Origin of the sequence: Marinobacter sp. NP-4(2019), assembly GCF_003994855.1 — a bacterium.
Taxonomy (GTDB): domain Bacteria; phylum Pseudomonadota; class Gammaproteobacteria; order Pseudomonadales; family Oleiphilaceae; genus Marinobacter.
Genome location: NZ_CP034142.1, coordinates 2133162 through 2190832, shown reverse-complemented (window position 1 = coordinate 2190832; position 57671 = coordinate 2133162). Strand labels below are relative to the sequence as shown.

Annotated in this window: 43 protein-coding genes and 1 pseudogene (2 of these 44 cut by a window edge); 22 read left to right on the top strand and 22 right to left on the bottom strand. The window is 58.8% G+C overall.

What is annotated here, in order from left to right; all coding sequences use genetic code 11:
• From EHN06_RS21470 to EHN06_RS10020, 4 genes are all read left to right on the top strand, one after another.
• On the top strand, positions 1-1490 hold the 3' portion of the coding sequence (locus EHN06_RS21470) for a DUF1631 family protein (RefSeq protein WP_228257453.1). Its footprint begins 847 nt before the window's first position; only the last 1490 of its 2337 coding nucleotides appear in the window; its start codon lies off the left edge, out of view; it ends in the stop codon at positions 1488-1490.
• A 98-nt stretch (positions 1491-1588) separates the two neighbouring features.
• Positions 1589-2929 carry an EAL domain-containing protein gene (locus EHN06_RS21465; protein ID WP_228257452.1) on the top strand — a complete coding sequence of 447 codons (1341 nt, stop codon included), beginning with the start codon at positions 1589-1591 and terminating at the stop codon, positions 2927-2929.
• 219 nt (positions 2930-3148) lie between these two features.
• On the top strand, positions 3149-4432 hold the full coding sequence (locus EHN06_RS10025; protein WP_127332453.1) for an NAD(P)/FAD-dependent oxidoreductase: 1284 nt from the start codon (positions 3149-3151) through the stop codon (positions 4430-4432).
• Between the two features lie 73 nt (positions 4433-4505).
• Positions 4506-6023 (top strand): Na+/H+ antiporter NhaC family protein, encoded by a 1518-nt coding sequence (locus EHN06_RS10020; protein ID WP_127332452.1) that lies wholly within the window; start codon positions 4506-4508, stop codon positions 6021-6023.
• Positions 6024-6140: 117 nt separating this feature from the next.
• Here EHN06_RS10020 and EHN06_RS10015 read toward each other — a convergent pair whose 3' ends face one another.
• Positions 6141-6863 (bottom strand): glutamine amidotransferase-related protein, encoded by a 723-nt coding sequence (locus tag EHN06_RS10015; protein ID WP_127332451.1) that lies wholly within the window; start codon positions 6861-6863, stop codon positions 6141-6143.
• 53 nt (positions 6864-6916) lie between these two features.
• Positions 6917-7974 (bottom strand): annotated as a pseudogene (locus EHN06_RS21460) (glutamine synthetase family protein).
• A gap of 439 nt (positions 7975-8413) precedes the next feature.
• Between EHN06_RS21460 and EHN06_RS10005 the strand changes: the two are divergent.
• Positions 8414-9808: an aspartate aminotransferase family protein gene (locus EHN06_RS10005; RefSeq protein ID WP_127332450.1), complete on the top strand. Its 1395-nt coding sequence runs from the start codon at positions 8414-8416 to the stop codon at positions 9806-9808.
• Positions 9809-9896: 88 nt separating this feature from the next.
• Complete coding sequence (locus EHN06_RS10000) at positions 9897-10712, top strand: response regulator transcription factor (protein ID WP_228257451.1); 816 nt, start codon at positions 9897-9899, stop codon at positions 10710-10712.
• Here the strand turns inward: EHN06_RS10000 and EHN06_RS09995 are convergent, their stop codons facing one another.
• A complete protein-coding gene (locus EHN06_RS09995) occupies positions 10713-12200 on the bottom strand; it encodes an aldehyde dehydrogenase (RefSeq protein WP_127332448.1) in 1488 nt (495 codons plus the stop codon).
• A 468-nt stretch (positions 12201-12668) separates the two neighbouring features.
• Between EHN06_RS09995 and EHN06_RS09990 the strand changes: the two genes are divergently transcribed.
• The 4 genes from EHN06_RS09990 (at position 12669) to EHN06_RS09980 (ending at position 16378) form a co-directional block, all read left to right on the top strand.
• Positions 12669-13160, top strand: a complete 492-nt coding sequence (locus EHN06_RS09990) for a hypothetical protein (RefSeq protein WP_228257450.1) — start codon at positions 12669-12671, stop codon at positions 13158-13160.
• 170 nt (positions 13161-13330) lie between these two features.
• Positions 13331-13930 (top strand): hypothetical protein, encoded by a 600-nt coding sequence (locus EHN06_RS21455; protein ID WP_228257449.1) that lies wholly within the window; start codon positions 13331-13333, stop codon positions 13928-13930.
• 65 nt (positions 13931-13995) lie between these two features.
• The gene (locus tag EHN06_RS21450) at positions 13996-14997 is read left to right on the top strand and encodes a methyl-accepting chemotaxis protein (protein WP_228257448.1); all 1002 of its coding nucleotides are present in this window, start codon (positions 13996-13998) and stop codon (positions 14995-14997) included.
• Positions 14998-15124: 127 nt separating this feature from the next.
• A complete protein-coding gene (locus tag EHN06_RS09980) occupies positions 15125-16378 on the top strand; it encodes an MFS transporter (protein WP_127332447.1) in 1254 nt (417 codons plus the stop codon).
• Here EHN06_RS09980 and EHN06_RS09975 read toward each other — a convergent pair.
• The 14 genes from EHN06_RS09975 to EHN06_RS09910 all read right to left on the bottom strand — a co-directional run bounded on the left by EHN06_RS09975 (position 16368) and on the right by EHN06_RS09910 (position 36805).
• Entirely contained in the window at positions 16368-17768 is a 1401-nt protein-coding gene (locus EHN06_RS09975) for an NAD(P)(+) transhydrogenase (Re/Si-specific) subunit beta (RefSeq protein ID WP_127332446.1), read from the bottom strand. The two genes, EHN06_RS09980 and EHN06_RS09975, sit on opposite strands and share 11 nt — an antisense overlap.
• A 12-nt stretch (positions 17769-17780) precedes the next feature.
• Positions 17781-19343, bottom strand: a complete 1563-nt coding sequence (locus tag EHN06_RS09970) for a Re/Si-specific NAD(P)(+) transhydrogenase subunit alpha (protein ID WP_127332445.1) — start codon at positions 19341-19343, stop codon at positions 17781-17783.
• Positions 19344-19362: 19 nt separating this feature from the next.
• Positions 19363-22215 carry a formate dehydrogenase subunit alpha gene (gene fdhF / locus EHN06_RS09965; protein WP_127332444.1) on the bottom strand — a complete coding sequence of 951 codons (2853 nt, stop codon included), beginning with the start codon at positions 22213-22215 and terminating at the stop codon, positions 19363-19365.
• A gap of 2 nt (positions 22216-22217) precedes the next feature.
• A complete protein-coding gene (locus tag EHN06_RS09960; protein WP_127332443.1) occupies positions 22218-23813 on the bottom strand; it encodes a formate dehydrogenase beta subunit in 1596 nt (531 codons plus the stop codon).
• On the bottom strand, positions 23806-24357 hold the full coding sequence (locus EHN06_RS09955) for a formate dehydrogenase subunit gamma (protein WP_127332442.1): 552 nt from the start codon (positions 24355-24357) through the stop codon (positions 23806-23808). The genes EHN06_RS09960 and EHN06_RS09955 overlap by 8 nt, the downstream gene beginning before the upstream one ends.
• 178 nt (positions 24358-24535) lie before the next feature.
• Positions 24536-26140 (bottom strand): BCCT family transporter, encoded by a 1605-nt coding sequence (locus EHN06_RS09950; RefSeq protein ID WP_127332441.1) that lies wholly within the window; start codon positions 26138-26140, stop codon positions 24536-24538.
• A 246-nt stretch (positions 26141-26386) separates the two neighbouring features.
• Positions 26387-27181 (bottom strand): electron transfer flavoprotein subunit beta, encoded by a 795-nt coding sequence (locus tag EHN06_RS09945; RefSeq protein ID WP_127332440.1) that lies wholly within the window; start codon positions 27179-27181, stop codon positions 26387-26389.
• A complete protein-coding gene (locus EHN06_RS09940; RefSeq protein ID WP_127332439.1) occupies positions 27171-28472 on the bottom strand; it encodes an electron transfer flavoprotein subunit alpha/FixB family protein in 1302 nt (433 codons plus the stop codon). The genes EHN06_RS09945 and EHN06_RS09940 overlap by 11 nt, the downstream gene beginning before the upstream one ends.
• Entirely contained in the window at positions 28472-30412 is a 1941-nt protein-coding gene (locus EHN06_RS09935; RefSeq protein WP_127332438.1) for a (Fe-S)-binding protein, read from the bottom strand. Before EHN06_RS09935 ends, EHN06_RS09940 begins: the two co-directional genes overlap by 1 nt.
• A gap of 31 nt (positions 30413-30443) precedes the next feature.
• A complete protein-coding gene (gene dgcA / locus EHN06_RS09930) occupies positions 30444-32507 on the bottom strand; it encodes a dimethylglycine demethylation protein DgcA (protein WP_127332437.1) in 2064 nt (687 codons plus the stop codon).
• 2 nt (positions 32508-32509) lie between these two features.
• Complete coding sequence (locus EHN06_RS09925) at positions 32510-33043, bottom strand: DUF5943 domain-containing protein (RefSeq protein WP_127332436.1); 534 nt, start codon at positions 33041-33043, stop codon at positions 32510-32512.
• A 2-nt stretch (positions 33044-33045) separates the two neighbouring features.
• Positions 33046-34023 (bottom strand): dipeptidase, encoded by a 978-nt coding sequence (locus EHN06_RS09920; RefSeq protein WP_127332435.1) that lies wholly within the window; start codon positions 34021-34023, stop codon positions 33046-33048.
• Between the two features lie 211 nt (positions 34024-34234).
• The gene (locus EHN06_RS09915; protein ID WP_127332434.1) at positions 34235-35380 is read right to left on the bottom strand and encodes a GlxA family transcriptional regulator; all 1146 of its coding nucleotides are present in this window, start codon (positions 35378-35380) and stop codon (positions 34235-34237) included.
• A 297-nt stretch (positions 35381-35677) separates the two neighbouring features.
• A complete protein-coding gene (locus EHN06_RS09910) occupies positions 35678-36805 on the bottom strand; it encodes a hybrid-cluster NAD(P)-dependent oxidoreductase (RefSeq protein ID WP_206075748.1) in 1128 nt (375 codons plus the stop codon).
• 295 nt (positions 36806-37100) lie between these two features.
• Here EHN06_RS09910 and EHN06_RS09905 point away from each other — a divergent pair, with 295 nt between their 5' ends.
• Positions 37101-38372, top strand: coding sequence for an aromatic ring-hydroxylating oxygenase subunit alpha (locus EHN06_RS09905; RefSeq protein WP_127332432.1), 1272 nt, complete (start codon positions 37101-37103; stop codon positions 38370-38372).
• Positions 38373-38462: 90 nt separating this feature from the next.
• Here the strand turns inward: EHN06_RS09905 and EHN06_RS09900 are convergent, their stop codons facing one another.
• Positions 38463-40418, bottom strand: a complete 1956-nt coding sequence (locus EHN06_RS09900) for a methyl-accepting chemotaxis protein (RefSeq protein WP_127332431.1) — start codon at positions 40416-40418, stop codon at positions 38463-38465.
• A gap of 120 nt (positions 40419-40538) precedes the next feature.
• A complete protein-coding gene (gene fdhA, locus EHN06_RS09895; protein ID WP_127332430.1) occupies positions 40539-41738 on the bottom strand; it encodes a formaldehyde dehydrogenase, glutathione-independent in 1200 nt (399 codons plus the stop codon).
• A 656-nt stretch (positions 41739-42394) separates the two neighbouring features.
• Here fdhA and EHN06_RS09890 point away from each other — a divergent pair.
• The 8 genes from EHN06_RS09890 to purU all read left to right on the top strand — a co-directional run bounded on the left by EHN06_RS09890 (position 42395) and on the right by purU (position 52633).
• Positions 42395-43414, top strand: coding sequence for a GlxA family transcriptional regulator (locus EHN06_RS09890; protein ID WP_127332429.1), 1020 nt, complete (start codon positions 42395-42397; stop codon positions 43412-43414).
• A 161-nt stretch (positions 43415-43575) separates the two neighbouring features.
• Positions 43576-44838, top strand: coding sequence for a serine hydroxymethyltransferase (glyA, locus tag EHN06_RS09885; protein WP_127332428.1), 1263 nt, complete (start codon positions 43576-43578; stop codon positions 44836-44838).
• 14 nt (positions 44839-44852) lie between these two features.
• Positions 44853-46235 carry an L-serine ammonia-lyase gene (locus EHN06_RS09880; protein WP_127332427.1) on the top strand — a complete coding sequence of 461 codons (1383 nt, stop codon included), beginning with the start codon at positions 44853-44855 and terminating at the stop codon, positions 46233-46235.
• A 205-nt stretch (positions 46236-46440) separates the two neighbouring features.
• Complete coding sequence (locus tag EHN06_RS09875; protein ID WP_127332426.1) at positions 46441-47694, top strand: sarcosine oxidase subunit beta family protein; 1254 nt, start codon at positions 46441-46443, stop codon at positions 47692-47694.
• A gap of 14 nt (positions 47695-47708) precedes the next feature.
• The gene (locus EHN06_RS09870; RefSeq protein ID WP_127332425.1) at positions 47709-48011 is read left to right on the top strand and encodes a sarcosine oxidase subunit delta; all 303 of its coding nucleotides are present in this window, start codon (positions 47709-47711) and stop codon (positions 48009-48011) included.
• A gap of 11 nt (positions 48012-48022) precedes the next feature.
• Positions 48023-51043 (top strand): sarcosine oxidase subunit alpha, encoded by a 3021-nt coding sequence (locus tag EHN06_RS09865; protein ID WP_127332424.1) that lies wholly within the window; start codon positions 48023-48025, stop codon positions 51041-51043.
• Positions 51036-51755, top strand: a complete 720-nt coding sequence (locus tag EHN06_RS09860) for a sarcosine oxidase subunit gamma (RefSeq protein ID WP_127332423.1) — start codon at positions 51036-51038, stop codon at positions 51753-51755. Before EHN06_RS09865 ends, EHN06_RS09860 begins: the two co-directional genes overlap by 8 nt.
• 11 nt (positions 51756-51766) lie before the next feature.
• Positions 51767-52633 (top strand): formyltetrahydrofolate deformylase, encoded by an 867-nt coding sequence (gene purU / locus EHN06_RS09855; protein ID WP_127332422.1) that lies wholly within the window; start codon positions 51767-51769, stop codon positions 52631-52633.
• A gap of 66 nt (positions 52634-52699) precedes the next feature.
• On the opposite strand, the gene EHN06_RS09850 is transcribed toward purU, so the two are convergent.
• A complete protein-coding gene (locus EHN06_RS09850) occupies positions 52700-53614 on the bottom strand; it encodes a LysR family transcriptional regulator (protein WP_127332421.1) in 915 nt (304 codons plus the stop codon).
• Positions 53615-53751: 137 nt separating this feature from the next.
• Here EHN06_RS09850 and EHN06_RS09845 point away from each other — a divergent pair, with 137 nt between their 5' ends.
• The 3 genes from EHN06_RS09845 to EHN06_RS09835 all read left to right on the top strand — a co-directional run bounded on the left by EHN06_RS09845 (position 53752) and on the right by EHN06_RS09835 (position 56050).
• The gene (locus tag EHN06_RS09845) at positions 53752-54525 is read left to right on the top strand and encodes an SDR family oxidoreductase (protein WP_127332420.1); all 774 of its coding nucleotides are present in this window, start codon (positions 53752-53754) and stop codon (positions 54523-54525) included.
• Between the two features lie 61 nt (positions 54526-54586).
• Complete coding sequence (locus tag EHN06_RS09840; protein ID WP_127332419.1) at positions 54587-54838, top strand: hypothetical protein; 252 nt, start codon at positions 54587-54589, stop codon at positions 54836-54838.
• A 27-nt stretch (positions 54839-54865) separates the two neighbouring features.
• Positions 54866-56050, top strand: coding sequence for a low temperature requirement protein A (locus EHN06_RS09835; RefSeq protein ID WP_127332418.1), 1185 nt, complete (start codon positions 54866-54868; stop codon positions 56048-56050).
• 12 nt (positions 56051-56062) lie between these two features.
• On the opposite strand, the gene EHN06_RS09830 is transcribed toward EHN06_RS09835, so the two are convergent.
• Positions 56063-56392 carry a hypothetical protein gene (locus tag EHN06_RS09830; protein WP_127332417.1) on the bottom strand — a complete coding sequence of 110 codons (330 nt, stop codon included), beginning with the start codon at positions 56390-56392 and terminating at the stop codon, positions 56063-56065.
• A gap of 273 nt (positions 56393-56665) precedes the next feature.
• Positions 56666-57671, bottom strand: the 3' portion of a protein-coding gene (locus tag EHN06_RS09825) for a class I SAM-dependent methyltransferase (protein ID WP_228257479.1). 68 nt of this gene lie beyond the right edge of the window; only the last 1006 of its 1074 coding nucleotides appear in the window; its start codon lies off the right edge, out of view; the stop codon is at positions 56666-56668.

Genomic DNA, 57671 nt, shown 5'->3' with positions numbered 1-57671 from the left:
ATTGCCTGCAGTTCACCGTGGATCGCCTGGGGATCGCACCGGAACACCGGCACATACTCTACCTTGCCTTTGAGAACAGCCTGCAAGACATCTGGCGACCCGCCATCGAGTCGCTGATCAAGGATCTGTTCCGTGGCGGCCTCCACGCCCTGAACCTGATCAACCTTCCCCCTAGCTGGTCGCAGCAGGACGCGGGGAAAGTTCCTGCGGCAACCACGGAGGTACAGGAACACAGTGGGGAATCGCCTGATGCGATGGGCGAGGAAGCGGAACCTTACGGGGGTTCCCCCGCTGCTTCAGCCAGAGCCAGCAGCCACTCAGTCTTCCGCATGATGAGCCTGCCGCAGGACGCAGCTCACGCTCACAATGAATGGCCAGTCACCAACCCGAGGCTTACCGAACAGCTCAAACCCTGCCGCACAGATCTGATACAACGCCTGAAGCAACCCAGCCCCAGCATGCAGGCGGCAATTCGCAGTCTTGCTGATTCGGACGCATCCCTGGCGGAAACACTGGATGATTCGGCGTGGGGCAAGGTGGATCTGGTGGACCGGCTGTTTGCCCCACTGGAGCAGCAGACAGGACTGACGGAGTCGCTGCGGGAGCAACTTGAACAATTGAGGCTTCCGGTCTTCGAGATGCTGCTGAAGACACCGGACTTCCTGGAACGGGAGAACCATATTACCCGGGAAATCGTGAACGACCTGATGCGCCTGTGCCTCGCCGAGAGAAGCTCCAGCCGGAATCTGGAGCAGATGGTAGCGGCTATTATTGACGAAATGATGCAAGCGGAAGACTCTGACGGGGAGCGATATCTCACCATCGGCGCAAAATTGAAAGAGTTGGTGGAACGCCAGGATCGGTCCTTTCTCCGTAATTCAGAACGCATCGCAAAAACCCTGGAAGGAAAACAGCGACTGAAGCAAGCCCAGTACGATGTGCGCCAGCGCCTGCACGCCATGCTCAGCGGTATCGAGGTGCCGGCCGTGCTCCTGGATCTTCTGGAGAGCGGATGGGAACAGCTCATTGTTCTGGCGTCGCTGAGAGAGGGGGCAGAGAGCCAAACCTGCTCGGAGTTGTTAAAGGTTATTGACCAGATACGACTCTGGCTGGCCCCGGGAGAAATAAGCGATCACCTGGCCTTTGAGCGGGAACTGGAGAGTGATGCGCTGCTGGGCCTGGTGGAACGCGAGTTACGCACCGTGGGCGAAGTCCCCCGGGTTCGGGAGGTGGTTTCCAGCCTTACCGAGCAGTTGCAGCAACACAAGGAGGTTGAAACGATATTTCTGGAATCCTATCCGCCGGGCTACCAGGAAAGCCCGCCGATACCAGAGGGTTCCACCGATGGGCGCTGGGCCCGCCGGGCGCGGAAAATCCAGGTCGGTGACTGGGTGGAAGTCACCCTGGACGACGGCGAAAAACGCCGTATGCGCCTGGTTTGGGGTGGCGAAGAAGTTTTCCGATTTGTCTTCCTCTCCCCCGGGGACTGAGTGAAGTCAGTTATGATTTTTCGGAGTTCGTTGCCAAACTGTCCGCTGGCGATATCTGGTTGGTGGACCGTGGTGACATTCCATTTGTGGACCAGGGCTTGTTTGATATCGTGCAGGATGTCTATCGAAAACTGAACTTCGAAGCCACACACGATACGCTGACCGGTTGCCTGCTCAGGCATGATTTCGAGAAGCACCTGTCACAGACTCTGGGAGAGCTATCCAAGGGAGAAATCTGCGTATTGATTGCGTTTGACATCGATCAGTTCAACGTCATCAATGCCAGTTATGGAACAGAGGCTGGTGATGCCCTGCTCAGGCGTTTTGGAACCATGCTTCAGGAACATTGCGCCGCCCTTCCGGTGGAGGCCCCAATTGGCCGCCTGGGTGGCAATGAGTTTGCCATACTTGCTTCCCCCCTGGCTGTGGAGGACGGCCACGACTTTGCCGAGCGGATTCGCAGATCATTCCAGAAAGAAACCTTTCGGTACGGCGATACGGAGTACACCTCCACCTTGAGCGCCAGCATTTGCCCGGTGGAGGAAAGCGGCAGTTCTGCTGGCGAGCTGCTGAACCAGACCAGTAACTCGTTGAAGTCAGTAAAACGCCTTGGTGGCAACCGAGTCGAAATATACAAAACGGGACAACAGCAGAACACGGACAAAGGCGTTGCCTGGGTTTCCCGGATCGACCGCAGCATTCGCGACGGCAGCCTCTACCTGCGAGCACAGAAAATTGCCGCTCTTGCGAACCAGAGCGATCAGGAAAAAGGAGAACGATACGAACTCCTTCTGGGCCTGACCGATGCTTCCGGCAAGGAAATATCACCACTGGCTTATGTTGAAGCGGCGGAACAGTTCCGGCGCAGCTCCCGCGTTGATCTCTGGGTAGTGGATGAAGTCCTGAACTGGATGACCCAAAACCCGAGTGAATTGGCCAGGATACATACACTCAACGTCAACCTGTCGGGGTCATCACTCAGCGATGATACCTTTCTGTATGAACTCGAACACCGCCTCAAGCGGTATCGTGAGCTGACCCCCAAATTGTGCTTCGAGGTTACTGAAACATCCGCTGTGTCCAGCTTGCACTACGCTGCGGACTTCATGACCGAGATGAAAAAGCTGCGGTGCCGGTTCGCCCTCGACGATTTCGGTACCGGCCTTTCCTCCTATGCCTATCTACAGAGACTGCCGGTAGACTTTGTTAAAATCGACGGCGTGTTCGTCAAGGATATGACAAGCAACCTGACCAATTATGCCCTGGTCCGATCCATAAACGAGCTGAGCCACTTCCTCGGCATACAAACCATCGCCGAATACGTTGAAGACATGGAAACCGTGGATAGCCTGCGCGAAATAAAGGTCGATTTTGCCCAGGGATATGGCATCGCCAAGCCTCGCAGGTTGGACCAGTTGGTCGCTGTCCCGACCGCGTAAGACACTTTCCTGGCACCCAAGCTACCACCCTCGCCCGTTATTCAGACCTCTGCCAACACCCCTCCTCCACCGGCGCTTCTGCACCGGCTTCAAAATATACCCAGGGGGGTATATCCCGGGATTGCCCCTTCTCCGTAACGTTGTATCCCAAGTAAAGACTAAACCGGCCAACCTTCGGGAAAGCCGGGCAAGACACAATGATGTTTCGGGAGTAACAACGTGCCAACAACGTCTCATACCCATTCCTACTACGCGGCGTCAGCGAACGACAAAACCGTACGCCCCACCCTGAAAGGGCATGCAAGGGCTGATGTCTGCGTTATCGGCGCTGGCTTCACCGGCATGTCGACGGCGCTTCATCTCGCTGAAAAGGGGTTCAATGTGGTTGTTCTGGAAGGCAGCCGCATCGGCTTCGGCGCCTCCGGCCGCAATGGCGGCCAGATCGTCAACAGCTACAGCCGCGACATTGACTTCATCGAAAGGAACTATGGCGAGAAAGTCGGTGCCGAAATGGGCCAGATGGCCTTCGAAGGAGGTCGCATCCTGCGGCGCTTCGTCAAGCAGTACGACATCCAGTGTGACCTGAAGGAAGGTGGCATTTTCGCATCCTGCAACAACAAGCAATTCGATGGGCTGGTCGAGAAGAAAAAACTCTGGGAAGCCCACGGCCATGACCAGCTCGAGTTGCTCGACGAGAACGCCATCCGGCAATACGTCGGCAGCGAACGCTACACCGGCGGTCTGATCGACCACAGCGGCGGGCATTTCCATCCGCTCAACCTGGTACTGGGTGAAGCAGCGGCCGTTGAATCCCTGGGCGGCATCATCTACGAGAACTCCCCGGCCCTCCGGATTCGCGAAGGCAACAAACCGGTTGTCCACACTGAGGAAGGCTGCGTTGAGGCCGACTATGTGCTGGTTGCCGGTAACGCCTACCTCAATGGCCTGCTCCCCAAGCTGGAATCCAAGGCCATACCGTGCGGCACGCAGATCATTACCACCGAGCCGCTGGCTGAGAATGTGCGCCAGCGCCTACTGCCCAAAGACAATTGTGTCGAGGACTGCAACTACCTCCTCGACTACTTCCGCCTGTCCGGTGACGGCCGGATGATTTACGGCGGTGGCGTCACCTACGGCGCCCGCGAGCCAGAAAAGGTCGAATCCCTGATCGTACCCAAGATGCTCAAGACCTTCCCGGAGCTCAAGGGGGCGAAGATCGACTACGCCTGGACGGGCAACTTTCTCCTTACGCTGATGCGTCTGCCCCAGTTTGGCCGCATCGACGGGAATATCTACTACGCGCAGGGCTATAGCGGCCATGGCATCACCTGTACCCATCTGGCTGGCAAGGTGATCAGTGACGCTATCCAGGGCCAGGCAGAGCGATTCGATATCTTCGCCGGCCTGCCCCAGTACTCCTTCCCCGGCGGACGGGCCATGCGGATTCCGCTGACTGCCATGGGGGCCTGGTACTACAACCTGCGCGACCAACTCGGCATTTGATTTCTCACTATGCCCCAAATCCCGCGGTGACGGCTCTCACCGCGCTTTCAATCAAAAACAAGAGACGGGTAATATGATGACTGACGACACAATACGTTCCGATAGCGGGATCATGCCAATGAACGATGGCCTGAAGGACCGTCCTGGCGGTGGCCCCCTGTATTCGATATTGGGCTACGGCGCGATACTGGCAGCCTTCGCTTATATGTCGACCTGGCAGGTGGAGGGCGGTTCCTACGGTGTGCTGAGTTTGCTGCCCTCCCTGTTGATCGTCCTGGTCGCCGTTAAAACCAAGCGCCCACTTGAATCCATCTTCGCCGGTATCATCGCCGGTTCCCTCCTGATTGACCCGACCAACCTGTTCACCAGCCTGGGTGACCTGTCCATGAACGTGGTCCAGAACGAGACCATTGCCTGGATTGTACTGGTGTGCGGCATGATGGGTGGCCTGATCAATATGCTGGAGCGCGGTGGCAGTGTGCTGAGTTTTGGCCAAGCGCTGGCCAAGCGCATCAAGACCAAGCGTGGCACCATGCTGACCACCTCCTTCCTGGGCCTGGCGGTCTTTATTGATGATTACTTGAACTCGCTTGCGGTATCCGCGTCCATGAAGACCCTGACGGATCGCTTCAGGATCTCCCGCGAAAAGCTGGCGTTTCTGGTGGACTCCACCGCCGCTCCGGTCTGTATCCTGGTTCCGATTTCCACCTGGGCGGTCTATTTCGGCGCTTTGCTGGAAGAAAACGGCGCCGTCGGTGATGGCCAGGGCATGTCTCTGTACATCGATTCAATTCCCTACATGGCGTACGGCTGGGCCGCGCTGATTGTGGTTTTCCTGGTCGCCATGGGTATCTTGAAGGATTTCGGCCCGATGAAAAAGGCCGAGGAACGTGCCCGCAAAGGCCAGCCGATCCCGGACGGACTAGAGGACCAGGGATTCGACACCAGCAACGTACGCCGTACTTCCACGACAGTGGGGCTGATGAACTTTCTGCTGCCGATGGCGGTCCTGATTATCGCCAGCATCTACTACGAGATCGACCTGCTTCTGGGCGCGCTGGTGGCTTCCATCTTCACCATGATCCTGTATTTCAGCCAGCGGCTGATGACCTTCGGCGAACTGACCGACTCCATGCTGGACGGCTTCAAGGTCATGCTGCATCCAATCGCCGTGGTGTGCGCCGGTTTCATGGTCAAGGCCATCAACGATGAACTGGGCATGACGACCTACATCATCGACACCATCACCCCGTATCTCTCTCCGGAGCTTCTGCCGGCGCTGGTGTTTGCCACCATGGCTGCGGTGGTGTTCTCCACAGGGTCAAGTTGGGGTGTATTTGTGGTATCGCTGCCCATCGTAATCCCGATGGCCCAGGCCATGGATATGTCCATGCCACTGACCGTGGGCGCCCTGCTCTCCGCATCTGCATTTGGTAGCCATGCCTGCTTCTTCAGTGACTCTACCGTGCTGTCATCCACGGGCTCCGGCTGTACACCGATGCAACACGCCCTGACCCAGATCCCCTACGCCACGATAGGCGCGATCCTGGCGTTCGTCTCCTTCCTGGTGATGGGTTACACGATTACCTGAGGTATCACTCGTAATAGCCGGGCCAGGTGCTTACACCTCGCCCGGCTTTTTTGTGCCCGCAAAAGAAGACCGGCGCCAGGCGCCGGTCGATAGGGACGGGACAGGAACCTTACCGGTTCAGCCCTGCTGGAGAAATGAGGCCATCCATCGTGCCACCTGGAGAGAATCCGTGTGGGCGGACTTGTCGTTAAGGCCCTCCAGTGCTTGATCTGCTGCTGCCAGCGGAATCGGATTGTCACGGCGCGACCGTACCAACCGGCTTTCGAAATCCACGTTGAATTCGGGATGAGCCTGCAGGGTCAGTATGCGATTGTCGTATTGGAGTGCGGCAAAGGGGCAGAATGACGAATAGGCGATGACTTCCGCCTGCTTCGGCTTGGTCACCACCTGATCCTGATGCATGGCGCTCAGGGTGAACTGGCCTTGCAGGCCAGCCAGTTCCGGTACGGCCTTTTCCAATTGATAGGTGTGCAGGCCAACGCCCCAGCCTTCCGGGTATTTGTTAACGTCAGCCCCGAAGGCTTCGGCGATAATCTGGTGGCCGAAGCAGATACCGACCATTGGACGCTCGACGCTGTAAATCTCGAGGATCAGATTTTTCAGGCGAACCATCCACGGCGTTTTTTCATAGACGTTGGACTTGGAGCCGGTAATGATCCAGGCGTCGCAGGATTCGGCCGAATCCGGAAAGACATCGTCCCGGACATCGAAGGTCTCATAGTCGAAATCGTAGCCGGCCTGCCCGAACAGGTCTATGAACATGTCCGCGTAGGACCCGTAGGTATCAATCAAATCGTCCGGCGTAATGCCGGTGGCGAGTATGCCGATTTTCAGGCTCATCAGGTACTCCTCGCCTGCGGCTAAACCGCAGGCGTTATCTGTTATCGGTGGAATCAGAGCAGGCCCAGGTAGGCTTCGTACTCGACGTCGGAGATCCGCTCATTCAGGCGTTGGCGTTCCTGGCGCTTGGCTTCGGCGTAGACCCGGACGAACTCTTCGCCCAGGTACTCCCGCAGGATCTCACTCTGATCAAAGCGGTTGGTCGCTTCCTGCCATTCACACGGCAGCGGAAATTCCGGGCTTTCCTCGGTGTAGGCGTCGCCTTCCACCGGTGCGCCCGGCACCAGCTTTTTCTCCATGCCATAGAATGCGCCTGCGAGGACCGATGCCAATACGAGATACGGATTGGCATCAGCGCCAGCGACCCGGTGTTCGATCCGGCGGGCAATGTTGGGGCTTTCCGGCACACGCAGGGCAACCGTCCGGTTTTCGTAGCCCCAGCTGGCGAAGGTCGGTGCATAGGCACCAGGCATAAAACGGCGGTAGGAATTCAGGTGGGGCGCGAAAACCAGCATACTCTCGGGCATCAGCTGCATGAGACCTGCGATGGCCTGTTTTAGAAGATCGCTGCCCTCCTCGGTGCCGTTATCAAAACGTTGTTACCGTCCTGGTCGAGCAGGCTGAAATGTACGTGAAAGCCGTTGCCGCTTTCCTCGGCATAAGGTTTCGCCATGAACGTCGCAGCATAGCCATGGCGTCGTGAAACGCCGCGTACCAGGCGTTTGAACAAGATCGCCTGATCGGCTGCATTCAGTGGATCGGCCACATGATTGAGATTGACCTCAAACTGGCCTGGCCCCATCTCGGCGATAATGGTGTCCGCCCCGATACCCTGGGTCTGACAGGCAGTACGAATATCGGCAAAGAACGCCTCAAACCCATCCATCTCTTCGACGGCGTAGCCTTCGGTGTTGGCCAGCCGGCGCCCCTTTCCGTCGGCCAGTGCCGGTGGGATCGGGCGTTGCGTGCTTTCGGATTCGGCATCCATGAGATAAAACTCGAGCTCCGTCGCCATCACCGGTGTTAATCCCCGCTCGGCAAAGCGGTCCACGATACGCTTGAGAACCTGGCGAGGATCAGCCTCAAAGGGCGTTCCGTCCGGATTGAACATCATTGCCAGCATCTGGTCCCGGGGGGCTTCGGACCACGGCACCGGTGTCGGGTCGTCAGTGACGGGCATGCAGACACCATCACTATCGCCGGTTTCAAACACCAGTCCGTTCTCGAGCACGTCCGCGCCCCAGAAATCAAAGCCGACCACTGAGCGTGGCAATTTAAGACCTTCCTTCCGTGCCTTTTTCAGGCCACTGGACGGCAAACGCTTTCCGCGTAAATTTCCGTTCAGGTCCGTGATGAAGAAGTCCAGGTCGCGGTTCTTGTTAATAGTCATACGCGTCACTCTTGAATGCTTTTTGAAAGTCAGAATGCCACGATATCCCACTGGAGTGAGGGTGTATCTATCACCCGGGGGGTATATCCCCGAAAACACGACATTTCCTATGGTAGGCGTGGACGTTAATCCTGGCACCTACACTTGGATGGAAACTGTCATGCCATACACAACAAACATTCCGAACAGAGAAACGCAAAACGCCGTCCGCGACACCGATGCCCGCCACCACCTGCATCCGTTCACAGACACCCAGGCACTCAACCGCAAGGGCGCACGGGTTATCACCCGAGCTGAGGGAGTCCATGTCTGGGATTCGGACGGCAATCAACTGATCGACGGTATGGCAGGCCTTTGGTGCGTGAACCTGGGCTACGGACGACAGGAATTGATCAATGCCGCTCACGAGCAGATGCAGGTACTGCCCTACTACAACACATTTTTCCAGAGCACCCATTCACCTGCCACCCGCCTCGCCCAGGCCATTGCCGACATCTCGCCGGGCGATCTTAACCGGATCTTTTTCGCCAATTCCGGCTCAGAGGCGATCGACACGATCATCCGAATGGTACGCCATTACTGGACACTCAAAGGCAAGCCCTACCGCAAGCTGCTGATCGCTCGGGAGAACGCCTATCATGGCAGCACCCTTGGCGGCGCCAGCCTGGGCGGCATGCCCCATATGCACGGCCAGTGCGCCCCGCTGCTGCCGGGTATCCACCGCATCCGGCAGCCCTATTGGTATGGCGAGGCCAATGGTCTTTCCGAAGATGAATTCGGTCTGATCCGCGCCCGCGAGCTGGAAGAAACACTACTGGAAGTTGGCCCCGATAACGTTGCTGCATTTATCGGCGAGCCCATCCAGGGCGCCGGCGGCGTGATCGTCCCACCACGCACTTACTGGCCTGAAATTCAGCGTATCTGCCGCAAGTATGACGTGCTGCTGGTGGCGGATGAGGTGATCTGTGGTTTCGGCCGGACCGGACAATGGTTTGGCAGCCAGACATTCGACTTCCAGCCGGACATCATGTCGATGGCCAAGGGCCTCTCCTCCGGATACATGCCCATCTCCGCCGTAGCGGTTGGTGACCGGATCGCTGACACCCTGATCGAGTCGGGCGACGACTTCAGTCACGGATTCACCTATTCCGGTCATCCCGTGGCGGCGGCCGTCGCCCTGGAGAATATCCGGTTGCTGAAGGAGGAAAGGATTGTCGAATCGGTTGCCTCCGACATTGGTCCCTATTTCCAGGCCCGTCTGCGGGATACCCTCGGCGAACATCCCCTTTGCGGCCATATCGAGGGAACCGGCCTGATTGCGGGCCTTGCCCTGGTGAAGGATCGCAAAACCCGCACCTTCTTCGACGAAGACGTTGGCACCCTGTGCCGGGACCAGTGCACCGCCAGTGGGCTGATTGCACGGGCCTGTGGCAACCGGATGGTGCTCTCACCGCCACTGATTATTAGCCGTGCGGAAGTGGATGAGATGGTGAACCGCCTGCGTGTCGCGCTGGATCGCACCTATGCCCGGGTGGGCGGCATTCCTGCGGCATAATCCTTGCGGTGGATCGAACTGGCTTCGGTCCACCAATTGGCTTAGCCTTAAAAAGAAAGACAACAAAGGCCGTGTGATGAAAGATCGCGTGAATCAGATACAAGCGAGCGAGAGCTGGCAGAAGAACCTGGCAGTCCTCATTGAGCATCAGCGCCTGCGCAGCTTTCCGGCCATGCTGGAGGCTTTCCTGTCGACGTTGTGTTTCTTCGATACGATCCTTCTACTGACCTACAAGAAGTCCCTGCGCCCCATACTGGTCCATCCCTCCGATCCCGAGGAGCAAAGCGACACCCTGCGCCAGTATCTGAACCACTCCTATGTCCTGGACCCGCTGTTTCATGCCATCAAGAACGGATCATCCTCCGGCATTGTGCGTCTGGCAGAGATCATGCCGGACTCTTTCAGGAGCACAGAGTATTACCAGACCTGTTACCAGAACTTTGGCCTGGTAGACGAGGTCAATCTGCTGATCCGCCTCGATGACAAAGTGACCTGTGCCATCACACTCGGGCGCAAGGCGCCGCTGGAGAGTATTCCCCGAACCGAGTTAAATGCACTGCAGGAATTTTACCCGGTAATCAGCGCACTGGTGCGCCAGTTCTGGCAGGCTCAAGCCGGTGAATTCCTGCAATACGGTCGCTCCGATGGGCCCATGAAGCGTGCCCTTCGCACCTTTGCCAGCGGCGTGCTCACCCAGCGCGAGCGGGAAATCACCGACCTGATCCTGCGTGGTTTCTCGTCCCAAGCAATTGCCGATCATCTGAAGATCAGCGTGGGGACCGTGAAGGTGCACCGCAAGAACATCCACATGCGGCTGAACACTTCCACTCAAGCAGAAATCTTCACGCAGTTCATCAACCACCTCACCCAGCTGGAAGAGAATCCCTCTGCCAGTGACCGGTGATCAGAGGCTGATCCAGACGGTTTTAAGGTCCGTGTATTTCTCAAGCGCATGCAGGGATTTGTCCCGGCCATAACCGGAGGCCTTCACTCCGCCGAACGGCATCGTGCTGTCACCGCCGCCCCAGCCGTTAACCCAGACCATACCGCTGTGAATTTTCCGGCTGACACGATGGGCCCGGGACAGATTACCCGTCCAGACAGAGGCGCCCAGGCCATAACGGTTGTCATTTGCCAGATGAATGCCCTCTGCTTCGTCACTGAATTCGCCCACGGCCAGCACCGGCCCGAAAATCTCCTCCTGCACGAATCGCATACCGTTGTGTGTATCGCCAATGATGGTGGGTTCCACAAAGTAGCCCTGTCCCGGTACGGCTTCAGGGACACCGCCGGTCAACACCCGGCCGCCTTCGTCAATTGCCAACTGGATATAGCGGGCAACGGTCTCCAGCTGGGTCTTGTCGACGAGCGCACCCATGCGGGTTTCCGGGTTGAGAGGATCCTGCGGTTGGTAGGCTTTCGCCGCCTCCAGCAAGGCTTCCGTAAACCGCTCCCGGATGGACGACTGGACATAGAGCCGCGAACAGGCGATACAGACTTCGCCCTGGTTGGAGAATATCGCTGCGGCCGCCGTGGACGCCGCCTTCTCGATATCCTCGCAATCCTCAAACACCAGCATCGGAGACTTGCCTCCCGCCTCAATCCACACCCGCTTGAGGTTGGATTGACCGGCGTATTCCATCAACAGTCCACCAACGCGGCTAGAGCCGGTGAAGGCGAGCACATTGACGTCATCATGCAGCGCCAGCGCCTTGCCGGCAGTGTGGCCGAAACCTGGCAGCACGTTGAACACGCCATCGGGAATCCCCGCCTCTTTCGCAAGCTCCGCCAGTCGCAGCACGCTCAGCGCACTTTTCTCGGAAGGCTTGAGAATGACCGAGTTGCCCGCCGCCAATGCCGGGGCGATCTTCCAGGTGGCCATCATCAGCGGATAGTTCCAGGGGGTGATCGCCGCTACGACGCCCGCAGGCTCATGGCTGATCAGTCCGAGGGTGTCGTTGCCGGTCGGCGCAATCTCGCCATAGAGCTTGTCGATAGACTCGGCCGTCCAACGCAGACAGTCGATGGAATCCGGCACGTCAATGTTGACCATCTCACTGATCGGCTTGCCCATGTCCAGGCTGTCCAACACAGCCAACTCGTCACCGTGTTTCTCAACCAGGTCGGCCAGGCGCAAGAGAATGCGCTTACGGTCGCCCGGGGCCAGATCCGACCATACGCCGGAAACAAACGCTTCGCGGGCGGCGGACACGGCTAGGTCGACATCGGCCGCATCGCAGCTGGCGATATCTGTGAGCTTCTCTTCGGTCGCCGGGTTGAGGGCCGGGAAGGTCTCTCCGGACACCGCACCCTGGAACTGTCCGGCGATGAAGGCCTGCCCGTGCAAGCTAACCGACTCGCTCAGGGCTTTCCATTCCGCACTGTTTTTCATGGTCTTCTCCCGACATTGAATGACTTTGCAGACAAGCCTATCCGAGCATGCCTCCAGCACTCCATATACCCCAATAGGTATAATGACGTCGTATGACAAACTTAATGCTGCGATGATCCGTTAGTCCGGAATTCCGGACACAGGGTCCTGAATAACGGACAAAAACAGGACAAACCGCCAGAAACCGTCCTTATATTCGGACACCTGATGTAGAGAAGCAGAAACAAATACTCCCACAAGAAAACCAAAGTCTTTGTGAAACAGTACGTTGGCTAACTGGCACGCTTTCTGTATTGACACCACAAATAACCATAAAAACTGCCTGGAAAACACATCGTTAGAAATTCTGTTTTTCAACGTTGCCCGGATAATAATAAGGAACAGCTATGCGTTTTCTCCTCCTGGCTCTCGTGCTGGTCAGCCCCCTGTGTTTGGCTAAAACCGTTGTCGTCATCCAGAGCTATCACATTGAATACAAATGGGATGCGGATTACATCGCCGCCGTTCAATCTGTGCTTGGGGGATAGTCACGATATCCACGTTTTCGAACTGGATACAAAACGCCTGGCAAAACCCGAATGGCCAAAGAAGGTAGCGGATATCCAGAAGGCCATCGCAGACATCGAACCTGATGTTGCCATCCTCGGTGATGACAATGCCTTCTCCCTGATGGCAGACCACCTGGTGGAAAGGGAGATTCCGGTTGTCTTCCTTGGTGTAAATGGCGGCACAGGCGCCCACGAACGTTACGACGCAGTGGTGCTCGGTACCCACCATACGATCCGGGATCAGGACGGCGAATACGTCACACCACAGGAACTGTTGGAAGAAGCCTTCCATAAGGCGCAGCTGCCTCTGTTCTCGTTCTGGGACATTTTTGTCGGTGAGAAACAGAGCATCGGCGGGTTCACCATTTCCGCCCATCAGGAAGGTCTGACTGCTGCCGCCTGGCGTCGCTGATTCTCAAGGACGTCAAGCCCGACCGTATCCCCCACCTGAAATCCCTCAGCGGCCACTACGTCTACAGCGAGAGTGGTCTGAAACACTGGAACCTAGAGTTGTCACCGCTGATTGCCAGCAAGGCCAACTTTGTTGACTGAAGTATCAGGCATTTTCAAAGGGGATGTACTGTGACTGTCAGACTATTGAAATCCGTTGAGCGCCGGCTCGGTGTCAGTGGAAAGTTGTTGATTGCTCCGGTTTTTATCCTGCTGCTGTTTGCCCTGGTGACGTTTTACAGCGTCCGGGAATTCCAAAGCCTGGATGAACGCATGGGGACTGTCGCCACGGACCTGGCACCCGAGACGGCTGTGGCAACCAATGTCCTTATTAATCTCTACCAGTTGAGATTGTGGGTGTTCGATTACTACGCTACCGGCAATGACGACATCCTGTCCCGGTTTGAGGAGCTTGAAGCCGAGTTTTTCAGCGAGCTGGAAACCGCCCGGAACAACATTCAGGCGGCGGAACGGGTAGCACTGATTGAACAGGTCGAGCAGGCGACTTCGAAATTCGTCAGTGTGTTCAAAGAAGATCTGGTTCCCGCCAAACAGGAGGTGCGGCGGGTTGTCGTCGAGGAACTCGATGAATACGGCCCAGCCGCTTCGGAGGCTTTGCGGAGGGCGATCGACGGCATTACCAACCGGGAGCCCGACAGCCCGCTTCGGGTCTCCCTGGAACAATTAATCCACGAGAAGCGGAATCGGAAACCGATAACGCTCTGCGCCTGACGCTTGCCGCCTTCGCAACGTCGGTCGTCCTCGGGCTGGTGGTTGCTTTTGTGATGAGCCGAACGATGGCAAATAGCGTGAAACGCGCCCGTGGAGAAATCCTCCAATACCTGGAGGACATCGGCAATAACCGGGGCAATGTCGCGACCCGCCTCACCAGTGGCCGGCCTGACGAGATCGGCGATTTCATTGCAGCGGTCAATGCGTTCCTGGAAACGCTGCAGGAGATCATCTCCGGCATTGCCACGGCTTCCGGCAAACTCGCTGCTGAATCCGAGTCCCTGTCCGGCATTACCGAGCGAACCACCACGAACTCGGAACAGCAGCGGGATCAGATCACCCAGGTGTCCGCCGCCATGCAGGAAATGGTGTCCACCTCGGACGAAATCGCCTCCAATACCAACGATACGGATCAGTCCGCACGTCAGGCAATACAACTCGCGGACACCGGGCAGACAACGGTCAGTAAGGCGATCCAGTCGGTGTCGCGGCTTTCGGGCCAGGTTCAGGAAGGCGCCCAACGCATCCAGAACCTGGAGCAGGAGTCCGGTGAGATCGGCGGTGTGCTGGAGGTGATCCAGAGCATTGCCGAACAGACCAACCTGCTGGCGCTCAATGCCGCTATTGAAGCCGCCCGGGCAGGTGAAGCTGGCCGCGGGTTCTCGGTGGTTGCCGATGAAGTACGGGGGTTGGCGAAATGGGTTCAGGACTCGACCGTGGATATCGAGCGGATAGTGTCCAACCTGCAAAGCGGAGCAGCTGGTGCGGTGGTTGATATGAGCAAGGCCCGCCAGATGGCGGAGGAAGCCAGTGACCAGGCCGGAAAATCCGGCGCTGCCCTGTCCGAGATCCTCGGTGCCGTCAACCGGATTGTCGAGATGACGACTCAGGTGGCCAGCGCCACGGAACAGCAACGGGCGACGGCGGCAGAGATGACCAGGAACGTAGAAACCAGCAGTTCCGCCATCGACGAACTGACGACGGACATCGCACATGTAAACCAGTCGGGTCAATCGCTGGCCCGTATGGCCGAGGAAATGAACACGCTGGTTCGTCGTTTTCAGTGAGCCCCGGGCAGTCCGGTTAAATGGGAGCGGGAAGAAATTCACCTGGTTCCATGTACAGACAAACGATATAAAGTGTTCCAGATTAAAAGAAAATCCTTAATGCCATTGGATATTGGATGGGACACGAATGACGTCGGGAAAAGTCGAGACAGGCAGCATCAACCTCCCATGGCCATTACGCTGGTTCGGGCCGGTGGCGACGATCGCCATTGCCCAGCTGTTCGGTACTTCACTTTGGTTCAGCGCCAATAGTGCGACAGAAGACCTCATGAACAGCTGGCACATCAGTGCTGCGGACATCGGCTGGTTGACCAGCGCCGTTCAGGGAGGCTTCATCCTCGGCACATTGGTCGTGGCGCTTGGCGGGCTGGCAGAGCGCTACCGCGCCAGTGTGATCTTCGTTTGCAGCGCGATTGCCGGGGCACTGTTTAATGCCTGTTTTGCCTGGCTTTCGGAAGGGCTTGCCAGTGCCATTGTGTTCCGCTTCCTGGTGGGCCTGTCGTTGGCGGGCATCTATCCGGTGGGCATGAAGCTGATTGTCAGTTGGGCGCCAGAGCGAACCGGCCAGGCCCTGGCTCAGCTGGTTGCGATGTTGACACTGGGTACGGCACTACCCCATGCGTTGCGGGAAGCGGGTGCGGATTTGCCCTGGCAGTACATTATTCTCGCCTCGTCGTTCCTTGCGCTGTTGGGTGCACTGCTGATCCATCTTCTGGGGGACGGACCACACCTGCCGCAGGTACGTTCTAGGAAAGCGCCCGAACACGGAAGGCAGGAACGGCACGCCACCGTTTTCGATGCCTTTAAAGTTAACCGGTACCGTGCGGCCGCATTTGGGTACTTCGGTCACATGTGGGAACTGTATGCGTTCTGGACCGTGGTGCCACTGCTGGTGTCGAACACCGTGCTTGCCAGCGAATTCTCCGGGCTCGGCGTTTCGGGTATGGCTTTCAGTATCATTGGCGTTGGCGCCCTGGGTTGTCTGATCGGCGGCGTTCTGTCACGCCATCTTGGCAGCGCAAAGGTAGCCCTCGGTGCACTGGCCTCTTCAGGTGTGTGCGCCCTGGTGTTCGTCCTGTTCTGGCGTGACCTGCCAGCCGCCTGGCTGGGCGTTCTCCTGCTTTTGTGGGGAGCGACGGTCGTGGCGGACTCACCCCAGTTCTCTGCCCTGTCAGCACAGGCCTGCCCCCGGGAGCTGGTCGGCGCTGCACTGGCCATTCAGAATTCCATCGGCTTTGCTATTACCGTTGTATCAATCGCAGCCACCACCGCCCTGTTCGACTATATTGGCCTCGACGCGGCCTGGTTACTGGTTCCCGGTCCGATTGTCGGCTTGCTTGGATTCGCGTGGGCCTCCAGGCAAGCCGCCATCAAGCCCTGAGGAATTTCAGTACCGCATCAACACTTTCCTTGGCGTCGCCAAACAACATGCGCGTGTTCTCCTTGTAGAACAGCGGGTTGTCGACGCCGGCGTAACCGGTGGCCATGCCGCGTTTGAGCACGATGGTGGTCTTGCCGTTCCAGGGTTCGAGGACCGGCATGCCGGCGATGGGGCTGTCCGGTACTTCCTGGGCCGCCGGGTTGACGATGTCGTTGGCGCCGATCACCACGGAGACATCCACATTCGGGAAGTCCTTGTTGATCTCGTCCATCTCGTAGACGATGTCATAGGGCACCTTGGCCTCGGCCAGCAGCACGTTCATGTGGCCCGGCATGCGGCCGGCCACCGGGTGGATGCCAAAGCGCACGTTGACGCCCATCTCCCTCAGTCTGGTGGCAATCTCGAAGACCGTATGCTGTGCCTGGGCGACCGCCATGCCGTAACCCGGCAGGATCATCACTTCCCTGGCGCTTTCCAGCAAGTGTGCGACGCCTTCCGCCTCTATTGACTGGACATCGCCGGCATTTCCCTCCGAACCCGCTGCAGCGCTCTTGCTCGAACCACCGCCAAAGCCGCCAAGGATGACGTTGACGAACTTGCGGTTCATCGCACGGCACATGATGTAGCTGAGGATGGCACCACTGGAGCCAACCAGCGCGCCGACCACGATCAGCAAGTCGTTACCCAGCATGAAGCCCATCGCTGCCGCGGCCCAACCGGAATAGCTGTTGAGCATCGACACCACCACCGGCATGTCGGCCCCACCGATGGCAACGACCATGTGCACGCCGAACACTAGTGCGGCCAGGGTCATCAGCACGAGCCAGAGCAGGCCACCGCCAGCGGCGGACTGTTCGACGAAGAGCACGCCGAACACGATAGTCAGCACACCCAGGCCGGCGTTGAACAGGTGCCGCCCCGGTAGCTGCAGGGGCTTGCCGCTGATCCTGGCGCTCAGCTTGAGGTAGGCTGCGACGGAACCGGTGAAGGTGACCGCGCCAATCAGGATGCCGATGTAGGTTTCGATATCGTGGATGGTCTTCTCGACACCACCGATGTCGCTGTGCCCCAGCGCGTTGGCGTAGCCGACGAAGACCGCAGCCAGTCCCACCAGGCTGTGCAGGATTGCCACCAGCTCAGGCATCTGGGTCATCTCGACCTTTTTTGCCAGATACCAGCCGATAGCACCACCGGCGACCATGCCTGGCAGCAGGAAGAGGTAGTTGTTGGTGACGATACCGACAATCGTAACAACCAACGCCAGGCCCATGCCCAGCATACCGTAGAGGTTGCCGCGACGTGCGGATTCCTGATGGCTGAGGCCACCCAGCGCAAGAATGAAGAGTGCGCTCGCCCCTATGTAAGAAGCCGTGATTACGCCTGTGATCATCGTTATTCGCCCTTATTTCCGAAACATTCTCAGCATGCGCTGGGTAACGGCGAAACCGCCGACGATATTGATGCTGGTGATGAACACCGCCAACACAGCCAGTATCAGCACCAGGGGTTGCTCGCTGGATATCTGCATCAGTGCACCAATGACGATGATGCTACTGATGGCGTTGGTGACGCTCATCAGCGGTGTGTGCAGCGAGTGCGACACGCCCCAGATCACCATGTAGCCAACGAAACAGGACAGCACGAAAACCGTGAGGTGCCCCATGAACTCCGGCGGCGCCACCGAGCCCAGGCCCAGCAGCCCGAGCCCTGCCAGTGCCACGGGGACCAGGAAGGCCAGCGGGTGTTTCGGCTTGGGCTCCGCCTTTTCAACCTCGACCCGGGCCTTGTCGCCCATGTCGGTCTTTGGCGCCGCCGACAGGCGCGGGGCGGGCGGCGGCCAGGTGACCTCGCCTTCCTTCACCACGGTGGCACCGCGAATCACCTCGTCTTCCATGTTGACGACAATCTCGCCGTTCTTCTCCGGGCACAGGTCGCTCAGCAGGTGGCGCAGGTTGGTGGCATAGAGCTGGCTGGCCTGTGACGCCAGGCGGCTCGGCAGGTTGGTGTAGCCGATCAGGGTAACGCCGTGCCTGACCACCACCTGGTCGGCTTCGGTCAGCTTGCAGTTGCCACCGGTTTCAGCCGCCAGGTCGACGATGACGCTGCCCGGTTTCATGCTGGCGACCATGTCCTCGGTGATCAATTCCGGCGCCGGCTTGCCCGGGATCAGCGCCGTGGTGATGATGATATCAACGTCCTTGGCCTGCTCCGCGAACAGTGCCATCTCGGCTTCGATAAACTCGGGGCTCATGGTCTTGGCGTAGCCGCCCTGTCCGCTACCGTCCTCACCTTCGAAATCGAGCATCAGGAACTCCGCGTCCATGCTCTCCACCTGCTCCTTCACTTCGGGGCGGGTGTCGAAGGCCCGCACCACGGCGCCCATGCTCTTGGCCGCACCGATGGCAGCGAGCCCCGCCACCCCGGCGCCGATCACCAGCACCTTGGCCGGGGGAATCTTACCGGCAGCAGTGATCTGCCCGGTGAAGAAACGGCCGAAGTGCTGGGATGCCTCAACTACCGCGCGGTAACCCGCTATGTTGGCCATGGAACTCAGTGCGTCCATCTTCTGGGCGCGGGAAATTCGCGGCACCGAGTCCATGGCCAGGGCGGTGACGCCATGGTTGGACAAATCCTGTAGCAGCTCGGGGTTTTGCGCTGGATAGAGGAAACTGATCAGCGTCTGGCCCTTGCCCAGCAACTCAACGCCATAGAAGCCCAGTTCCGGGTGCTGGCTGGGCGGCCGTACTTTCATGACAATGTCGGACGAATGCCAAAGTTCTTTCGGATCCTCGATAATCTCAACTCCGGCTTCACGGTATTGGTCGTCATCGAAACTCGCCTCTTTGCCGGCATTGGTTTCGATGGCCAGGGTAAAGCCGAGCTCCTTTAGCTGTCTCGCCACATCAGGGGTTAACGCGACGCGTTTTTCCCCTTCGTCAATTTCTTTCGGAACACCTATCCGCATCGTGTGCTCTCCACTGGGATTACCCATGGTAGAAACCCCATTGTTTTTTATGTTGTGCCTTGTGGCGCTGTTGCCACGCTGAAGGTTGGGCGACCTTTTCGCACTGTACGGCGGTCACCTTGTATTCCGGGCAGTTGGTGGCCCAGTCCGAGTTGTCTGTGGTGATAACGTTGGCGCCGCTCACGGGATGGTGGAAGGTGGTGTAGACCACACCAGGTTGCATGCGAGTGCTGATTTTGGCCTGCAGCACGGTATTACCTGAGCGGCTGGTAAGGCCGACCCAGTCACCGTCATTGATACCGCGCTCTTCGGCGTCGTGAGGGTGCAACTCCAGCCGGTCCTGGTCGTGCCAGGCCTGGTTGTCGGTGCGTCTTGTCTGGGCGCCTACGTTGTATTGGCTGAGGATACGGCCCGTGGTCAACAGCAGAGGGAACCGGCGGTTGGCACGCTCTGTTGTGGGTACGTAGTCGGTGATCATGAACCGGCCCTTGCCAATCGGAAAGTCCTGCTCATGCATGATGGGAGTACCGTTCGGATGGTCATCGTTACACGGCCATTGGATGCTGCCGAGCTCATCCAGCTTCTGGTAAGTCACCCCCTGGAAGCTGGGCGTCAGACTGGCAATCTCGGCCATGATCTGTTCCGGATGGTCGTAGTGCATGGCATAACCCAGGGCGTTCGCCAGGTCCTGGGTAACCTCCCAGTCGCCCTTACCGGCGAGCGGCGGTATCACCTTGCGCACGCGGTTGATGCGTCGTTCGGCGTTGGTGAACGTGCCGTCTTTCTCCAGAAACGAGGAGCCGGGCAGCAGCACATGGGCGAACTTGGCGGTCTCGTTCAGAAAGAGATCCTGAACGATCAGGCATTCCAGCGAGCCCAGCGCCTGTTCCACATGGTGGGTGTTGGGGTCGGATTGCGCGATGTCCTCGCCCTGCACGTACAGGCCCTTGAAGCTGCCGTCGATGGCGGCGTCGAACATATTGGGAATGCGCAGGCCGGGTTCGCTGTTGATCGTGACGCCCCAGGCGTCTTCGAAGGCCTTGCGTGGACCTTCCCGGGAGACGTGCTGGTAGCCCGGCAGTTCATGGGGGAAGCTCCCCATGTCACACGAACCCTGGACGTTGTTCTGGCCACGCAGCGGGTTGACGCCCACACCTTCGCGGCCGATATTGCCGGTGGCCAGTGCGAGGTTGGCGATGCCCATGACCATGGTTGAGCCCTGGCTGTGTTCAGTCACACCCAGGCCGTAGTAGATGGCGCCGTTACCCGCCTGGGCGTATAGCCGGGCCGCTTCGCGGACTTTTTCAGCCGGAACGCAGGTGATGTCTTCCGTCGCTTCCGGTGAATGCCGTTCGTCGCGGATGAAAGCATTCCAGGCAGCGTACTCGGCTCCGTCGCAACGGGTGGCAATAAACATGCGGTCTTCCAGTCCTTCGGTGATGACAACATGCGCCAGAGCGTTGATCAGGGCGACGTTGGTCCCGGGACGCAACGGCAGATGGAGCGCCTCGCCGCCGTGCGGGGTATCCAGCAGATCGATGGAACGCGGGTCGGCGACGATCAGCCTGGCGCACTGGCGGAGACGACGGCGCAGCTGGGAGCCGAACACCGGGTGGGCGTCGGTCGGGTTTGCGCCGATAACGACAATGACGTCGGATTTCATCACCGAATCAAAGGTCTGGGTGCCGGCGCTTTCCCCCAGGGTCTGTTTCAGGCCATAGCCGGTCGGCGAATGGCACACGCGGGCACAGGTGTCGGTGTTGTTGTTGCCGAAGGCAGTGCGCACCAGTTTTTGCACCAGGTAGGCTTCCTCGTTGGTGCAACGGGAGGACGTAATACCACCGACGCTGTTCTGACCGTATTTGGCCTGTATGGCCCTGATGCGGTCGGCCGCGAACTGGATTGCCTCGTCCCAACTGACTTCGCGCCAGGGTTCGTCGGTGTGGTCGCGGATCATCGGCTTGGTCAGCCGTTCCGGATGGGTGGCATAACCAAAGGCGAAGCGACCTTTTACACAGGAATGGCCGTGGTTGGCGTGGCCATCCTTGAACGGCACCATGCGCACCACGGTGTTACCTTTCATCTCGGCCTTGAACGAGCAGCCGACACCGCAGTAGGCACAGGTAGTCACCACCGAGTGTTCCGGCTGGCCCTGGTCGATCACAGAATTTTCCATCAGCGTTGCCGTTGGGCAGGCCTGGACGCAGGCGCCACAGGAGACGCATTCGGAGTCCATGAAATCTTCGCCCTGGCCCGCCGCGACCTTGGAATCAAAGCCCCGGCCGTCGATGGTCAGCGCAAAGGTGCCCTGCACTTCCTCGCAGGCCCGCACGCAGCGTGAGCAAACAATGCATTTACTGGTATCAAAGGTGAAGTAAGGATTGCTGGTGTCCTTCTCGGCTTCGAGGTGGTTCTTGCCCTCGTAGCCGTAGCGCACCTCCCGAAGACCGACGGCACCCGCCATATCCTGCAGTTCACAATCGCCGTTGGCCGGACAGGTCAGGCAGTCCAGTGGGTGGTCGGAGATATACAATTCCATCACGTTGCGGCGCAGCTTGGCGACACGATCGTTCTGGGTGATGACGCTCATGCCCTCGGCCACCGGCGTGGTGCAGGAGGCCGGTAGGCCGCGCCGGCCTTCGATCTCCACCGCGCACAGGCGGCAGGAGCCAAAGGCCTCCAGGTTATCCGTGGCGCACAGCTTGGGAATCTGGATACCGGCAATGGCGGCGGCGCGCAGCACGGATGTCCCTTCGGGCACTGCAACGGATTGGCCATCGATGGTCAGGCTAACGGTAGCGCCGGTCTCGACCGGGGGCGGCGTGCCCAGATCACGGTCAGAGCGGGTATTCGGATCGTAGATGTGCAACATGATCAGGCCTCCCCCGCCGTCGTGCGGTACGCAGTAGGGCGGTCTTGGTGAAAGTCGTCCGGGAAGTGCTGCAGGGCGCTGCGCACCGGGTTAGGCGTCATCCCGCCCATGGCGCAGAGGGAGCCGTCTTCCAGGGTATCGCAAAGCTCTTCCAGCAGGATGAGGTTGTCATCCCGTTGCTCATTGGCATGGATGCGGTCGATGACTTCCACACCACGGGTGGAACCGATGCGACAAGGGGTGCATTTGCCGCAGGATTCGACGGCGCAGAATTCCATGGCGAAGCGGGCCTGTTCGAGCATGTCCACGGTGTCGTCGAACACGACGATGCCGCCGTGGCCGACCACGGCGCCCACCTCGCTAAAGGCTTCGTAATCGAGCGGGGTGTCCCACTGACTTTCCGGCATGTAGGCGCCCAGCGGGCCACCGACCTGGACCGCACGCATCGGCCGGCCAGAGGCAGTGCCGCCGCCGTAGTCTTCCAGCAGCTCACGCAGGGTGATGCCGAAGGCGAGTTCCACCACACCGCCGCGTTCAATGTTGCCGGTCAGCTGGAATGGCAGGGTGCCCCGGGAACGGCCCATGCCGTAGTCGGCGTAAGCCTGGCCGCCTTCGGCGAGAATAAAGGGTACGGCGGCCAGGGTGAGCACGTTGTTAACGACCGTCGGCTGGCCAAAGGCGCCTTTCAGAGCAGGCAGCGGCGGTTTGACGCGCACCTGGCCGCGCTTGCCTTCCAGGCTATCGAGCAGCGAGGTTTCCTCGCCACAGATGTAGGCACCGGCACCAAGACGTACTTCCAGGTGGAAGGCCTTGCCGGATTTCAGCACATCGTTACCCAGGTAGCCGGCTTCCTCGGCCGTGGCGATGGCTTCGTTCAGGATCTTGTGAGCGACCGGGTATTCGGAGCGCAGGTAGATGAAGCCGGTGTCCGCGCCGACGGCGAGGCCGGCGATGGTCATGCCTTCAATCAGCATGAAGGGATCGGCTTCCATCACCAGGCGGTCGGCGAAAGTGCCGGAGTCGCCCTCATCCGCGTTGCAGACGATGAATTTGCGATTGGAATAGGGGCTGTTTGGCGAGCGCGCGTCCGCATCGAGCACGGTCTGCCATTTGATGCCGGCCGGGAAGGCCGCCCCGCCCCGGCCACGCAGGCCGGAGGCTTTCACTTCGTCGATGATCTCCTGCGGAATCCTGGCCAGGGCTTTACGCAGGCCGACGTAGCCGCCCTGGTGCACATAATCGTCCAGCGAGGTAGGATCGATAACGCCGGCCCGTCTGAAGGTCAGGCGCTGTTGATTCTTCAGGTAAGGGATCTCTTCGGTCAGCCCCTGATACAAAGGGTGGCCGGGTTTGCCTTCGAGCAGGCCCTGGTCAAGCAAGTCCGGGATGTCTTCGGGAGCTACGGGGCCGTATGCGACACGGCCCTGGTCGGTCTCCACCTCAACCAGGGGCTCCAGCCAGAATAGGCCCCGCGAACCGTTGCGAATCAATTGGATACCTGTGCCCTGCCCGCTTTCGGCCTGTTCCAGCGCCTCCGCGACCTGATTGGCTCCGAGGGATAAGGCGGTGGTGTCTCTTGGAACAAAAACTTTAACCATGAGCGCTGCCCTCCTCTCTATCAGCCCCTCTATCAACCCCTGCCGACGCCGTCCGGATGAAAAGTGGCACGGTCTGTAACTGGTCGATCAGGGCGTCGAAACGGGCCGGCGTGACACGGCCGTATATGTCATCACCTACGCGGACGGACGGCCCGGTGGCACAGTTTCCGAGGCAGTAAGCGGCCTCCAGGGTGATGTCGCCATCCGGGGTGGTCTGGTGGTAGTCGACGCCGAGTGTCTGCTGGGCGTGGTGTTCGAGTGTACGGCAACCGCGGGCCTGACAGGCTTCCGCCCGGCAAATGTGGACAACGTGCTTGCCAGGGGCGGTAGCGCGAAAATCGTGATAGAAACTGATCACACCGTGAACTTCGGCGCGGGTAATCTGCAGGCCCTCGGCGATGGTTGGTACGGTGCTGTCGGGAATGTAGCCGAGTTCGTCCTTGATGGCATGCAGGATGGGCATAAGGGCGCCCGGCTTGTGTTTCAGGCCGGCGATGATCTGGCGCACCTTATGCTGAACGTCGATGGCTGTGGTCTTGTCCATTTTGGTCACCCGGAAAATTCTGCACTTGAGGGGGATATTGTATTCCTGGGGAAAGCGCCGGGTTGCTTGCCTGCGACACATTCAAGCGTGGGAACGCATGAACGGCTGAAGCACGTACCCGGGTCGGGGCGTGGGCGGAAGAGCTGACAGGATGTCGCTCTTCCGCCCCGAAGGTGAGTTACACGCTGTATTTAAGCTGTCTCTTCGCCTCCCCGTTCAACCCCTTGTACAAACTGACGCACATCAGGATGAGGATGACGGCGAACGGCAAACCGGCGGTAACAGCCCCCGCTTGGAGCGCGTTCAGCGCCTGTGCACCACCGCCGAACAACAGGGTGGCGGCAATCACCCCTTCCATGGTCGCCCAGAACACGCGTTGGGCGACGGGGGCATCCTGTTTGCCACCGGCGGTAATACCATCAATCACCAGCGATCCCGAGTCCGAGGAGGTCACAAAGAACACCAGCACCAGGACAATGGCGAGGAAAGAAATCAAAGACGTCAGCGGCATGTTCTCCATCATCTGGAACATGGCAAGCGGCACTTCGGTGAGCCCTCCGCTCAATGCACCCACTTGAGCCTGGATTTGATCCAGCGCGTTGCCGCCGAACGCAGTCACCCAGATGCCACAAACCAGGGTCGGGATAATCAACACCGCGAGCATGAATTCACGCACGGTACGGCCTTTGGACACACGGGCGATGAACATGCCGACGAAAGGCGACCAGGAGATCCACCAGGCCCAGTAGAACACGGTCCAGCCATGGAACCAGGTTTCGTCTTCACGGCCCACCCAGTTGCTGAGCGGCAGAATGTTCTTCCCGTAGGACCAGAACAGATCAAAAAGATTGGCGAAGAAGCCACTGACGGAACCGACGAGAATGACGAAAAGCAACAAAACGAACGCAATGACCATGTTGATGTTGCTGAGCAGTTTTACGCCGCCATGCAGACCACGAACCACGGAAAAAACGGCAATGGCGGTGATGAATGCGATCAATCCGATCTGCGTACCGATGCCGTTCTCCACGATACCGAGGTAAGCCAGGCCACTGGCGGCCTGTTGCGCGCCAAGGCCAAGCGACGTCGCCAGACCGAAGATGGTCGCCAACACGGCAACAATATCGATTACATGACCAATTGGCCCCCAAATAAGATTTCCCAGAATCGGGTAAAATGCGGAACGAATCGTTAATGGCAATCCTTTGTTATAGGCAAAAAATGCCAGCGAAAGGCCGACTATGCCGTACATGGCCCAGGGATGGAGCCCCCAATGGAACATGGTGGCGCCCAAAGCCATGGATTTACCTTCGGCGGTATTGGCGGCCACACCAAGCGGGGTGCCATACCAGTCGGTAAAATAGGCGACGGGTTCAGCGACGCTCCAGAACATCAGGCCGATGCCCATGCCCGCCGCAAACAACATTGAAAACCAGGACAGCGTGGAAAACTCCGGTTTGGCGTTGTCACCACCAATGCGGACCTTGCTGACTGGCAGGATAATTAACGCCAGGCAGAAAATCACAAACAGGTTGCCGCCGGCCATAAACAGCCAGTCGAAGTGCTCAATCACCCAACCGCGGGCGCCCAACAGCATGCCGTTAGCCGCTTCGGTCGCGAGCAGGGTACCTACGACAAAAACAAGGATGAGGGCGGCACTGATGCCAAACACCGGGTTGTGGATGTCAAATCCGGCAACTTGGATATTGTCTTGCCCGATCTGGTAATCGACGTCGTCGTAAGGACGATCAGCGTCGACCGAGGGTTGCACACGTTCGGTCATAAGGGCTCTCCAGGATAATTCGTTGTTATCGCGTTGTTGTTTTGAGAGCCCGAGGCCATATCGAATAAGGCCTGCATGTCGGGGTTTACCTGAGCACGGTTACCGTGCTGCCAGCCAATCCGATCTGTCCCGGGCGAGAATCATGGTATGGCATTGCAGATAAGGCCAGAACTCCAACTGCGACATGGAAAGGGGGTTGCGTGTCTTAAAGCGGCAAGGTCGTGATATCCCTGCCGCCTCGGGCAACTACCTCACCACTCCCTCTGCAATCAGCAGTTCCAGGATCGCCTCAGCCTTGTCCCGATCCGTGCCGTCACGGATGACTTTGCCGCCCTGCCCCTGGGGTTTCGCCGTGGCAGCCTTGAAGCGGTCGGCGGCGGATTTGGCTTTGACGACGTTGAGCCGCTTGGGTCTGGGTTTGGCAGGATGCTCCTGCCACTCCAACCGGGCTTCATCAACCGGAGCTTTAACGGCTACGCTATCCATCAGTCCGCGCCGCGACGGGCCGAATGCGTATTGCCGCGCCTCGGGAGCGGCATTGTCGACGGTGGCAATGAACGGCAGCGGCACGCGCAACAGGCGGCGCTGCCCCCGTGGCAGGGCCTGCAGCACTTCGGCAACGCCGCCCTCCACCTTCTGAATGTCGGCGATACGGGGAACAATGGGCCAGCCGAGGTGTTCCGCCACAAGGTAGGGCACCATGCCGGAAGCCTCGCCTTGTTCGGCGTGAATGCCGGCGAGAACGATGTCGGCGGGCTGTTCCTTGAGGTAGTCGGTCAGAAGGGGGACGGCATCCGCCTCGTCCTCGGCCTCAAGCAGGGTTATTTCCGGCAGGCCCATGCCGAGGTATTGGCGCAGTGCGGTTTCGTCACCACCACCGACGTGAACAAGCCGGGAGAAAGAACCCGCCATCTTCAGGCCGAGTTCGACGGCCCGGGCATCCTGACTGGCCCGCCGCGCGCGACCGGACTTTGCGTGTTGGCCAGCGGAGATAAGCGAGGTGACCAAAAGATCGGGATTAGGGAAAGAGTCAGGCCACATGACGTGTCTCCTCTTCAGATTCGGGGGCTGCTTCGTGTGGCTCCGGGATTGTCCCACTTTGCCGGGCCCGGGCCAGTCGCAAGAGCTCTGCAAGAATACCCTGGCTGTCACCAATCACACTCAGGTCCGCCCGTTTGATCATGTCACAGCCATCGTCGAGGTTGATGGCCACCACCTTGTCGCACTGGCCGATACCCTGCATATGCTGAATAGCTCCGGAAATACCCACGGCGACATAGACCCGAGCCGTAACCCAGGTGCCGGTGGCGCCCACCTGTCGGAAACGCGGCATGTTACCGTCGTCCACGGCGACCCGGCTGGCGCCTTCGGTGGCGCCAAGGGCGGTGGCCACTTCGTGGAACTGGTTCCAGTCGCGCACACCATTGCCGGCGGAGAGGATGAATTCGGCCTCCCCAAGGGCAATCTTGCTGGGATCCACCTCCACCTGGCCGAGGTCTTCAATCCGGGGTGTTATCCTGGGAATCGATGCCAGTTCAATCGGTTTGGCTTCGTGCCGGGTCTCATCAATCGGTAACGCGCATTCCTCCGCCAGCAGGGTGACGCGGGCCGTGGGTCGGTGCCAGTCAGTCAACTGGCTGCCACCGCGACAGATGGTACGTTCGGCATCCATTTGCCAGGCATGGACGGCCGGGCGTTCGCCAAGGCGGGCGGCCAGGCGGGAGCCGAGGTCGGCACCGCCGTGTACCGAATCCGGGAACAGCCAGTAACGCGGCGCGAGTTCGGCTTCGACCGCCTCGAGCACGGCCAGTTTCTGTTCCGGGCAGTAACCGGTCAGTGGTTGTCCGTGAACCTCGGTCAAATGAACCAGGCGGTCGGCGCCTGCCGTGTCGAAGGTCGCTTCCCTGGCTTCGCCGAGGGCGACGGCGACAACAGCGCCTTCACCTTCCGTGGCTTTAACCAACTGATGCGCCTGACCAAGTACATCCTTATCATGACCGCCCAAGCGGCCGCCCGCCAAGTCGACAACGACGGCCACATAGAATTCGGGTTGTTCAACCCGGTGTAGAGGCAACTCCACTTCCGCCTGGGCAGAGCGGCCCTTGGCCCGTATTGAAAGACCGCCCGCACCACCGGTCAGACCGGCACTGCGGTCGATCCGTTTGATGCCATTGGGCCCGATAAAGCCAACGGCATGGGGATTCCGGCGCAACAGGCCGGTGGGACCGCGCACCGGACCGCTGTTGACGGCGACCACCTCATCATACTGAGGGTGCAAACGATTGCGCAGTATCCATTCGGTACGCGGGTCGCGCCTGGGGATATCCGTCATCAGAGCACCTCCTCGGCGATGGGTTGGGTGGCCGGAGCGGACGATTCGGCCGCTTCGATGATCAGACCATCGGCCACCAACTCCGCCAGGTCACGAATTTCCGGGCGCGGTTCTACCACGCCCTCGAGCATGGCGGTGCATTGCTGACAGGCGACGGCGATGGTTTCGGCTTCCACCTTGCGCGCGTCATCGACACGCATGTCGGCAATGCGGTGCTCTCCCGGAATGTCCGTAATAGGCGCCCCGCCGCCACCGCCACAACAGCGTGAACGATAACCAGAGCGCTCCATCTCGCTGACCTGTATGCCCAGGGCTCCCAGAAGCGCACGCGGGGACTCGTACTCGCCGTTGTAGCGCCCCAGGTAACATGGGTCGTGATAGGTCACAGTGCCGCCCTTGAAGCGGTCCAACTGAATATGGCCCTGTTCGACCAGTTCGTTGATGAAGGTGCTGTGGTGCAAGACCTCGTAGTGACCACCAAAATCGCCGTATTCGTTTTTCAGCACATGGAAGGCGTGCGGATCCGTGGTGACGATGCGTTGGAAACGGTACTTTCCGAGCGTGGCAATGTTGTGTCTGGCCAGGCTCTGAAAAGTGGCATCGTCACCCAGGCGGCGGGCGACGTCACCGGAATCCCGTTCCTCGTTACCAAGCACGGCGAAGTCGACCTTCGCGGCCTTCAGGATCTTGACGAAAGCACGCAGGATCCGCTGGCTGCGCATGTCGAAACAGCCGTCGCTGACCCAGAACAACACCTCGGCTTCCTGTTTGTCGGCCATCAGCGGCAGGTCTAGGTCGGCCGCCCAGTTCATCCGGCTGCCGGGTTCGTAGCCACCGGGATTGTCGGTGGCGATCAGGTTGTCCAGTACCTCGGCGCCCTTGTTCGGGGTTTCCCCGCGCTCCAGGGTCAGGTGACGGCGCATATCGACGATGGCGTCAACATGCTCGATCATCATCGGACACTCTTCAACACATGCACGGCAAGTGGTGCAGGACCAAAGGGTGTCGGCATTGACCAGGCCGTCGACAATGGGCTGGTGCGGACTGCCCTGCGCCTTGCCGACTTCGGTGCCGGGATAGGGGCTGCCGGCGTAGTTGGCGTCGGTTCCCCCGGCCAGGCCCACCACCATATCCTGAATCAGCTTCTTCGGGTTCAGCGGCTGGCCGGCGGCGAAGGCCGGGCAAACCGCTTCACAGCGGCCGCATTGCACACAGGCATCGAAACCCAGCAACTGGTTCCATTTGAAATCCTCGGGTTTTGCCACCCCGAGTGTGCGATCCAGGTCCACCGGTTTCAGACCAGTGGAACGGCCGCCGCCAAAACGTTCCGGCCGACGATGGAAGGCCAGGTGCAAGGCGCCCGCAAAGGCATGCTTCATTGGCCCGCCCCAGCCCATGCCGAAGAGCAGCTCGGACAGGCCCAAAGTCACGCCCACCAGCAGTACGGCCACGAGCACCCAACTGCCGAAATTCTCAGGCAGCAAACCGGACGTCAGCAAGGTGAGCAGGAAAAACGATGCGGAAAACATCAGCAGGTTTTTCGGCAGCCGCATCCAGGGGCCCCTGGACAGACGGGCCGGTGGATTGCGCCGGCGCCGGTAGACGAAGATGGCGCCGGTGAACATGATGGCCGTGGCGATCAGCAAGGGAATGCTGAGCCACCGGCTTTCCAGTCCGAACAAATGCACCGGGATGATCAACAGCATGGACAACACAAAACCGCCCGCCGTCGCGACGTGGGTGTTGGACATGACTTTGTCCCGCTCGACCACGTGGTGCAGGTCGACCAGGTAGCGGCGCGGCATGGCCATCAGCCCGGCGATGATGTTCACCGGGTCGGGTTGGCCCGCACGCCAGAGCAGGATACGGCGGATGGCGCCGATAACCAGCAAGGCGAGTGCTGTAGCCAAGAGTGCTGGGAGCAGCCAGTCAGGGAGCATGGTGTACCTACCTCTTCGGGTCGAACTTGAGTTACAGGTCCTTACACAAACGCAGCGCGTCATAGATCGCCGCATGCGTATTCCGCTGGGACACGCAATCCCCCAACCGCCACAGGATCATGCCCTTGTCCGCTTCCTCAAGAATCGGCTGGGCGTTACAGGCAAACAAGGTATCGACATCGATCTGTCCCTTGTTGATCGAACCTGCCTTCAGCTCGTAATACAGGGCTTCGTTCGGCCGGGTGCCGTTCTCGATCACCACCTGATCGACCACCCTCTCCTCTTTCTGCCCGGTGTACTCGTTCTCCAGCACCGCGACTTTCTTGTCGCCTTCGGCGTAGACCTTTTCCAGCATCATGTCGGAGCTCATGATCACTTCCCGCTCATACAGACTGCGGTAATAGGTTGGGAAGGTGGTGCCGCCGATCCCGACACCGGGCTTGATGTCGTCAGTGATCAATTCAACCTGGGCGCCTTTGGAGGCCAGATAGTCGGCCACGGACATACCCGAGAATTCGCAGATGGTGTCATAGACCAGGACGTTCTGCCCCGGTTCGACCCGGCCGCTGAGGATATCCCAGGAGGACACCACCAGGCCGTCCTCAAAGCCCCATTCCGGGTTCTGCTCCATGAAGGGCACGCCGCCTGTGGCGAGAATACAGACGTCCGGCTGGATATCCCGCACGACAGAGGCATCGGCTTCGGTATTAAAGCGCAACTCGACCCCGAGGCGATCCAGTTCCAGGGCGTACCAGCGGGTTATACCAGCGATCTGGTCCCTTTGTGGCGCCTTGGCGGCGAGGGTGATCTGACCACCGAGCTCGCCGGCCTTCTCGATCAGGGTGACCTGGTGTCCGCGTTCGGCGGCAACCCGTGCCGCCTCCATGCCCCCAGGGCCACCGCCGATGACCAGCACCTTACGGATCGGGCCCTCGGTCTTTTCGATGACATGTGGCATGCCCAGATGCTCGCGGGAAGTGGCGGCATTCTGGATGCAGAGCACGTCGAGCCCCTGGTACTGGCGGTCGATACAGTAGTTGGCACCGACGCACTGACGGATCTGGTCGACCTGGTTCATCTTGATCTTGGCAATGATGTGCGGGTCGGCGATGTGGGCACGGGTCATGCCGACGAAGTCGACGTATCCGGCTTCCAGGATGCGCTCGGCCTGGTTCGGGTCCTTGATGTTCTGGGCGTGGATGACGGGCACATCGACCACTTCCTTGATGCCGGCAGCCAGATGCAGGAACGGCTCCGGCGGATAGGACATATTGGGAATGACGTTGGCCAGGGTGTTGTGGGTGTCACAGCCGGAACCGACCACACCGAAGAAGTCCAGCAGACCGGTGTCGTTGTAGTACTTGGCGATCTGCTTCATGTCGTCATGATTCAAACCGTCCGGATGGAATTCGTCGCCACAGATGCGAATGCCGACGGCGAAATCACGACCGACTTCCTCACGGACGGCCTTCAGCACTTCCATGCCGAAACGCATGCGGTTCTCGAAGCTACCGCCCCAGTCGTCGGTGCGCTTGTTGACCCGTGGCGACCAGAACTGGTCGATCATGTGCTGGTGCACCGCGGAAAGCTCGACGCCATCCAGACCACCTTCCTTGGCCCGGCGGGCGGCCTGGGCAAAATCACCGATAATACGCCGGATTTCCTCCTCCTCGATGGTCTTGCAGGTGGCACGGTGTACCGGCTCCCGGATGCCGGAAGGCGACATCAGGTTGGGCCAGTTTTCGCCATCCCAGCGGGAGCGACGCCCCATGTGGGAGATCTGGATCATGATCTTGCCGCCGTGTTTGTGCACGGCGTCCGCGAGATTCTGGAAATGGGGAATGATGCGGTCCGTAGAGAGGTTGACCGAGCTCCACCAGCTTTGCGGACTATCGATGGAGACGACGCTGGAGCCGCCGCAAATACACAGACCGCAGCCACCCTTGGCCTTCTCTTCATAGTATTTGACGTAGCGGTCGGTAGTCATACCGCCCTCGGTGGCGTAGACCTCGGCGTGAGCGGTGCTGACAACCCGGTTGCGGATGGTCAACTGGTTGATCTGTAACGGTCGAAAGAGTGCTTCGAATTGGGACATGATTAACCCCTTTTTGTAACTTCAAACAGGCCAAAATCGACGCCGTCTTCAGCGGCACTTTGGGTCTGGACCGCCTGGGTGCGAACGTCGTAGCCGAGGTCATTGGCGATCTGGTCCATGGCGCCGGCGAACCAGCCAGTGAACATGTAGTCGATCTTGCGTCCGGCCTTGCCGTAGTGGTAGACGAAGGCGGAGTGGTCGAGCCGGACCCGCGCCTGACCATTGGCGATGTCGAGATGTTCGACGGTGAACAGGCCCCACCCCCGTTGGGAGAGCCGTTTCATGTAATGGTCGAATACTTCACTGCCTGTGAAGCCATGCAGGGCCGCTTCTTTTTCACACCAGTGCCAGGCGGATTTGTAACCGGCCTCGTAGAGAATCCCGGCATATCGTTCGGGACCGATCTCCGCTTCGATGGCCTGGTGGTTGTTGATGAAGAAGTGCCGTGGCACATACAGCATGGGCAACGCATCGGTGGTCCAGACGCCGGTCTCGCTGTCTACTTCGATGGGCATTTCAGGGGCGTGTGTGGTCATGGTCATTCTCCCCATACCTCGCCAAGGACGCGCAGCCAGTTCTCACCCATGATCTTGCGGGTGAGCTCTACGGAGAAGCCGTTGCGCAGGAGGGCTTCAGTCAGGTTCGGGAACTCGCCCACGGTGCGAATACCTTCGGGGTTAACGATCTTGCCGAAGCGGGTGAGCTCGCGGGCGTAGCCCTTGTCGTGGGTGAGCATGTCGAAGAAGGCCTTGTCCTGCCCCTGGGTGAAGTCGGTGCCGATACCCACCTGGTCTTCGCCGACGATGTCGACGATGTAGGCGATGGCTTCAACGTAGTCGTCGATAGTGGCGTCAACGCCCTTCTTGAGGAAGGGCGTAAACATGGTCACTCCGACAAAGCCACCATGGTCGGCGATGAATCTGAGTTCCTCGTCGGATTTGTTGCGCGGGTGCTCTTTCAGGCCGGAGGGCAGGCAGTGGGAGTAACAGACCGGCATCCTGGATTCGAGGATGACTTCCTCGGAGGTCTTGCTGCCGACGTGGGACAGGTCGCACATGATGCCGACGCGGTTCATTTCGGCGACGACTTCGCGGCCGAAGCCGGACAGGCCGCCATCCCGCTCGTAGCAGCCGGTACCGATGAGGTTCTGGGTGTTGTAGCACATCTGAACGACGCCAACGCCCAGGTCCTTGAAAATCTGGATGTAGCCGAGCTGGTCTTCGAAGGCGTGGGCATTCTGGAAGCCCATGATGATGCCGGTCTTGCCCAGTTCCTTGGCCTTGCGGATGTCGGCGGTGGTCCGAACTTTCATCACCAGGTCGCTGTTGTCTTCAATCAGTTCATTGACCAGAACGATATTGTCGACGGTGGCCTGAAAATCCTCCCAGACGGACACGGTGCAATTGGCGGCGGTCAGCCCGCCCTTGTGCATGTCCTCGAAGAGTTCACGGCCCCACTTGGCGATGATAAGGCCATCGATGACGATGGAGTCCTGGTGCAATTCGGTTTCGTTCATGTGACACCCCGACGGTTGGTTGGTTGAGCATAGAGGGAGTGTATCCACGGTGCGTTCAACCGGGTTCACTGGAAGCGACAGGGTAAACACCAAAATCGGCAGGTCACCGGGAATGAGGAGCGGCGGCACCGGGAATAAGGAGGGACAGCACCGGGCCCGAGCCGTAACGAAAAAAGGGGCCGAAGCCCCTTATTTTATCCGCTACCCCGAATTAACCCGAGGCAGCCAGCCTTTGAACTGCCGGCACGGAAGCCGACATGAAGTTAACCGCACCGCAGGACGGCTCCCTCTGAGCCAACTGCAGGGCAATATAAGAGGAGGTTGGAATGGAAGCCACTTCACCGGAACCTGGCGGCTCCAGTTGCTTTAGTGACCACACCTCGGCTCGTTCCTCCTTGGGAGAGATGCCGATGTACTTGCGATAACAGCGGCTGAAGTGGGGGGCAGACACAAAACCACACATGGAGGCGACTTCGATGATGGAACAGGTGGTCTGTTTCAGCAACTGACGCGCCCGGTCCAGTCTGAGTTTCAAATAGTAACGCGAGGGGGTGCAGTTCAAGTGCCTCAGGAAGAGCCGCTCCAGTTGACGACGGGAAATGCCAACGAAGCTGGCAAGTTCTTCGAGTTCAATGGGTTCCTCTATATTGGCTTCCATCAACTCGGTGACTTCGGCCAGCTTGGGCTGGGCAGATGTCAGCAGACGGCGCAGCGGGGTACGCTGCAGTTCGTTATCCGGGCGGACGCGGTCGCAGACGAACATGTCGCAAATCGCATTGGTTAACGCCTTGCCATGCTGGCGGGCGATCATACTGAGCATCATGTCCATTGGCACATTGCCTCCGGTACAGGTCATGCGGTCCCGGTCCAGGGTGTAGAGCTGGTTGGTACAGTTTACCCGGGGAAACCGCTCCTGGAGGGAAGCCAGACATTCCCAGTGGGCGCTGCAATGGTAACCATCGAGCAGGCCGCCGCTGGCCAGCACGTAAGCGCCGGTGCATACCGCACCAAGCAGGACTTTTTTCTGCGCCTGCTGTTGGAGCCAGCTCACTTCCCTGGAAGTATAGCTTCGGGTGATATCAACACCGCCAACCACGATGACAATATCGAAAACCTTCTTGTCGGCAATCGAGCCGTCTGGAGAAATCGTAAGGCCGTCACTGGCCTTGACCGTCTCGCCGTCACGGGACAATAGCTGCCAGGTGTAAAGCTCGGTACTGGTAAGCTGGTTGGCCATACGCAATGGCTCTATGGTTGATGCCAAGGCAGCCAGGGTGAAGTTATCGATCAACAGAAAACCAACCCGATAGGGCTGTGAGCCAATCAGATGAGGCTGAGAAACGACGTTCTCTTGCATGGACTTACCCCTCTCTCGTGTATTGCAAGTCCAGTTGATCAGCGGGCCCCGAAATACTCCGGGTCGAGCGACCACTGTCAGGATTTTGTTTTTATTGGGAAAAGCCAAAGCTTCCCCGTCCCGTCATAATTGATCAATGTCAGGTGCTTATAGTATGCCCCGCGCTGAGCGGTGAACAGTCTAAAAACGTCGCATTGCGCATTAATTTGAGCTCAATTGCGACATGGGCGCCCTGACCCGCAGATAACCGGGGGCCAGAGCGCCTGAGCAGGGAAACTCAGTGGAATGCCGCCCAAATCAGCCGTCTATGCTGAGATCGGACAACGGGGTACTGCAGCAGGAGAGAATGTAACCCTCCGTCAGGTCTTCCTCGGTTATGCCACCGTTGTGCTGGATATCGACATCGCCACCCGTCTTCAGCACCTTGCAGGTACCACAAATGCCGACCCCGCAAGCCTTGGGAATATTGAGTCCCAGACGACTGGCAGCAGCGTGGACAGTTTCACCGGGCAGGACCTGAACGCTCATGCCGGAGGCGGTGAAATCGACGGTGTAGGTATCAGCGTCCTTGATTTCCTCTGCCTGTTTGACGGCGATTTCCGCCTGTTCCAGCACATCCTCGGTGACGTCGGCCGGAGTGGCGCCGAAAGATTCCTCATGGTATCTCGACATGTCGAAGCCATTCTCGATGAGGAGATTCTTGATGGCACGCATGTAGGGAGTCGGCCCGCAGCAGAAAATGCGGCGACTCTGGTAATCCGGCACGATCATTTCAAGCTTGGCATGGTCCAGGTAGCCCCGGTAGCCATTCCAGGCGTGGCCGATTTCGGTCCGTTCGCAAATAACGCTGAGATTAAAGTTGGATACCCGCGAACACATGTGTTCGAGCTCGCGCTGGAAGATGATGTCCTTGGGCGCGCGGGCGCTGTGGATGAAGGTCATGTCGACGTCCGCATTGGTGTCGAAGTACCAGCGCGCCATGGACATCAGGGGGGTAATGCCTACACCGCCGGAGAGCAGCAGAACCTTCTCGGAAGGGTGGTCGATGCAATTGAAATTGCCGACCGGACCATGCACGGCGAGCTCGTCATGCTCCTTGAGGTTGTCGTGCAGCCAGTTGGAGACATGGCCGCCGGGCACACGTTTGACGGTGATCGAGAAACTGTAGGGCACGGACGGCGAACTGGAGATAGTGTAGGAGCGCATGACCTGCTCGCCTTCGATCTCCAGTTCCAGGGTGACGAACTGACCGGGCTTGAAGAAAAACATGATGGACTGTTCTGCGTTGAAGCAGAAGGTTTTTACGTCCCAGGTTTCCTGGATAACGCGAACACACCGGACCAGGTGACGGCCGTTGGCCCAAACCCGGGTGTTTAGCGGATTGAAGTGAGACGAGGGTTCGGCGGCTTCGGTGACGCTGGTCATTATCTTAATCTCCATCGTGGGTGATTCGGCACCGGTGGAATTGTGAGCATCCATTCTGGTGAAAAACCAAAGCCCCGGGTGACCCATTTACGACAAAGTCTTGATCAACTTCTCCAGCCGCCCGGCCTGTACTCATCATCCCTCCCCGCCAAGTCGAATTAAAAACCGCGAATGTCGTAAACGGATAACCGGCGCCTGTGGCCCCTGCGAAAATGTGTTACCGGAAACCCGCGCCCGAGTCATTGGCGGGTAACGTCACGTGCTGAAGTACACCCCTATAACAGGAAATGCTCCGATGACCGAATACGACCTACTTAACCTGCAATACAACCACATTGGGGAAGCCCGACGGGATATGAGCCGGATGCTGACCGAACGGTCCCGCAACCTTTCCCTGCCCCGGGCGCTGTATAACGATCCTTTCCTCTTCCGGGTGGATATGGAAGAAGTGTTCATGAAGGAATGGTTGTTTGTCGGCATGACCTGCGAAGTGCCAACACCGGGTGCCTACATAACGGTGGAGATCGGACAGAACCCGGTGCTGGTCGTACGTGACCGTGACGGCGAAGTTCGTGCATTCCACAATGTGTGCCGCCACCGGGGCTCGCGGGTGTGCACCGCCAAGAAAGGCAAGGTGGCGAACCTGACCTGCCCCTACCATCAGTGGACCTATGACCTGAAAGGCAACCTGATTTTTGCCGGGACGGAAATGGGTGATGGTTTCGATAAAAACAATTTCGGTTTGAAACCGGCGCATTGCAAAACGGCCGGCGGTTTTATCTATGTTTGCCTTGCCGAGGGCGAACCGCCGGAGATCGATACCTATCTGACCGCCCTGGACGCCTATATGGAACCCTACGACATGGAAAACGCCAAGGTGGCGGCAGAGTCGACCCTGGAGGAGAACGCAAACTGGAAGCTGGTGGTTGAAAATAACCGCGAGTGTTATCACTGCTCGGGCTCCCATCCGGAGTTACTGCGTACCCTGCTGGAATGGGACGACACCACAGACCCCCGGGCCACACCGGAATTCAAGCAGCACTACGAACGCCAGGCCGCGGAATGGGACCGTGAAGGCATTCCACACAAGCATGTGGCGTTCGGGTTGCAAAACCGGATCGTGCGGATGCCGTTAAAAGAAGGCACGGCGGTGATGACCATGGACGGTAAGCCGGCCTGCAGGAAAAACCTGGGACGCATTAAAAACCAGAGCCTGGGCTCGATGCGGATTCTGCACCTGCCGAATTCCTGGAATCACATGCAAAGCGATCACGTCATCGTGTTTCAGGTGCAGCCGGTTTCCGCGCAGAAGACGCTGGTAACGACCAAGTGGCTGGTACATAAGGATGCTGTGGAAGGCGAAGACTACGACGTGGAGCGCATGCGTTACGTGTGGGACCAGACCAACAAACAGGACCGGGAACTGGCGGAGCAAAACCAGCGGGGCATCAATTCCCTGGCCTACCAGCCCGGCCCCTATTCGGAAACCTACGAGTTTGGCGTGATCAACTTTCTGGACTGGTATGGCGAAACGATCCTTAAAAACCTGACCCACGACAGTTTATAGGTCCCAGGACGAGAAAGGCAGAGCCATCATTTGCCCGGAAGGGCGAGAGCATGCATAAGAATCCATGCATCTCGCCCCGCCGGGTCTTTGTCAGTCTGCTGTTTTAAACTGCTTGACCAAATCCCCGAGCTCCTCCGACAGCCCATCCAACATCATCGCGGTCTGGTTCGCATTCACTGCCACTTCCCGGGCGCGAGATGCATCGTTGTAGGCCCCGCTGACATTCCGGCTGATGTCTTCGGCAACGGAATGCTGTTCCTCGGTGGCCGTTGCAATCTGTGTAGCCATATCCCTGATCCTGCTTACCTGCTCCTGGATGGTAAGGAATATGTCCGCGGCCGCCTCGGTGGTCCTGACGGTCGAATCCGAGTGCTCGGAGCTACCCGCGAGTTTCGTTGATACCAGTACCGTTCTTTCGTTCAGCGACGAAAGCAGCGAATCGATCTCCTGGGTTGAGCGGGCCGTCTTTTGGGAAAGTTGACGAACTTCGTCCGCCACCACGGCAAACCCTCGCCCGTGCTCTCCTGCCCTCGCCGACTCGATGGCGGCATTCAGGGCAAGCAGATTGGTTTGTTCCGCTATTGTCCGGATGGTATCCAGGATGGTCGTGATGTTCCTGTTTTCCTCCGCGAGCTCATCCATGGCGCTATTGGCCTCGCTCAGGGTTGTGGCGAGCAGGTTGACGCTGTTGCGGGTCTGCCGGATCAGGTCCGTGCCGGTTTCCACCTCGGTCAGGCACCGGTCCGCGGACTCCGCTGTATCATTACAGCTTTGTGCGACTTCGTTTGCTGTGGCGACCATCTCGTGACTGGCGGTGGATATCTGTTCCAGCGACTCGGACTGGGTGGACGCGATCGACTCTATTTGATGAGAAACATCCGTCGACGTCTTCGCTTCCCTGGCGACAGACCTGGCCCGTTCCTTGATCGCAACGATCAGGTCGTGGATGACCGTTGAAAATTCATTGAATGCGCTGGCCATCTGCCCCGTTTCGTCTTTCCGGTGGGCCGGCAACCGCTTGGTGAGATCCCCCTCCCCGCTGGCAGCTTCATTCAAACCGTCTGTGACCACTTTGATCGGGCGGGACATAACGCGGCTCATCCAATATCCCAGACCACCAAACAGGGCGACGAGCACGACACTTATCCAGATAATAAACTGCTGGAGCCGGGAAACCTTTGCCAATACCTCATGGGACGGAACGATCCCGATGAACCTCCAGCCTGTATCTGGCGAGGTATACTGGTTGACGTACCAGTTTTCACCTTGCCATTCGATTTCCCGCAGATCGGAATCCGCATCAAGGTTGCTGTAGACGGTCTCCAGCTCATCGATCGCACGAAAGTTGTTGTCGGGATCCCGTGGGTCCGCCAGTACCGTGCCAGTGTCTTCCACGAGTACAAGAAAACCGCTCTCCCCCAATCGCGCCTCGCTGATCAGGTCCGTCAGTTTCCTGAGGGTGACATCGATGCCCATGACACCGCTCAGGCCGCTCCTGGTGGTGAATTCAACGACATAATCGAGAAGCGGGGCTCCGGTATTCGAGTCCGCATAGGCCGGAACCCGGACTGGCTCCCCGTCACCTTCTTTACCGGCGCTGTACCAGGGCCTGGCCCGGGGGTCGTAGTTGTCCGGCAGGCCGCCGGCGGGCCATTGGATATAGCCGCCATCGCTAAGCCCGACAAACACATAGGCCAGGTCCTCTCGCGACCGACCGAAAGCATCCATTAATCCGAAGGCCTCCGCCTCCGCATCGCTGACGTCGGAAGGCGGTTCGGCCTCGCTTGAACGATCGACGTACTTGGTGACGGAGCTATCCAGCTGCCTGATGGCATCGGTATTCGCAAAGAAATCCGCACTGGACGACAACCCGTCAAGATAGAACGTAAATCCCCGTTCTATCTGCTTCATTTCGGCGAGGCTCGTAGCCTGGTAGTTATCAAGAATGTTCGCCCGGAACTGATACAGGGAGAGGGCTGCGACTACAACGGTTGGCAGAGTGACTCCAGCCAGAAGCACAGCCAGAAAACGGCTCTGGATTGTCATTGTTTATTTGGCCCGTGTTTTAGTGGGGGCATTGTTGATTGTGGGAAGCGTCAGGCTGGCAAGAACGCGGGGTGCCGTTGACAGGGCGGCCCCGCGTCGATCAATCAACCAAGGCTGATGTCAGGCAGCCACTGATGCGTGCGGATCGATCACAAACTTCTTGGCCGCACCGCCGTCAAAGTCGGCGTACCCCTTGGGCGCCTGATCGAGGCTGATCATCTGCACGTTTACCGCGCTGGCGATATCAACGCGCTCGAACAGAATGGCCTGCATCAGCTGGCGGTGATACTTCATGACCGGGCACTGACCGGTGTGGAAGGAATGAGACTTGGCCCACCCGAGGCCAAAACGCATGCTCAGCGCACCATGCTTGGCGGATTCTTCGGCGGCGCCGGGATCTTCAGTCACATACAAACCGGGAATACCGATCTCACCACCGGCACGGGTCACCTGCATCGCGGAGTTCAGCACCGTCGCTGGTTGCTCGTGATGGTGATGGTGGCCGCAGGCATGGGCTTCGAAGCCGACACAGTCGACGAAGCAGTCAACTTCCGGCTCGCCGAGGACTTGCTCGAGCAATTCGGGCAGTTCAGCATCCTGCTTCAGGTCAATGGCTTCACAGCCGAAGCTGCGGGCCTGGTCGAGACGTTCGTCGATCATGTCACCGACGATGACGCAGGCGGCGCCGAGCAACTGGGCACTGACCGCCGCTGCCAGGCCGACCGGACCTGCACCGGCGATGTAGACGGTGGAACCGGGGCCGACGCCGGCGGTAACACAGCCGTGGAAACCGGTGGGGAAGATGTCGGACAGGAGCGTGAGGTCCTTGATCTTCTCCATGGCCTGGTCTGAATTGGGAAACTTCAGCAGGTTGAAGTCAGCGTACGGGACCATGACGTATTCGGCCTGGCCGCCGACCCAGCCACCCATGTCCACGTAGCCGTAGGCGGCTCCGGGACGGGCGGGGTTAACGTTCAGGCAGATGCCAGTGCGGCCTTCCTTGCAGTTGCGGCAGCGGCCGCAGGCGATATTGAAGGGTACGGAAACGATGTCGCCTACTTCAAGGAATTCAACGTCCCGGCCGCATTCGATAATCTGGCCGGTAATTTCATGGCCGAGCACCAGGCCCTGGGGCGCGGTGGTGCGACCACGCACCATATGTTGGTCGGAACCACAGATATTGGTTGTCAGTACTTTCAAGATTACGCCGTGGTCACAGCGTCGTTTGCCAAGGGCAAGTTTGGGAAAGGCGATGGATTCTACGGAGACCTGGCCGGGGCCCTGGTATACCACCCCACGGTTGGATGCGTTGCTTGTCATTGTATCTTCCTTCTATGTCGTGCTGTTCTGGTGGAAGTGCCCTCCCTACTTTAAACACCCGGCCGTGGGACACATGCCTGTAAACGACAGATTTCTTCTTACGCATGACAAGGACAACACCCTAAGGTGGAAGCGCCTCACCCGCCTCCACTACTCCCTGTCGCAAATCATTCCGCCCATGTCGTGCCCGAGCAGGTCAACATCCGTCATCGGGCCTACTATGCCTTCAAACTAATCAACGCCTGAGCCATCATTTGCTTTTACCATCGAGAATCTCAGCCATGTCCATATTGACGGGGTTAAGCTTTCCGGACCCAAGTGGATACCCCGTCCTTTTTCTTTCCTGAAGACGGGTTCTTCGTGAACGGTAACGGACTGCCTCTATAGGACCTTTTTTCAGCTTCGACTGAATAACGGGTACCAATATGAAGAAATTCCTTACCTCCTGTTTTCTGCTATTCACCCTGCTCAGTACCGCCTCGGCGGCCCCCTTGCGGCTAGTCACCTCGTGCAACCTTGCCCTCTCCAAACTGGAATGGCGTGGCGTGCTGCAATCCATTCGAGACATTCATGCAAACCGGTTTCTTAGGCAATATCGATGAATCGCGAGGACCTGCAGAACCTGATATTCGGGCATGGTGGTATGGGCCAGCCATATGACTTCTAAATCAGCGCCATCCAAAAGCCCCGGCACCCTACCCGGGGAGCCCCGTGTAAAGACACCGCTGCGCATCGGTTTTATCCTGCGAGAGCACTTTTCCATGGTTACCTTTACTGCCGCCGTTGATACGCTGGTGACGACAAACCTGATCACGCCGGAGCCGGTGTTCGAGCACTTCACTGTCGGGACCGGAAGCCGGACCGTGCTCAGCGACCTCGGAATCGAGGTGTCCACCGGGACCACTCTGGATTCCCTGGCGATCAAACCAGGGCATGTCGACATGCTGATTGTCTGCGGTGGCTATCGCAGCCAGCTGGACCCGGAACCCTACCTGCTGAATACCCTGAGAACAGCCAATCAAAAAGGCATTCGTCTGGGCGGATTATGGAACGGAGGCGTGTCCCTGGTTCAGGCAGGACTTATGGAACACCATGCCTGCGCTCTGCACCCGGACAACCATGCCTACGTGCGTGAAAATTTCCCGAACGTGAAGGTGTCCACCAATGCTTACGAGATCGAGGACCACCACGCCACCTGCGCCGGCCCGGTCAGTGCGCTGGAGATGATGCTGAAGTTGATTGGTGAGCTGCTGCACAACCCGCACATTGTTCGCGCGGTACGCGAAATCCTGAGCTGTGATCAGGTTGCCGAGCAGGTAGGCCCAATGCCACTGAATATGGGTGACGATCCGACCCTTCCGGAAGCATTGCAGACGTTACTGGCGCTGATGCGGGCCAACATCGAAGAACCGCTCTCCCTCCTGGAACTGTCGGAATGTGCCAATATTTCCCGACGACAGGTGGAGCGCCTGTTTCAGAACCACCTGGACACATCACCGTCGCGGTACTACCTGGAGCTCAGACTGGTCCATGCCCGACGCCTGCTCATGCAGACCAACCGGAGCATCCTGAACATCTCCCTGGCAAGCGGCTTTGTCAGTAGCAGTCATTTCAGCAACTGTTTCAAGGACTACTACGGCATAACGCCATCCGAGGCCAGACATAACCGGCAATAGTGTTTCGAGATTTAGTTCGTGGTGTGCAGCAGGTTTCTGTCGCAAATTCTCGATCCCATGTCGTGCCCGAGCAGACCGACATCCGCCATCGGGCCTACTATCCCTCCTGATAACCCACACCTGATCCGTCAGGTCTGTTTTCACTATCAGGAATCTCAGCCATGTTCAGCAAAACAACAACGCTTTCCTCATACGACGAAACTCTCTGGGCGGCCATGCAGGACGAGGCGGCGCGCCAGGAAGACCATCTGGAACTGATTGCTTCCGAGAACTACACCAGCCCGGTGGTGATGGAAGCCCAGGGGTCTTGCCTGACCAACAAATACGCCGAAGGCTATCCGGCCAAGCGCTACTACGGCGGCTGCGAACACGTCGACCGGGTCGAGCAACTGGCGATCGACCGTGCCAAGGCGCTGTTCGGTGCCGACTACGTCAATGTACAGCCACATTCCGGCTCCCAGGCCAACGCGGCGGTGTACATGGCCCTGCTGAACCCGGGCGATACCGTACTGGGTATGAGCCTGGCCCATGGTGGCCACCTGACACACGGCGCCCACGTCAGCTTCTCCGGCAAGATTTATAACGCCGTTCAGTATGGCCTGAACGAATCCACAGGCGAGATCGACTACGATCAGGTCGAAGCACTGGCAAAGGAACACAAGCCGGGCATGATTGTCGCTGGTTTCTCGGCCTATTCCCGTGTTGTCGATTGGGCGCGTTTCCGTGAGATTGCCGATGCCGTCGGCGCTTACCTGATGGTGGATATGGCGCACGTTGCCGGCCTGGTTGCCGCTGGCGTCTACCCCAACCCTCTGCCCCACGCCCACGTGGTAACCACCACCACTCACAAAACCCTGCGGGGGCCACGGGGTGGTCTGATCCTGTCCCGGGGCCAGCCAGACCTGGAAAAGAAATTCAATTCGGCGGTTTTCCCGGCCGGCCAGGGCGGCCCGCTGATGCACGTTATCGCGGCCAAGGCAGTGGCGTTCAAGGAAGCCGCCGAACCAGAGTTCCAGAGCTATCAGCAACAGGTTGTCCGTAATGCCCAGGCCATGGCCGAGGTATTTATCGAGCGCGGTTACGACGTCGTGTCCGGCGGTACCGACAATCACCTGTTCCTGCTCAGCCTGGTCAAGCAGGGGCTGACAGGCAAGGAAGCCGATGCGGCGTTGGGTGAGGCGCACATCACCGTGAACAAGAACGCGGTACCGAACGACCCCCAGTCGCCATTTGTCACTTCCGGGCTTCGCATCGGTTCACCGGTGATTACCACCCGTGGTCTGAAAGAGCCTGAATCCCGCACCCTGGCCGGCTGGATCGCCGATATTCTGGATGACCTGCAGGACGGCAATGCCGCCTCCACTATTGGTGCGGTCCGAGGGAAAGTTGATCAGTTGTGCCGGGATTTTCCGGCGTACGGTTGAGGAGAGAGTTACCCGTGGCCATCAGTCTGTTTGATATGCTGAAAATCGGTATCGGTCCATCCAGTTCCCACACTGTAGGTCCGATGCAGGCGGCTCGCCGGTTTGTCCGGGGCCTGAAGAAAGCCGAGGGACTCGCCGGCGTCGCTCGCGTCGATATTCAGCTGTACGGCTCACTGGGGGCGACCGGCAAAGGTCATGGTACCGGCCCGGCCGTGCTGCTCGGGCTCGAGGGCCACAGCCCGGAAACCGTCGACCCCGCGATTCTGTTCCCCCGAACGGAGGAGATCCGCAGCCAGGGAGAGTTGCGTCTGCTCAGGGAGCATCCCATTGCCTTCAATGAAGCAACCGATCTCACCTATCACCGTAAGGAAACCCTGCCCTACCATCCGAACGGCATGATGTTTACCGCCTTCAATGAGAAAGGCGGGGTGGTGCGTCAGCGCACCTATTATTCGGTAGGCGGCGGCTTCGTGGTTGATGAGAAAGCCGCCGGTGCGGACCGGATCGTGGAAGACAAGACACCCCTGCCCTACCCATTCAAGAGCGGTACCGACCTGCTTCGCCAGTGCAAGGAACACGACCTGACCATCTCCGACCTGATGATGGCTAACGAAAAGGTCTGGCGTAACGAAGTGGAGATCCGGGAAGGCATCCTGCATATCTGGCAAGTGATGCAGGAGTGCGTACAGAACGGCATCACCAACGAAGGCATTCTGCCCGGCGGGTTGAAGGTTAAACGGCGGGCGGCAAAGCTCCACGCATCGTTGATGGAAGTCGATCGCATGGACCTGATCACGCCCTCGCTGAGCGCCATGGATTGGGTCAATCTCTATGCACTGGCGGTGAACGAAGAGAACGCCGCCGGTGGCCGCATGGTGACCGCTCCCACCAATGGCGCTGCCGGCATCATACCGGCGGTGCTGCATTACTACTGGAACTGGTGCCCCAATGCCAGCGAGAACGGTGTCATCCGCTTCCTGTTGACGGCGGCGGCCATCGGCATCCTGTTCAAGGAAAATGCCTCGATTTCCGGTGCGGAAGTGGGCTGCCAGGGTGAAGTCGGCTCCGCCTGCGCAATGGCGGCAGCGGGCCTGGCGGCCGTAACGGGCGGTACGCCGGAACAGGTCGAGAACGCGGCGGAGATCGGCATGGAACACCACCTCGGGCTCACCTGCGACCCCATCGGCGGGCTGGTCCAGGTGCCCTGCATTGAGCGTAATGCGGTCGGCGCCGTCAAGGCGATCAACGCTGCTTTGATGGCACTCAGAGGCGACGGCGAACACTTCGTATCGCTGGACAAAGTGATCCGGACCATGCGGGATACCGGGCGGGATATGCTTGATAAATACAAGGAGACATCCCGTGGAGGCCTGGCGGTCAATGTCATCGAATGCTGACCACCTCTGCGACAGCCCTACCCGCTGTCGCAAATCTTCACCTGAGTGTCGTGAGCGAGCACATGATGAGGTGGTGGTACGCATACCATCCTTTCAATCCGTCCCGCATTAACTGCCGGGACACGTCTTGAAAACGAGCGCCGATTCCGACGGCGAAACCAGCAGCTTACCCAGAGAGACGGTTGCCACCGAAGAGGACCTAACAATGCAGAAATATTCCGGATTCGGACTGCTGAAACATTCCCTGACCCACCATGAAAACTGGCAGCGGGTGTGGCGCAATCCCAAACCGAAAAAGAAATACGATGTCATCATCGTTGGCGGCGGTGGCCATGGTCTGGCGACAGCCTACTATCTGGCCAAGGTCCACAACATCACCAACGTGGCCGTCGTCGAAAAGGGTTACCTGGGCGGTGGCAACACGGCACGGAACACCACCATCGTGCGCTCGAATTATCTCTGGGACGAGGCGGCGCTGCTGTACGAGCACGCAATGAAGCTGTGGGAAGGCATGTCCCAGGAATTGAACTACAACGTTATGTTCTCACAGCGTGGCGTGCTGAACCTGGGTCACACTCTGCAGGATATGCGCGACATCCAGCGCCGGGTGAACGCCAACCGTCTGAACGGCATCGACAGTGAGGCCCTGGACACCCAGGGCGTGCAGGAGATCGTGCCGATACTGAATTGCTCCGCCAACGCCCGTTATCCGATCCTCGGTGCCTCCTGGCAACCCCGTGCCGGCGTGGCCCGTCATGACGCGGTGGCCTGGGGCTATGCCCGCGCCGCCGATGCCATGGGCGTGGACCTGATCCAGCAGTGCGAAGTGAACGACATCATCACCGAAGACGGCGCGGCCATCGGTGTGAGTACCAAACAGCACGGTGCCATCTACGGCGATCGTATCGGCTGTGTTGTAGCCGGTAACTCCGGTGTACTGGCCAAGATGGCCGGTTTCAATTTGCCGATCGAATCCCACCCGCTGCAGGCGCTGGTATCCGAGCCAATCCGGCCGATCCTGGATACCGTGGTCATGTCCAACCAGGTCCATGGCTACATCTCCCAGTCCGACAAAGGCGACCTGGTGATCGGGGCCGGTATCGACGGTTATAACGGATACGGCCAGCGCGGCTCCTACTCGACCATCGAACACACCCTGCAGGCCATCGTCGAAATGTTCCCGATGTTCAGCCGGGTGCGGATGAACCGCCAGTGGGGCGGCATTGTCGATACCTGCCCGGATGCCTGCCCGATCATCTCCGATACCCCGGTTGAGAATCTCTTCTTCAACTGTGGATGGGGCACCGGTGGCTTCAAGGCGACCCCGGGGTCCGGTCACGTGTTCGCCGCCACCCTGGCGAAGGGCGAGGCCCACGAACTGGCCAAGCCGTTCTCCATGTTCCGTTTCCACAACGGCGCCCTGATCGATGAACACGGCGCTGCTGGCGTCGCCCACTGACGGAGGACAATCCCATGTTTTACATTTATTGCCCCTATTGTGGCGAACACCGCGAAGAAGAGGAATTCCACCCCAAGGGCCAGGCCCATCTGTCGCGCCCGGCCGATCCGGACGCCTGCAGTGACGAGGAGTGGGGAGATTACATCTACTTCCGCGACAACCCGCGCGGCCTACACCACGAGATCTGGGTTCATGCCGTCGGTTGTCGCAAGTTTTTCAACGCCACACGCGACACCCAGAGCTACGAGATCCTGGAAACCTACAAGATGGGCGACGCACCGCGCGTTACCCAATTCACCGACAAGCAGCAGTCCTGAGAGGCGACGACATGACACAACCTAACCGTCTCGACCATGGCGGCCGAATCGACCGCAGCAAGCACCTGACCTTTGAATTCAACGGCCAACGTTACAAGGGCTTTTCCGGTGATACTCTGGCCTCGGCGTTACTCGCCAATGGGGTCGATGTGATCGGCCGCAGCTTCAAGTACAGTCGCCCTCGCGGCATCGTCGCCGCTGGCGCCGAGGAACCAAACGCGGTATTCCAGCTCGGGGCCACTGAAGCCACCCAGGTACCGAACGTCCGCGCCACCCAGCAGGAATTGTTTGATGGGCTGGTCAGCCAGCCCACCAGCGGCTGGCCAAACCTGAAGTTCGATTTCCTGGGCGTTTTCGGCTCCATCCTCGGCCGCATGCTGCCCCCCGGCTTCTACTACAAGACATTCATGTTTCCCCAGGCCGCCTGGGAAACCTATGAGAAGTACATCCGCAAGGCTGCCGGCCTTGGCCGTTCGCCGCGCGATCCGGATGTCGACACTTACGACCACCTGAATCAGCATGCCGATGTGCTGATCGTCGGGGCCGGGCCCGCCGGGCTTTCGGCAGCCCTGTCCGCTGCCCGCTCCGGAGCACGTGTGATTCTCGCCGACGAACAGGCAGAGATGGGGGGCTCGTTGCTCGACGGCCGCGATACCCTGGATGGCAAACCTGCCGGCGACTGGGTACGGGATACTCTGGAGGAACTGTCGGGGTATGACAATGTCCTGCTGCTGCCCCGCGCCACCGTCAACGGCTACCACGACCACAACTTCCTGACCATTCATGAGCGTCGTACCGATCACCTGGGCGACCGTGCCCCGGCTAACCGGTCGCGCCAACGCCTGCACCGGGTGCGTGCCAAGTGGGTGGTGCTGGCCACGGGCGCTCATGAGCGGCCGTTGGTCTATGGCAACAATGACCTGCCCGGCTGCATGCTGGCTTCAGCGGTGTCGACCTACATCAACCGCTACGCCGTGGCACCCGGCCAACGGCTGGTGCTAATGACCACCAACGACAACGCCTATCGCACGGCCTTCGACTGGCAGGATGCCGGGCGGGAAGTCGTCGCCATTGTCGACACCCGTGCCTATGTCGACGGCGCCTGGCAGGACGAGGCTAACCGACGCGGCATCAGGATACTGAAGGGCCAGGCCGTCATTGATGCTCGGGGTAAGACGCGTGTGACAGGTGCGGTGGTCGCCGGCCTGAGTACTGACGGCACCAAGCTCACTGGTAAAGACGAAGTACTGAGTTGCGACACCCTGGCCAGTTCCGGTGGCTGGAGCCCGGCGCTTCATCTGTCCTGCCATACCGGCAGCCGCCCGGTCTGGGATGACGAGGTCATAGGCTTCGTGCCGGGTAAGACCGTTCAGAAGCAACTCACGGCCGGTGCCGTGACCGGTTGCTTTTCCCTGGCCGGATGCCTTGCCGACGGCGCCCGTATTGGCGCCGAAGCGGCCACGAATGCCGGCTTTGAGGCGGAACCGGCCGCTACACCGTCGGTCAGGACCCGACCGGAAACCCGTCCCATGGCACTGTTCTGTGTGCCGCACCATAAACCCAACAGCCGGGCACCGAAACAGTTCGTCGATTTCCAGACCGACGTGACCGCCGCTGGTATCGAGCTGGCGACCCGCGAGGGCTTTGAATCCATCGAGCACGTGAAGCGATACACGGCGATGGGCTTCGGCACCGATCAGGGCAAGCTCGGTAACATCAACGGCATGGCCGTTGCCGCCAAGTCCCTGAACCAGTCGATTCCGGAAACCGGTACCACCATTTTCCGGCCGAACTATACGCCAGTGACTTTCGGCGCGATCGCCGGACGCCACTGTAACGACCTGTTCGAGCCCAAGCGCTACTCCGCCATGCACGAATGGCACGTCGAGCATGGCGCCCTGTTCGAGGACGTCGGCCAATGGAAACGCCCCTGGTATTTCCCCAAGCCGAACGAAACCATGCAACAGGCGCTTGATCGGGAATGCCTGGCAACACGCACCAGTGTGGGCATCCTCGACGCCTCGACCCTGGGCAAGATCGACATTCAGGGCAAGGATGCCCGCGAGTTCATTGGCCGCATCTACACCAACGCCTGGGCGAAGCTCGCGGTGGGGAAATGCCGCTATGGCCTGATGTGTAAAGAAGACGGCATGGTGTTCGACGACGGGGTTACCTCCTGCCTGGCCGAGGACCACTTCCTGATGACCACCACCACTGGCGGCGCCGCTGGCGTACTCGAGTGGCTGGAGTTCTATCACCAGACCGAGTGGCCGGAACTGGAAGTCTATATGAACACCGTGACCGACCACTGGGCGACCATGACCATTGCCGGGCCAAACGCCCGCAAGCTGTTGTCCGAACTGACTGATGACATTGATCTGGACAAGGACAGCTTCAAGTTCATGGACTGGCGCGAGGGTACGGTGGCGGGCGTACCGGCCCGGGTGTTCCGTATCTCCTTCACCGGTGAACTGTCCTATGAGATCAACGTACAGGCGAACTACGGCCTGTACGTCTGGGAAAAGCTGTTCGAGCATGGCGCCAAGTACGACCTGACGCCTTACGGCACCGAGACCATGCATATTCTGCGCGCCGAAAAAGGCTTCATCATCGCCGGTCAGGACACCGACGGTTCCGTTCATCCCTACGACCTCGGCATGAGCTGGGCCGTGAAGGAGGACAAGCCATTCAGCTTCATTGGCAAGCGTGGTATGAAGCGGGAAGACTGCGTGCGGGAAAACCGCAAGCAACTGGTCGGCCTGAAAACCAAGGACCCGAGCATTGTATTGCCCGAGGGAGCCCAGGCCGTGGACAACCCCAATCATCCGAAACCGGTACCGATGTTGGGGCACGTCACCTCCAGCTATTACAGCGCCAACCTTGGTCGCTCCATTGCCATGGGCGTGATCAAGAACGGCCATAAGCGAATGGGCGACACCGTCTACTACCCATTGGTCGACGGTCGGGTTGTCGAAGCGGAAATCTGTAGCACTATCTTTTTGGATCCGAAAGGGGAGCGTCAAAATGTCTGAAGCAATCAACAAGGCGGTCCTTGTGTCGACCCAGGTAGCCATCATGGAGCAGTTGCCAGAGACCGGGATTCCTGCGCGCAGCCCGCTGGCGCACCAGGTGAAAAACGCGCCCAGGACAACACCGGAGAACCCGGGCGTTCACCTCTGGGAGGCTGACCTGAAGACCCATCTGGCCCTGCGGGGAGATGCCAGCAATGCCGCCTTCGCCAAGGGCGTCGAGGCCGCCACCGGGCTTGAGCTACCGGAGGCGTTGCAGAGCAACCAGAACGGCGATTGGGCCCTCAGCTGGATCGCGCCCGACGAATGGCTGCTAACGGGCCCGGGCGATCAGGCATTGGCCATGGAAATGGCGCTGCGCGAGCAACTTGACGGCCACTATGCGGTGATTAACGTCGGCGGTGGCCAGACGCTGGTGCGGTTGGCCGGCCCCAGCGCCCGCTCGGTACTGATGAAGAGCTGCCCCTACGACGTGCACGACCGTAACTTCCCGGTCGGCAAGGTGGTGACCACGGTACTGGGCAAATCCCAGGCAACCATCCGCCGTGTCGGCGACGACGAGTGGGAACTGGTAGTGCGCCGCAGTTTCGCGGACTACGTCTGGCGCTGGCTGGTTGACGCAAGCCAGGAATACCGCCTGAGCCTGGAGCAACCCACTCAGGGCGCCACCAAAAACCGTGCCGCTCGACTCCAGGCGAGCCCGGTTGAAAACTGAGGGTATAGTCAATGGGCGTTAAAGAGAAACTCTGGATCCTGACGGCTCAATGTCCGAGCCGTCTGGGTACCGTCGATGCCGTCACCCGCAGTCTGGTCGAAAGCGAGAACTACATCGTGGCGTTGAACTCGTTCGACGACAAGGCCACGGGAAGTTTCAGCATTCGTGTGGAGTTCCGGCCGCTGGGGGGCGAAGCCTCCCTGCAGCAAATCCGCGAGATCCTCGAACCCCGTGCAGCGAGGTTCGACATGCAGTGGCAGCTGACGGAGCCCGAACACCAGACCCGTGTCGCCATCATGGTCTCGAAATACGATCATTGCCTGAACGATCTGCTGTACCGATACCGTACAGGCGAATTGGCGATCGATATTCCTCTCATCATTTCCAACCACCCGGACCTTCAATCGTTGGCGGATTGGCATGGTATTCCGTACTTCCACCTGCCAGTCACCCCGGAAACCAAGTCAGAGCAGGAAGCGAAGGTGTGGGAGTTGATCAACGAGTACAAATGCGAACTGGTTGTGCTGGCCCGCTACATGCAGGTGCTCTCTCCGGAGATGGCTGCCCGGCTCGACGGCTGGGCGATCAACATCCACCATTCGTTGCTGCCAGGCTTCAAGGGCGCCAAACCCTACCACCAGGCCTGGGCCAAGGGCGTCAAGCTGGTGGGTGCAACGGCGCATTACGTGAATGATGACCTGGATGAAGGCCCCATCATTACCCAGGGCGTGCAGGCGGTGGATCACAGCCATTATCCGGAAGATCTGGTGGCGAAAGGCCAGGACGTCGAAAGCCAGACCCTGGCCAAGGCTGTACGCTATCACATTGAAAAAAGGGTGTTCCTGCACGGTAACCGGACCGTTGTGTTTCCGGACTGAGAGCGTTTAGTGATGCCTGGTAGCAAACTGGTTCTAGATGAATGGGCTGAAGTGCTTCAGTCTCATTCATCTAGAATCTGTCCATACCCCATGGACTGAAAGCAGATCAGTTACCCATTTCTGGAACACTCTAACCCGCAACGGTAGATTTCGGCGGCTTGGATACAGCAGGGAAATTGGCATCGAAGGCGCTTTGTAGGCGTCCAGTATCTGGACAAGTGTTCCGTCTTCAAGGGATTGCTCAACGTCAAACCTCGGGATCTGGATAATGCCCATGCCGGCCGTTGCGCTGGCGATATAAGCCTCCGCGTTATCCACTGTGATTTTGCTTTTCATCTTTACGACCCGCTCTCGCCCACCATCCAGATACTCCCATTCCGCTGCCAATGCCGGCAGACTGGCCGAGTAATTTACGAGTATGTGTTCCACGAGATCGCCCAACGATTTTGGCATTCCGTACTTCGATAAATACGCCGGACTGGCACAGTTGATGACTTCAAGATCCCCCAGTTTCCTGCAAACCAGTTCCGAGTCAGGCAAATGTCCCACTCGAATAACGCAATCCACACCTTCAGTCAGCATATTGATGATCCGGTCATTCATGCTGAACTCAAGCTGGACAAGCGGATTTTGTTCCAGGAATTCAGGAAGGGCCGGAATCACGATTCGACGCCCAATCCGACTCGGGATATCCACGTGTAACCGCCCTTCTGCCTGCTGCGGTTCATGGCGAAACATCGACTCAGTTTCCTCGTAGGTATCAACCAGCGAACGGGCAGCTTCAAGAAACTGTACCCCGTCCTGGGTCGGGGTAACTTGACGTGTAGTGCGCTGCAGGAGTTGGGCCCCCAACCGGTCCTCCAGGGCCTGAATCGTTGTGGAAACGGTCGACCGTGGAATCTTTAACGCATGAGCCGCTCGCGTAAAATTCCCGCTCTCCATCACCTGAATGAAAATCTGTACCTGGCGAATTCTGTCCATGCCGCTCCATTGTTCGATTTTCTCGACATCTGCTGTTCTGAATACCTTATTTATTCAGATCTGCATACAGCCTAGCCTGATTGCGAACCCGGCGGGAAGTCCCGCCTCTCGAATGCAACACGGAAAGGAGAAAGGCAATGTCCAGAAACAGTATTCAAGGCAAAGTGGTTTTGATTGCGGGTGGCGCCAAGAACCTTGGAGGGCTCCTGGCACGGGATCTGGCCACTCACGGGGCGAAGGCCATCGCCATCCATTACAACAGTGATTCAACCAAACCTGCCGCAGAGGAAGTGGCGTCGGCCATTCGGGCGGCAGGAACGGAAGCCGCGATTTTCCAGCAGGATCTTACGAAAGCAGATAATGTCGAAAAGCTGTTTGCGGATACCGAGGCGGCACTGGGCAAGCCGGATATTGCCATCAACACCGTCGGGATGGTCCTGAAGAAGCCCATGGTGGAAATAAGCGAACAGGAATACGACACCATGAGCGCCATAAACGCAAAATCGGCGTTCTTCTTCCTGAAGGAGGCGGGCAAGTCACTCAACGACAACGGGAAGGTCTGCACCATTGTGACTTCCCTACTCGGCGCGTACACGCCCTTCTACTCCGCTTACGCCGGTCTGAAAGCCCCGGTTGAACACTTCACCCGCGCCGCCTCCAAGGAATTTGGTGAGCGCGGCATTTCAGTGACTGCCATTGGCCCTGGCCCGATGGACACGCCGTTTTTCTACCCGGCAGAGAGTGATGAAGCGGTGGCTTACCACAAAACGGCGGCCGCCCTTTCGCCTTTCAGCAAGTCCGGGCTGACGGAAATCGAGGATATTGTCCCCTATATCCGGTTTATGGTGTCCGAAGGCTGGTGGATGACGGGTCAGACCATATTGGTGAATGGCGGCTACACTACCAAATAACCATGCAAACAAATGGAGGCGGGATTACCGCCTCCTCCTTGGTGACTAATGAGGGCACAGAATGCACACCTTGCTTGTCATTCTGGGTGGTTTTCTACTACTGGCACTGATGGTCTTTGGCGCAAGATCCATGGACCGTGCGTTCAAACCGATACTGCCACTTTACCTGCTGGTCTGGTTTGGATTTTCAGCGCTCAATATGGGCGTTGGCATTTATCACGCCGGCTATTCCTTCATGGCGGAGCTACCCATCTTCATTCTCGTATTCGGCCTGCCTGCAGCCACTGCGGTGCTTGTTGCGAGAAAGTTCTGAGTTGATTGACCCGGTTCAGGCATTGCTATGACACCATCTTTCCTTCATTGGATTGTACCCACCGGGGCATTGAGGAAACTTGAGGGTGAAGAGGCACCCCATGTCACCAACATGGAGTTGTTCTTCGACCTGGTCTATGTATTTTCCATCATCCAGCTGTCCCATTACCTTCTCGCCCACCAGACCGCCATTGGCGCACTGGAAGCGTTCACCCTGTTCGCTGCGGTCTGGTGGTCCTGGAACTACACCGCATGGGCAACGAACTGGGTCAACCCCGACCACCTGAGCGGGCGCATCCTGATGATAGCGCTGATGGCCTGCGCACTGGCGATGGCGATCGCCATGCCATCAGCCTTCACCGCGAAAGCCGGCCTGTTCGTTGGGGCTTACGTTGTCATGGCGTTGTTGCGGGCATTCTATATGGCGCTGGTCTTCCGCGGCTCGCGCATGGGGCGTAACTATGCACAGCTCGGGCTGTGGAGCGCCCTCTCCTCCGTATTCTGGATTGCCGGAGCGGCCTTCGCGGAATGCCGCCTGATACTCTGGGTCATCGCCGTCCTGGTGGATTACGCCGCGCCTTATTTCGGCTTTTGGCTGCCCAGGCTGGGGGCAACGCCTATGGCAACCTGGCCCTTGCGCGGCCTTCACCTCCTGGAACGAAATCAGCAGGTATTTATTATTGCCCTTGGTGAGTCGATCCTGTTGCTGGGCGGATTACTCTCACATCAAACACTGACACCGGCCACGGTATTGGCCGCCGTCCTTGGGTTTTTGATGATCGTGTCACTGTGGTGGCTGTATTTCGTGCATGCCACTGAAACCGGCGAACGCCGCTTCTCCAGTGCATCCGATCACACACGCCTTGCCCGCGCTGGCCTGGCTTACGCCCACGGGATTATGGTGTGTGGCGCCATTACGATGGCTGTTGCGATTGAAGAAATCGTCGCACACCCGACCGCCGCAGTGCATTTACCGGCGGTCATCATTGCCATTGCAGGTCCGACCCTGTACCTGGTCGGCGGCATGGTCTTTTTCAGGGTCATGGCCCAGCGGGTCCCGTGGGTCTACGGTGTTGCAACAGCCTTGCTGATGGTGATCGGTTACCTGGCAATCGCACTGCATCTGTCAGGACTGGTCCTGGGAGGAGGGATTCTTTTGATACTGCTGATGCTTGCGACTGTCATGCAGCTTGAATGTGAGAAAGAAGGCTGACCATTTATCGCCTCAGGACGTCAGTTGCTCCATAAACTCCGAGGCTTCCTGGCGCGTAAAGAAGCGCCCCAAACGGACAAATCCCGCAACGACCGTGGCTTTGAGTCCGACAACATTTCCCGTCAAGTCCCTATCGATTATCCATTCATCAGGCAATCCATCAATCAAATGAAATGGTGCAGGACGACCGTCGCGATATCGGGATATTTCTACCTGGCCGGTATAGGAATCTTTGAAGGCTGGAACAAAACGGGCCTGGGCGTTATTTTCGCTCAAGCCGCCAGTTCCGGCATATTGCTGATTCTCTTTTACCAAGAATGATGGGCGTTGTTGGACTAACATCAGGCACCCCTCTGGAACTTAACGATACGGTTCTGAACTCCTTACCCAGATACAAACATTCGATTCCTTTACAGTTTTAACTTACCGCGTTTGCGTTGTTTACGAACTCTTCAAAACGGATGGAACCAATCCTCTTTTCGCACCAATACCAAAGGATTAAAACCCGGGCCCCTTTGCCTGATCACAGCCTCTCAAGGCTGTAGTCGGGCAAAGAGGCCACTTAGGTCCTGCGACCAAACCTTCCAGTCCTCTGATATCTATCCAGGCCGAAGCTCAGGAACGCACCTCCAGAACAATATTGAACGGTGTCTCGGCTGCCCTTCGTATTTTGCCGAAACCGCCCTCTTTAATAACGGCTGTGAGTTTGCGCTCTCCCGCTTGGGCTCCGAGCGCAAAACCAGTCTTCTGTGCCAGTGCCGTAGGCACACAGATACTGGTTGAGGCCGCGTAGAACAGCCGTCCTACCGGGTTAAAGTTGTCGCTCAGCTCATCAGCCGCCATGGGCTCCACCACCATCCAGGTGCCATCCGGCTTAAGCTGATTCCGTACATGGGCGGCGGTCCCAATCGGGTCGCCCATATCGTGTAGCGCATCGAAGCAGGTCACGAGATCAAAATCACCGCCGTCGAAATCCGTGGCCGTGGCCTGCTCGAAGCGGACACGATCCGGGTCCAGACCATGTTCATCACGATGCGCATTCGCGGAATCGATAGACCCACCGTGAAAGTCGTAGCCAATAAACGTGGAGTTCGGAAATGCTGCTGCCATCAACAGCGTGGAATGCCCGTGACCGCAGCCTAGGTCGGCCACCCGCGCGCCACGCTCCAGTTTTTCGACCACTCCATCCAGCGAAGGAAGCCAATGCTGCACCAGATTATGGACATAGCCCGGGCGGAAGAACTTGGCGACTGCGCAGAACATACAGTGGGCCTGATCGCCCCACGCTACACCCTCACCGGTACGAAACCCTTCGCTCACTTTGGGCTCATTCTCGAATGTGGTGAACGCATTCTCAAAACCGCCGATCATGTAGACCGGGCTGTTCTCATCAGCGAACACCATCGCTTGCTCCGGGGGTAAACGGAACCGTTTGGTCGTCCTGTCATACGCGAGATAGTTCGACGCTGCATGGTGCGCCAGCCATTCTCGCAGGTAGCGTTCGGAATAACCGGTCCGCTCGGCAAGTTCCAACGAGGTTGCAGGTCCCCCACTCTGTAACTCACGATACAGCCCCAGGCGATCACCAATCTTGACCAGGGCTGCGCTATAAGCCCCGCCC

Coding starts and splice junctions, on each gene's coding strand:
- EHN06_RS10020 (WP_127332452.1), top strand. CDS start 4,506: ATGATGACTGACGACACAATACGTTCCGATAGCGGGATCATGCCAATG.
- EHN06_RS09945 (WP_127332440.1), bottom strand. CDS start 27,181: ATGTGGCCTGACTCTTTCCCTAATCCCGATCTTTTGGTCACCTCGCTT.
- EHN06_RS09960 (WP_127332443.1), bottom strand. CDS start 23,813: ATGGTTAAAGTTTTTGTTCCAAGAGACACCACCGCCTTATCCCTCGGA.
- EHN06_RS09900 (WP_127332431.1), bottom strand. CDS start 40,418: ATGACAATCCAGAGCCGTTTTCTGGCTGTGCTTCTGGCTGGAGTCACT.
- EHN06_RS09920 (WP_127332435.1), bottom strand. CDS start 34,023: ATGAACGAAACCGAATTGCACCAGGACTCCATCGTCATCGATGGCCTT.
- glyA (WP_127332428.1), top strand. CDS start 43,576: ATGTTCAGCAAAACAACAACGCTTTCCTCATACGACGAAACTCTCTGG.
- EHN06_RS10015 (WP_127332451.1), bottom strand. CDS start 6,863: ATGAGCCTGAAAATCGGCATACTCGCCACCGGCATTACGCCGGACGAT.
- fdhA (WP_127332430.1), bottom strand. CDS start 41,738: ATGACAAGCAACGCATCCAACCGTGGGGTGGTATACCAGGGCCCCGGC.
- EHN06_RS09840 (WP_127332419.1), top strand. CDS start 54,587: ATGCACACCTTGCTTGTCATTCTGGGTGGTTTTCTACTACTGGCACTG.
- EHN06_RS09865 (WP_127332424.1), top strand. CDS start 48,023: ATGACACAACCTAACCGTCTCGACCATGGCGGCCGAATCGACCGCAGC.
- EHN06_RS09910 (WP_206075748.1), bottom strand. CDS start 36,805: ATGACCAGCGTCACCGAAGCCGCCGAACCCTCGTCTCACTTCAATCCG.
- dgcA (WP_127332437.1), bottom strand. CDS start 32,507: ATGTCCCAATTCGAAGCACTCTTTCGACCGTTACAGATCAACCAGTTG.
- fdhF (WP_127332444.1), bottom strand. CDS start 22,215: ATGTTGCACATCTACGATCCGAATACCCGCTCTGACCGTGATCTGGGC.
- EHN06_RS09970 (WP_127332445.1), bottom strand. CDS start 19,343: ATGCGGATAGGTGTTCCGAAAGAAATTGACGAAGGGGAAAAACGCGTC.
- EHN06_RS09980 (WP_127332447.1), top strand. CDS start 15,125: ATGACGTCGGGAAAAGTCGAGACAGGCAGCATCAACCTCCCATGGCCA.
- EHN06_RS09850 (WP_127332421.1), bottom strand. CDS start 53,614: ATGGACAGAATTCGCCAGGTACAGATTTTCATTCAGGTGATGGAGAGC.
- EHN06_RS09845 (WP_127332420.1), top strand. CDS start 53,752: ATGTCCAGAAACAGTATTCAAGGCAAAGTGGTTTTGATTGCGGGTGGC.
- purU (WP_127332422.1), top strand. CDS start 51,767: ATGGGCGTTAAAGAGAAACTCTGGATCCTGACGGCTCAATGTCCGAGC.
- EHN06_RS09935 (WP_127332438.1), bottom strand. CDS start 30,412: ATGCTCCCTGACTGGCTGCTCCCAGCACTCTTGGCTACAGCACTCGCC.
- EHN06_RS09870 (WP_127332425.1), top strand. CDS start 47,709: ATGTTTTACATTTATTGCCCCTATTGTGGCGAACACCGCGAAGAAGAG.
- EHN06_RS09905 (WP_127332432.1), top strand. CDS start 37,101: ATGACCGAATACGACCTACTTAACCTGCAATACAACCACATTGGGGAA.
- EHN06_RS09830 (WP_127332417.1), bottom strand. CDS start 56,392: ATGTTAGTCCAACAACGCCCATCATTCTTGGTAAAAGAGAATCAGCAA.
- EHN06_RS09995 (WP_127332448.1), bottom strand. CDS start 12,200: ATGAAAAACAGTGCGGAATGGAAAGCCCTGAGCGAGTCGGTTAGCTTG.
- EHN06_RS10005 (WP_127332450.1), top strand. CDS start 8,414: ATGCCATACACAACAAACATTCCGAACAGAGAAACGCAAAACGCCGTC.
- EHN06_RS09925 (WP_127332436.1), bottom strand. CDS start 33,043: ATGACCACACACGCCCCTGAAATGCCCATCGAAGTAGACAGCGAGACC.
- EHN06_RS09860 (WP_127332423.1), top strand. CDS start 51,036: ATGTCTGAAGCAATCAACAAGGCGGTCCTTGTGTCGACCCAGGTAGCC.
- EHN06_RS09975 (WP_127332446.1), bottom strand. CDS start 17,768: ATGATCACAGGCGTAATCACGGCTTCTTACATAGGGGCGAGCGCACTC.
- EHN06_RS09940 (WP_127332439.1), bottom strand. CDS start 28,472: ATGACGGATATCCCCAGGCGCGACCCGCGTACCGAATGGATACTGCGC.
- EHN06_RS09955 (WP_127332442.1), bottom strand. CDS start 24,357: ATGGACAAGACCACAGCCATCGACGTTCAGCATAAGGTGCGCCAGATC.
- EHN06_RS09890 (WP_127332429.1), top strand. CDS start 42,395: ATGACTTCTAAATCAGCGCCATCCAAAAGCCCCGGCACCCTACCCGGG.
- EHN06_RS09835 (WP_127332418.1), top strand. CDS start 54,866: ATGACACCATCTTTCCTTCATTGGATTGTACCCACCGGGGCATTGAGG.
- EHN06_RS09915 (WP_127332434.1), bottom strand. CDS start 35,380: ATGCAAGAGAACGTCGTTTCTCAGCCTCATCTGATTGGCTCACAGCCC.
- EHN06_RS09950 (WP_127332441.1), bottom strand. CDS start 26,140: ATGACCGAACGTGTGCAACCCTCGGTCGACGCTGATCGTCCTTACGAC.
- EHN06_RS09875 (WP_127332426.1), top strand. CDS start 46,441: ATGCAGAAATATTCCGGATTCGGACTGCTGAAACATTCCCTGACCCAC.
- EHN06_RS21450 (WP_228257448.1), top strand. CDS start 13,996: ATGGCAAATAGCGTGAAACGCGCCCGTGGAGAAATCCTCCAATACCTG.